At 59.5% G+C, this 57,671-nt stretch carries 47 protein-coding genes, 1 tRNA gene and 1 pseudogene (1 of these 49 running past the window's edge); 23 read left to right on the top strand and 26 right to left on the bottom strand.

The features are described 5' to 3' along the window. Together GHO32_RS06930 and GHO32_RS06925 are read left to right on the top strand one after the other, a co-directional pair. On the top strand, nucleotides 1-65 hold the final stretch of the coding sequence (locus tag GHO32_RS06930; protein WP_153335193.1) for a helix-turn-helix domain-containing protein. Its footprint begins 709 nt before the window's first position; only the last 65 of its 774 coding nucleotides appear in the window; its start codon lies off the left edge, out of view; its stop codon occupies nucleotides 63-65. 93 nt (nucleotides 66-158) lie between these two features. Continuing rightward, on the top strand, nucleotides 159-818 hold the full coding sequence (locus tag GHO32_RS06925; protein ID WP_368668397.1) for a M24 family metallopeptidase: 660 nt from the start codon (nucleotides 159-161) through the stop codon (nucleotides 816-818). A gap of 848 nt (nucleotides 819-1,666) precedes the next feature. Here GHO32_RS06925 and GHO32_RS06920 read toward each other — a convergent pair. The 4 genes from GHO32_RS06920 to GHO32_RS06905 form a co-directional block, all read right to left on the bottom strand. Next, complete coding sequence (locus tag GHO32_RS06920; RefSeq protein WP_153335194.1) at nucleotides 1,667-2,851, bottom strand: acyl-CoA dehydrogenase family protein; 1,185 nt, start codon at nucleotides 2,849-2,851, stop codon at nucleotides 1,667-1,669. Beyond that, entirely contained in the window at nucleotides 2,844-4,208 is a 1,365-nt protein-coding gene (locus tag GHO32_RS06915; RefSeq protein WP_053225218.1) for an MFS transporter, read from the bottom strand. The genes GHO32_RS06920 and GHO32_RS06915 overlap by 8 nt, the downstream gene beginning before the upstream one ends. Nucleotides 4,209-4,214: 6 nt before the next feature. After that, nucleotides 4,215-6,719, bottom strand: coding sequence for a TonB-dependent siderophore receptor (locus GHO32_RS06910; RefSeq protein ID WP_153326497.1), 2,505 nt, complete (start codon nucleotides 6,717-6,719; stop codon nucleotides 4,215-4,217). Nucleotides 6,720-6,811: 92 nt separating this feature from the next. Further along, the gene (locus GHO32_RS06905; protein ID WP_153335195.1) at nucleotides 6,812-7,513 is read right to left on the bottom strand and encodes an enoyl-CoA hydratase/isomerase family protein; all 702 of its coding nucleotides are present in this window, start codon (nucleotides 7,511-7,513) and stop codon (nucleotides 6,812-6,814) included. 146 nt (nucleotides 7,514-7,659) lie between these two features. Between GHO32_RS06905 and GHO32_RS06900 the strand changes: the two genes are divergently transcribed. Continuing rightward, nucleotides 7,660-8,685 (top strand): alcohol dehydrogenase catalytic domain-containing protein, encoded by a 1,026-nt coding sequence (locus GHO32_RS06900; RefSeq protein ID WP_153335196.1) that lies wholly within the window; start codon nucleotides 7,660-7,662, stop codon nucleotides 8,683-8,685. A 2-nt stretch (nucleotides 8,686-8,687) separates the two neighbouring features. Beyond that, nucleotides 8,688-10,166: a class I adenylate-forming enzyme family protein gene (locus GHO32_RS06895; RefSeq protein WP_153335197.1), complete on the top strand. Its 1,479-nt coding sequence runs from the start codon at nucleotides 8,688-8,690 to the stop codon at nucleotides 10,164-10,166. A 12-nt stretch (nucleotides 10,167-10,178) separates the two neighbouring features. Here the strand turns inward: GHO32_RS06895 and GHO32_RS06890 are convergent, their stop codons facing one another. Beyond that, nucleotides 10,179-10,967 (bottom strand): IclR family transcriptional regulator, encoded by a 789-nt coding sequence (locus tag GHO32_RS06890; RefSeq protein WP_153335198.1) that lies wholly within the window; start codon nucleotides 10,965-10,967, stop codon nucleotides 10,179-10,181. A 573-nt stretch (nucleotides 10,968-11,540) separates the two neighbouring features. Beyond that, on the bottom strand, nucleotides 11,541-12,461 hold the full coding sequence (locus GHO32_RS06885; RefSeq protein WP_153335199.1) for a DHH family protein: 921 nt from the start codon (nucleotides 12,459-12,461) through the stop codon (nucleotides 11,541-11,543). Between the two features lie 371 nt (nucleotides 12,462-12,832). Here GHO32_RS06885 and GHO32_RS27160 point away from each other — a divergent pair, with 371 nt between their 5' ends. The 3 genes from GHO32_RS27160 (at nucleotide 12,833) to GHO32_RS06875 (ending at nucleotide 14,189) form a co-directional block, all read left to right on the top strand. Beyond that, entirely contained in the window at nucleotides 12,833-13,051 is a 219-nt protein-coding gene (locus tag GHO32_RS27160) for a Fic family protein (RefSeq protein ID WP_368668398.1), read from the top strand. Nucleotides 13,052-13,083: 32 nt separating this feature from the next. Beyond that, nucleotides 13,084-13,464: a RidA family protein gene (locus GHO32_RS06880; protein WP_048369212.1), complete on the top strand. Its 381-nt coding sequence runs from the start codon at nucleotides 13,084-13,086 to the stop codon at nucleotides 13,462-13,464. A 95-nt stretch (nucleotides 13,465-13,559) separates the two neighbouring features. Beyond that, nucleotides 13,560-14,189 carry a flagellar biosynthesis protein gene (locus GHO32_RS06875; RefSeq protein WP_153335200.1) on the top strand — a complete coding sequence of 210 codons (630 nt, stop codon included), beginning with the start codon at nucleotides 13,560-13,562 and terminating at the stop codon, nucleotides 14,187-14,189. 67 nt (nucleotides 14,190-14,256) lie between these two features. Here the strand turns inward: GHO32_RS06875 and kch (GHO32_RS06870) are convergent, their stop codons facing one another. The 11 genes and pseudogenes from kch (GHO32_RS06870) to GHO32_RS06820 form a co-directional block, all read right to left on the bottom strand. Beyond that, the gene (gene kch / locus GHO32_RS06870; RefSeq protein ID WP_153335201.1) at nucleotides 14,257-15,432 is read right to left on the bottom strand and encodes a voltage-gated potassium channel protein; all 1,176 of its coding nucleotides are present in this window, start codon (nucleotides 15,430-15,432) and stop codon (nucleotides 14,257-14,259) included. Nucleotides 15,433-15,568: 136 nt separating this feature from the next. Beyond that, complete coding sequence (gene kch, locus GHO32_RS06865; protein WP_153335202.1) at nucleotides 15,569-16,741, bottom strand: voltage-gated potassium channel protein; 1,173 nt, start codon at nucleotides 16,739-16,741, stop codon at nucleotides 15,569-15,571. Between the two features lie 93 nt (nucleotides 16,742-16,834). Next, entirely contained in the window at nucleotides 16,835-17,893 is a 1,059-nt protein-coding gene (locus GHO32_RS06860) for a HoxN/HupN/NixA family nickel/cobalt transporter (RefSeq protein WP_153335203.1), read from the bottom strand. A 23-nt stretch (nucleotides 17,894-17,916) separates the two neighbouring features. After that, nucleotides 17,917-18,915, bottom strand: a complete 999-nt coding sequence (gene yut, locus GHO32_RS06855) for an urea transporter (protein WP_178113849.1) — start codon at nucleotides 18,913-18,915, stop codon at nucleotides 17,917-17,919. Nucleotides 18,916-18,957: 42 nt separating this feature from the next. Continuing rightward, nucleotides 18,958-19,920: an urease accessory protein UreD gene (locus tag GHO32_RS06850; protein ID WP_153335204.1), complete on the bottom strand. Its 963-nt coding sequence runs from the start codon at nucleotides 19,918-19,920 to the stop codon at nucleotides 18,958-18,960. After that, nucleotides 19,917-20,573, bottom strand: coding sequence for an urease accessory protein UreG (gene ureG / locus GHO32_RS06845; RefSeq protein ID WP_048387408.1), 657 nt, complete (start codon nucleotides 20,571-20,573; stop codon nucleotides 19,917-19,919). Before ureG ends, GHO32_RS06850 begins: the two co-directional genes overlap by 4 nt. 28 nt (nucleotides 20,574-20,601) lie before the next feature. Then, the gene (locus GHO32_RS06840) at nucleotides 20,602-21,288 is read right to left on the bottom strand and encodes an urease accessory protein UreF (protein ID WP_153335205.1); all 687 of its coding nucleotides are present in this window, start codon (nucleotides 21,286-21,288) and stop codon (nucleotides 20,602-20,604) included. Nucleotides 21,289-21,309: 21 nt separating this feature from the next. Further along, nucleotides 21,310-21,987 (bottom strand): urease accessory protein UreE, encoded by a 678-nt coding sequence (ureE, locus tag GHO32_RS06835; protein ID WP_368668399.1) that lies wholly within the window; start codon nucleotides 21,985-21,987, stop codon nucleotides 21,310-21,312. 101 nt (nucleotides 21,988-22,088) lie between these two features. Beyond that, the gene (locus GHO32_RS06830; protein WP_153326474.1) at nucleotides 22,089-23,807 is read right to left on the bottom strand and encodes an urease subunit alpha; all 1,719 of its coding nucleotides are present in this window, start codon (nucleotides 23,805-23,807) and stop codon (nucleotides 22,089-22,091) included. A gap of 191 nt (nucleotides 23,808-23,998) precedes the next feature. Continuing rightward, nucleotides 23,999-24,289, bottom strand: a pseudogene (locus GHO32_RS27155) (urease subunit beta); the annotation flags it as partial. Nucleotides 24,290-24,460: 171 nt separating this feature from the next. Then, on the bottom strand, nucleotides 24,461-24,763 hold the full coding sequence (locus tag GHO32_RS06820; RefSeq protein ID WP_048369202.1) for an urease subunit gamma: 303 nt from the start codon (nucleotides 24,761-24,763) through the stop codon (nucleotides 24,461-24,463). Between the two features lie 28 nt (nucleotides 24,764-24,791). Here GHO32_RS06820 and GHO32_RS26780 point away from each other — a divergent pair, with 28 nt between their 5' ends. Further along, complete coding sequence (locus GHO32_RS26780; RefSeq protein ID WP_256665485.1) at nucleotides 24,792-24,917, top strand: hypothetical protein; 126 nt, start codon at nucleotides 24,792-24,794, stop codon at nucleotides 24,915-24,917. Between the two features lie 341 nt (nucleotides 24,918-25,258). On the opposite strand, the gene GHO32_RS06815 is transcribed toward GHO32_RS26780, so the two are convergent. Beyond that, nucleotides 25,259-26,335 (bottom strand): FUSC family protein, encoded by a 1,077-nt coding sequence (locus GHO32_RS06815; RefSeq protein WP_153338165.1) that lies wholly within the window; start codon nucleotides 26,333-26,335, stop codon nucleotides 25,259-25,261. Nucleotides 26,336-26,508: 173 nt separating this feature from the next. On the opposite strand from GHO32_RS06815, the gene GHO32_RS06810 reads away from it, so the two are divergent. Together GHO32_RS06810 and GHO32_RS06805 are read left to right on the top strand one after the other, a co-directional pair. Then, a complete protein-coding gene (locus tag GHO32_RS06810; protein WP_048369201.1) occupies nucleotides 26,509-27,912 on the top strand; it encodes an FAD-binding oxidoreductase in 1,404 nt (467 codons plus the stop codon). 35 nt (nucleotides 27,913-27,947) lie between these two features. Next, complete coding sequence (locus tag GHO32_RS06805) at nucleotides 27,948-28,901, top strand: LysR substrate-binding domain-containing protein (protein ID WP_153336108.1); 954 nt, start codon at nucleotides 27,948-27,950, stop codon at nucleotides 28,899-28,901. A gap of 4 nt (nucleotides 28,902-28,905) precedes the next feature. On the opposite strand, the gene GHO32_RS06800 is transcribed toward GHO32_RS06805, so the two are convergent. Further along, nucleotides 28,906-30,249, bottom strand: a complete 1,344-nt coding sequence (locus tag GHO32_RS06800; protein ID WP_153336107.1) for an MFS transporter — start codon at nucleotides 30,247-30,249, stop codon at nucleotides 28,906-28,908. Between the two features lie 211 nt (nucleotides 30,250-30,460). Continuing rightward, nucleotides 30,461-31,873 carry a PLP-dependent aminotransferase family protein gene (locus GHO32_RS06795; RefSeq protein WP_153336106.1) on the bottom strand — a complete coding sequence of 471 codons (1,413 nt, stop codon included), beginning with the start codon at nucleotides 31,871-31,873 and terminating at the stop codon, nucleotides 30,461-30,463. A 153-nt stretch (nucleotides 31,874-32,026) separates the two neighbouring features. On the opposite strand from GHO32_RS06795, the gene GHO32_RS06790 reads away from it, so the two are divergent. Both GHO32_RS06790 and GHO32_RS06785 read left to right on the top strand, forming a co-directional pair. Continuing rightward, nucleotides 32,027-32,800 (top strand): class II aldolase/adducin family protein, encoded by a 774-nt coding sequence (locus GHO32_RS06790; RefSeq protein WP_153336105.1) that lies wholly within the window; start codon nucleotides 32,027-32,029, stop codon nucleotides 32,798-32,800. A gap of 143 nt (nucleotides 32,801-32,943) precedes the next feature. Next, a complete protein-coding gene (locus GHO32_RS06785; RefSeq protein WP_153336104.1) occupies nucleotides 32,944-33,978 on the top strand; it encodes an ABC transporter substrate-binding protein in 1,035 nt (344 codons plus the stop codon). Between the two features lie 55 nt (nucleotides 33,979-34,033). Here the strand turns inward: GHO32_RS06785 and GHO32_RS06780 are convergent, their stop codons facing one another. Beyond that, the gene (locus tag GHO32_RS06780; RefSeq protein WP_153336103.1) at nucleotides 34,034-34,819 is read right to left on the bottom strand and encodes an SDR family NAD(P)-dependent oxidoreductase; all 786 of its coding nucleotides are present in this window, start codon (nucleotides 34,817-34,819) and stop codon (nucleotides 34,034-34,036) included. A 379-nt stretch (nucleotides 34,820-35,198) separates the two neighbouring features. Between GHO32_RS06780 and GHO32_RS06775 the strand changes: the two genes are divergently transcribed. From GHO32_RS06775 to GHO32_RS06740, 8 genes are all read left to right on the top strand, one after another. After that, complete coding sequence (locus GHO32_RS06775) at nucleotides 35,199-36,107, top strand: LysR family transcriptional regulator (RefSeq protein WP_153336102.1); 909 nt, start codon at nucleotides 35,199-35,201, stop codon at nucleotides 36,105-36,107. A gap of 152 nt (nucleotides 36,108-36,259) precedes the next feature. Beyond that, nucleotides 36,260-37,810 (top strand): MFS transporter, encoded by a 1,551-nt coding sequence (locus tag GHO32_RS06770; protein ID WP_371924510.1) that lies wholly within the window; start codon nucleotides 36,260-36,262, stop codon nucleotides 37,808-37,810. Further along, nucleotides 37,807-38,871 (top strand): HlyD family secretion protein, encoded by a 1,065-nt coding sequence (locus GHO32_RS06765; RefSeq protein ID WP_153336101.1) that lies wholly within the window; start codon nucleotides 37,807-37,809, stop codon nucleotides 38,869-38,871. Before GHO32_RS06770 ends, GHO32_RS06765 begins: the two co-directional genes overlap by 4 nt. After that, nucleotides 38,868-40,298 (top strand): efflux transporter outer membrane subunit, encoded by a 1,431-nt coding sequence (locus GHO32_RS06760; RefSeq protein ID WP_153336100.1) that lies wholly within the window; start codon nucleotides 38,868-38,870, stop codon nucleotides 40,296-40,298. The genes GHO32_RS06765 and GHO32_RS06760 overlap by 4 nt, the downstream gene beginning before the upstream one ends. A gap of 342 nt (nucleotides 40,299-40,640) precedes the next feature. Then, on the top strand, nucleotides 40,641-41,960 hold the full coding sequence (locus tag GHO32_RS06755; protein WP_153336099.1) for an MFS transporter: 1,320 nt from the start codon (nucleotides 40,641-40,643) through the stop codon (nucleotides 41,958-41,960). An 85-nt stretch (nucleotides 41,961-42,045) separates the two neighbouring features. Beyond that, on the top strand, nucleotides 42,046-42,540 hold the full coding sequence (locus GHO32_RS06750) for a sigma-70 family RNA polymerase sigma factor (RefSeq protein WP_048387432.1): 495 nt from the start codon (nucleotides 42,046-42,048) through the stop codon (nucleotides 42,538-42,540). Next, nucleotides 42,540-43,517 carry a FecR family protein gene (locus GHO32_RS06745; protein WP_153336109.1) on the top strand — a complete coding sequence of 326 codons (978 nt, stop codon included), beginning with the start codon at nucleotides 42,540-42,542 and terminating at the stop codon, nucleotides 43,515-43,517. The genes GHO32_RS06750 and GHO32_RS06745 overlap by 1 nt, the downstream gene beginning before the upstream one ends. Nucleotides 43,518-43,745: 228 nt before the next feature. Next, a complete protein-coding gene (locus GHO32_RS06740) occupies nucleotides 43,746-46,091 on the top strand; it encodes a TonB-dependent receptor (protein WP_256665493.1) in 2,346 nt (781 codons plus the stop codon). Nucleotides 46,092-46,161: 70 nt separating this feature from the next. Here GHO32_RS06740 and GHO32_RS06735 read toward each other — a convergent pair whose 3' ends face one another. The 5 genes from GHO32_RS06735 to uvrB form a co-directional block, all read right to left on the bottom strand. Continuing rightward, nucleotides 46,162-47,310 (bottom strand): MFS transporter, encoded by a 1,149-nt coding sequence (locus tag GHO32_RS06735; protein ID WP_153336097.1) that lies wholly within the window; start codon nucleotides 47,308-47,310, stop codon nucleotides 46,162-46,164. A gap of 180 nt (nucleotides 47,311-47,490) precedes the next feature. Further along, nucleotides 47,491-48,834 carry a cytochrome c gene (locus GHO32_RS06730; protein ID WP_153336096.1) on the bottom strand — a complete coding sequence of 448 codons (1,344 nt, stop codon included), beginning with the start codon at nucleotides 48,832-48,834 and terminating at the stop codon, nucleotides 47,491-47,493. Between the two features lies 1 nt (nucleotide 48,835). Beyond that, on the bottom strand, nucleotides 48,836-50,428 hold the full coding sequence (locus GHO32_RS06725; RefSeq protein ID WP_153336095.1) for a GMC family oxidoreductase: 1,593 nt from the start codon (nucleotides 50,426-50,428) through the stop codon (nucleotides 48,836-48,838). Beyond that, nucleotides 50,425-51,069: a sugar dehydrogenase complex small subunit gene (locus GHO32_RS06720; protein WP_153336094.1), complete on the bottom strand. Its 645-nt coding sequence runs from the start codon at nucleotides 51,067-51,069 to the stop codon at nucleotides 50,425-50,427. The genes GHO32_RS06725 and GHO32_RS06720 overlap by 4 nt, the downstream gene beginning before the upstream one ends. A gap of 282 nt (nucleotides 51,070-51,351) precedes the next feature. Next, nucleotides 51,352-53,367, bottom strand: a complete 2,016-nt coding sequence (uvrB, locus tag GHO32_RS06715; RefSeq protein ID WP_048387442.1) for an excinuclease ABC subunit UvrB — start codon at nucleotides 53,365-53,367, stop codon at nucleotides 51,352-51,354. A 335-nt stretch (nucleotides 53,368-53,702) separates the two neighbouring features. Here uvrB and GHO32_RS06710 point away from each other — a divergent pair, with 335 nt between their 5' ends. The 3 genes from GHO32_RS06710 to GHO32_RS06700 all read left to right on the top strand — a co-directional run. Then, nucleotides 53,703-54,899, top strand: coding sequence for an amino acid aminotransferase (locus GHO32_RS06710; protein WP_153336093.1), 1,197 nt, complete (start codon nucleotides 53,703-53,705; stop codon nucleotides 54,897-54,899). A 66-nt stretch (nucleotides 54,900-54,965) separates the two neighbouring features. Further along, nucleotides 54,966-55,041: transfer RNA gene (locus tag GHO32_RS06705), tRNA-Asn, on the top strand. A 617-nt stretch (nucleotides 55,042-55,658) separates the two neighbouring features. After that, nucleotides 55,659-57,671 (top strand): type VI secretion system Vgr family protein (locus GHO32_RS06700; protein WP_153442804.1); only part of this gene is annotated, 2,013 nt, incomplete at its 3' end.

Raw genomic sequence — 57,671 nt, 5'->3', positions numbered from 1 at the left:
CGAGTGCATTCACCACCATGTTCAAAAAACAATTCGGCAAAACCCCGAGCAATTTCTTCAAATAACTACGGTGCTGCAGGTGCGACCTTTTGCTCGTTCAAGAGATCGCTATATAGTTATCGCTATAGCGAATTCTTCCGCACAGACAGGACCTGACCGTGAGTGCACAATCCAAAGAGGCCGTAGGCCCAATCTATAACATTGACGCCATGCGTCGCGCCCAGGCGAATACCTGGAAGGCCATCGAAACGCTGTCGGCGCTGATCAAACCCGGCATGCACGAAACCGAAGCCGTGGCGCTGGGCAAGCAGGTACTGGCTGATCTGGACATGCAGCGCATCTGGCACCCGTTGTTGGTGCGCTTTGGTGCCAACACCCTGAAAACCTTCAAACAGCGCTCTGATGGCGACCTGGTGCTGGGTGAAAACGATATTTTCTTTATCGACATGGGCGCGGTCTGGGAAGGGCATGAAGGTGATGCCGGTGAAACCTTCGTGACGGGCAACGATCCTGAAATGAAAGCCTGCGCTGAAGCAGCCAAAACGTTGTTTGAGCGGGTGCAGGCCAAGTGGAAGAACGAGCAGGTGGCGGGGCTTGAGTTGTACCGCTACGCCCAAGAGCAGGCCAAGGACATGGGCTGGGTGCTGAACCTTGATATCAAGGGCCACCGTGTCAGCGACTTCCCTCACGCCATCCACCGGGGCGGTGACTTGGGTGACTTTGATCATTACCCGAATAAAGGGCTGTGGATTCTGGAAATCCAGATCGCCCACCCGAGCAAAGCCTACGGTGCCTTTTACGAAGATCTGCTGGCCTGACTGACTCATCCCTGTGTAGGAGGGGCCGCCCCGTCTTCGACGCCGCGCTGTCGCGCAGCAAACAGGCCGCCGAGTATCTTCAGCATCCCCCAATCGGTTCCCTCTCCTTCGGGAGAGGGCTAGGGTGAGGGGGCTCTTGACTTGAGTACATATCCGTTGCTGCGGCAACGGCCACTTAGGGTTCCGGCCTTACGCCGCGTCACTTTGCAAAAGCGGCAAAGTAACCAAAACGCTTTTGCCCCTACCCCTCGGTGCCTCGCTTTGGCTCGGCATGCCCTCACCACAGGCCTTGCTCCGTAGGCCCGCCGCGATCGGCCATCCATGGCCGTGTCGCGGCTAACCCGGCGTCCTGCCGGGTTACCCACTGCGCAAAACCTGCGTTCGGCCAGCGTGGTTTAATGGGGCCTTTTAGATCAAGATCAAAAGCAAGATCTAGATCAAAAGATCGCGAGCAAGCTCGCTCCTACAAAGCCTTTAAAATCAATCACTTATTTTATGTTTAATAAGAGGGGCCGCCCCGTCTTCGACGCCGCGCTGTCGCGCAGCAAACTGTTATGTGTCTACTCTTATATTTGCGTGAGGCAGAGACCGTAGCTAGCACTGGTGTGTTTGCACCCGAATAAGAGAGTGGTCCGTACGGTATCGGCGTGGAGTCATTGTCGGCACGGCTTGCCGTGACCACGTATAGGAGAGTGAACCCTTTCGCCACCGTACAACTCGCGCACCAATATTTTTTACTTAAAAAACAATGGGTTATTTCATGTTTGATAGGAGCGAGCTCGTCTCGCGATCTTTTGATCGTTTAAAGATCGCGAGACGAGCTCGCTCCTACAGGGGCCAATCGGGACTTAATACGTAAACGCGATCGGTGGGTGGCGGCCGTTGAGCAGGAACTCGCCAATCGCCTTGTATTTGTAAGCCAGCGAATCATGGGTGGTGTGGGTACGGGCGTTGCGCCAGTGGCGATCGAAGTTGTGCAGGCTTTGCGTGGTGGCTGCGCCGCCGACTTCATACAAACGCTCGCACACATGCAGCGCCGCACGGGTTGAAGCGATTTTTGCTTCGGCCACTTCGATGGAAGCCTTAGCCAGGACCGCTTCCAATTCATCGCCTTGCAGCAGGCCCAGTAACTGGCTGCGGGCGGCGAAGTCGACTGCCGCTGCGGCTTTCTCTACCAGCGCTTCGGCGCCGTGGATGGAGGCGGCAAGGTCGCCAATGGTGTGCAAAATGTACGGATCATCGCTGGCCCGCTGCACACCGCTTTCACGCACCGGGCGTGAGCCGTTGCGCGCCCATGACACCGCATCGTCCAGCGCTGCCAGGCCAATGCCGATGTCGATAGAGCAATGGATCAGTTGCGCGCTGGCGCCAATGTAATTACGCCGTTGATACCACTGGCTCAAGGGGATTACCTGTTCGGGCGCTACCTGCACGTTTTCCAGCACAGTGCTGCCGCTGGCCGTGGTGCGCTGGCCCATGCCGTCCCAGTCATCGAGCAGGGTGATGCCCGGTGTATTGGCCGGGAGCATGACGTACAGAGCGGCGCCGGTCTCGTCCACGGCCTGGATTTTCAGCAGGTCGGCAAACAAGCAGCCGGTGCTGTAGAACTTGCTGCCGTTGAGGATCAGTTGCTCGCCACGACGTTCGAGACGGGTGTGGATCTCGCCGCGAAAAGTGCCGCTGCGTTCGGCAATCGCACCCGATGACAGTTGGCGGTCTGCGAAAGCCCCCAGGTAACGGGCCTGTTGCTCCGGGTTGGCGATCAGCCGCAGGTGCTCGACGGTGGCGAAGTGCGGAAAAATGGCCTGGGCCACACACGGGTCAGCCTTGGCCAGGGTAATGAAAATCCGTGCCACATCGACTTGGCTGATATCGCCACCGCCCAGTTCGACGGGCACTCGTGCGGCGCCCAGCCCTGACTGGCGGATCAACTCGATTTGTTCGTGGGGCAGGGTGCGCTCGGCATCGCGTTGGGCAGCGCCGGGCTGGATCTGCGCAGCCAGTTGTGTGGCCAGGGCGACGTAGTCAGTCATGTGTTTTTTCCAGGGTTGAAGGGGCGTCGCGCAAGGCTTTGCGCGGCACGCCGAAGAACAGGATCAAGGCTCCGCTGGCGACCATGGCCGCCACGATATAGAGGGCCAGGCGAATGTCGCCGGTGGCAGTTTTGATCTGGCCGATCATGATCGGGGTCAGCAGGCTGCTGATTTGCCCGCAGCAATTGACCATGGCCAGACCCGCCGCTTTTGCCCGGTCCGACAGGTAGTACGTGGGGATGGTCCAGAACACCGCGGTGGCGCTCAGGTAGCCGGTGGTCATCAGGACCATCGTCGCCACGGTCGCAGTCGGGCTGCTCAGGCATTGCGGCAAGATCAACATGGCCAGCGCCGCCAGCAGACCGGGCACGGTGAAGTGCCAGCGCCGTTCCTGCTGCTGGTCTGAGTGGCGACACACCAGCAGCATCACCCCCACGGCGATGACGTAGGGTAGGGCTGAGAGCAGGCCCAATTGGCTGAGGCTGGTAATGCCCGAGTCACGGATGATCGACGGTGCCCAGATGTTGGTCACATTGCCGGTGCTCATGATGGTCAGGCAGTAGGCGAGGACGATAAACCAGACTTTGCGGTCTTTAAGCGCACCCAGAAAATGCTGATGGCCGCCCGGTTGGCGGCGCCCGCGTTCCTCGGCCAACGCTTGCTCGATGCGCCGTTTTTCATCCTGGCTGAGCCAGCGTGCGTCGGCCGGGCGATTGTCCAGCCAATACCAGGCGAACAGCCCGGCCAGAATCGGCGGCAAGCCAGTCAACACGAACAGCCATTGCCAACCGTGGAACCCGGCCACGGTGTCGAAGTGGCTCATGATCGACGTCGACAGCGGCCCGCCGATAATCCCGCACACGGCAATCGCCATGATGAACCTTGAGGTGATCCGCGCCCGGTGACTGGCCGGAAACCAGTACGTCAGGTACAGGATCACCCCCGGGAAAAAACCTGCCTCGGCCGCACCCAGCAGCACGCGCAGTACATAGAATTGCGCGGGCGTCTGGGCAAAGGCCGTCGCCACGGTCACCAGCCCCCACAGGATCATGATGCGGGTCATGGTCTTTTTGGCGCCGATCTTTTCCAGCAGCAGATTACTGGGGATTTCGAACAGCAAATAGCCGATGGAGAACACCCCGACAATGATGCCGAAGGTGGCATCACTGATGTTCAGGTCGGTTTTGAAGCGCAGGTGGGCAAAGCCAATATTGACCCGGTCCAGCCAATTGAGCACAAAACACAGAAACAAAAAGGGCATGATCCGCCAGGCAAGCTTGCGGTACAGGGCCTGATCAAAACCCTCGGCCGCACGCGACGAGGAGTGAGTGACGGGCGAGGCAATGGGCGGATTCATGGGCAATTACCAGCTCACGTCGACTTTGGCGAAGTAGTACGCGCCGTCCAGACCATAGGGTGAGTACCAGCTGTAGGTCGGGTTGTCGGTGGGGGCGAAGTAGTACTTCTTGGCTTCGTCGTTAAGCTGCTGCGGGCGACGGTTGAAGATGTTTTCGCCGCCCACGGTCAGCTTCACCGCGTCGCTCAGCCAGTAGCCCACGCTCAGGTCGGTGATAAACGCCGGGTCGATTTTTTCGTCGCGGGTCGGCGACACCTGGTTCAGGCCGGTGACGCCGGTGTAGTGGGTTTCTTTGAGGTTGACGTCGAAGTCGCCCAGTTGCCACGCGGTGTTCAGCGAGGTGACGTTTTTCGGGTAGGCGCTGGTCAGGTTGCCGATCTTGTCGCGGCCCACGGCGGTCACGCCGGTGCCGGCCAGTGCGGCGGGTTCCTTGACTTTGCGCACGGTCTGCAAGCTCTGGTTGCTGAGCAGGGTCCACTTGACCTTGCCGTACTGGCCGAAGTCGTAGCGGTAGTCGGCCACCAGGTCGATCCCGCGGGTGCGGGTGTCGGCCAGGTTGCCGAAGTACGAGACGATCTGGTTCGGGTCCAGGCCTTTGCTTGCCAGCAGGTTGGACACGGCCGGGCCTTGCAGGTTGCTGGTTTGCAGGATGCGGTTGTTGATGTCGATCTGGTACAGGTCGACAGTGATGTCCAGGTTGGAGGTTGGCGTGGCGACAAAGCCGACGCTGTAGTTCATCGATTTTTCCGGCTTCAGGGCTTTGGCGCCCAAGGCCTGACCGGCCGCATCATCGACGGTGACGTAGCGCGTCACGTTCTGTTCAAGTTGCCCGGTGAGGGTGTTGGCGCGCCAGGCTGTCAGCGACGACGAGTAGTACTCCTGCTGCAAGGACGGTGCCCGGAAACCATTGCTCACCGTGCCGCGCATCGCAAATTGCGGGGTGAAGGCATAGCGGGTCGAGAGCTTGCCGCTGGCGGTGTCGCCAAAGTCGCTGTAATGCTCAAAACGCCCGGCCACGCTGGCATCCCACTTGTCGGTCAGGCTCTGGCTGAAGTCGACGTAGCCTGCAGTGTTGGTGCGCGAATAGTTATGCGCATCTGCCGGGGTAAAGCCGGTCAGGCCCGGTGCTCCGGGGTTGGGGCGCTGGCCTGCCAACGGGCTGCCGACCGGGAACACGTAGCCACCGTCGCCATAAGAAGCCAGTTCGCCGGACTGGATCTCGAAGCCTTCGCGACGGAACTCAAGACCGGTCGAGACGTTCAACGGTTTCTCGAACAGACCGGTGTCAAAGGCGCGGGTCAGGTCGAGGTTATTGGTCCACTGGTTGGCAATCAGGTTGCCGCCGTCCATGTTGCGCGGGCTATCTGGCCCGAAAGACGGATTGATCGACTTCTCATTGCGGATGTTGGCGTTGTCCTGGCCGAAGCTGGTGCTCAGGTCCCACTTCCAGCCGAACAGGTTGTCGTTGCGCAGGCCCACCACGGTCTGGAAGTCATCTTCTTCGACCACAAAGCGCGGCGAGAAACCGTCCGGGTACACCGAGACGATGTTCTGCGGTGAGCTGGCGGTGCGGTAGGTGCCCCAGCTCTCTGAGTTGCGATGGCTGGCAGTGGAGAACGAGTACAACGTGTAGTCCGCGTTGAGCGGCAACTCCATGTTGTAGGCCAGGTTATAGGTTTGCGAGCGCGGCTGGCCCATGATCTGGCGGTAGCGGCTCTCGCCGTTTTCCCGTGGGTCAGGCTGGCCGTTGACCGGGAAATAGATGCGGGTGCGCGCCGGTACGGCACCGGCCACGTTGGAGTTGTCTTGAATGCCGAGGTCGGCACTCAGGCTGAAAAAGCCATCGTTGGGCAGCTCAAAGCCCTGGTTCACCGACGCCTGACCGCGTGCGCCGAAGTTGCCTTTGCCGCCCACGCGGTCTTTGAACTGGCCGTACAGGGCGCTGCCGCTGCCGCCCGAGCTGTTGCTTTTGAGGATGATGTTGATCACCCCGGCAATCGCATCCGAGCCGTATTGCGCTGCCGCGCCGTCACGTAGTACTTCGATGTGATCCACCGCCGAAATCGGGATCAGGTCCAGGTCGGTGGGCGACTGGCCGCTGGCCGTGGCCGCCGTCTGGACGAAGATCAGCGAGGTGGTATGGCGGCGTTTGCCGTTCACCAGCACCAACACATGGTTGCCGCCCAGTCCGCGCAGCGTGGCGGACTTTACTGACAAGCCGGTGCCGCCGGTAAATCCGGCGGCATTGGTGTACGACGGCACCGCGGCAGCCAATGCATCACGCAGGTTTTGTTTGCCCGAACGCATCAAATCGTCGGCGCTGATCACGTCAATCGGCGCAAGGCTCTTGGCCACAGTGCGGCCGCCGTCACGGGCACCGGTCACCACCACGGTTTGCAGTGAAGGCGTGCTCGACTCTTCGGCGAGCGCAGGCTGGCTGGCGTACAGACCGAGAATCCCGACGGTCAGCAGGCTCAGCTTGGGGCGGAAATTTTTACGTGGGCGAAACATGGTGAGGCTCCAAAAATGATTGGCGCCCGCTTTCCATTCCTGGTGGTGGGTGTTCCTGACAGGTCGTGGTGGCGAGTAAGTGTTAGGGGCTGTCAGTGAGGTTGCATTACGTCGGTTCGGGCCTCGTCGATCAAGGCCAGATGCTGTTGCAGGCGGTTGTTGCGATCGGCCAGCAGCAAGCGTTTGGTCCATTGCATGGCGCGTGAGTCATGGGTTGCCAGACGCCGGGCGAGGTCCAGTGCGGCGGCGATGGAGTCGTCGACCACAGCATTGACCAGCCCCAGTTCCAGTGCCTGCGCGGCATCGAACGGGCGTGCGCTGAGCATGATATCCAGCGCCGCGGCTTCACCGATCAGGCTGGGCAGGGTGACGGTGCTGAAACCAGAGAGCATGCCATGACCGACTTCGGGAAAGCTGAAGCGGGTGTCGTGCCGGGCAATACGGAAATCGCAGTGAATCGCCAGGCTGATACCCAGGCCCAGGGTATGGCCCTGCAACGCGGCGATCACTGGCTTGGTCAACGGGGTGCCCACGCCGGGCAGCGAATTGGCCAGTACCTGTGTGCTGACAGTCTCACCCGTGGCGGCAATTTCCTTGAGATCAGAACCGGCGCAAAAGGCCCGCTCACCGGCACCGCGCAGCACGATGGCGCGCACTGCGCAGTCGTCTTGCGCACGCTGCCAGACCTGCGCGAGGGCCAATTTGGCAGCACCGTTCAAGGCATTCAAGCGCTCCGGGCGATTGAGCGTGACCAGTAAAACGCCGTCTTCAACTATTTCGTACTCGACAGTCATGGCTTCGATTCAGTGTCGTTTTAAGGAAAACGCATTGCCACTTGAGCTCTGCGTCAAAGTGAGCAAAACTTAAATCATGTGCACAATACAAACAATGTGTTTGTTATATGAACATATTCTTATGTACTTCCATATGGTTATAAAAGATGAAAGCAATCGTTCTAAAAGATTTCGGTGGCCCCGAGCAGTTGCAGCTTGAGACGGTGCCGACGCCACAGCCAGACGCTCATGAAGTGCTGGTGCGCATTGAAGCCGCTGGTGTGTGTCATCACGATTTGATGCACCGCGCCGGCAAGTTGCCGGGGGCGCACACCGGTGTAGTGCTCGGTCATGAAGTGTCGGGTGAGGTGGTTGAAGTAGGTGCCCAGGTGCATCACTTGAAAGTCGGCAGCCGCGTGGTGGTGTACCAGCGACGTTTTTGCGGGCAGTGCCGTGACTGCCTGCGTGGACGTCAGGATTTGTGCCGCGCTTTAGGCTTGCCCTCTGTCGACACCGAAGGCGCATATGCCCAATACCTGCGCGTTCCTGCGGCTTCAGGAGTGCAATTGCCGGACAGCATTGGCTATGCCGATGCCGCCCTGGCGTGCTGCCCGATCGCCACCAGCGTACGTGCGCTGGTGGCGCAAGCACAGCTCAAGCCGGGTGAAACCGTATTGATCAACGGCGCCAGCGGCGGGCTGGGCGCGCACCAATTGCAACTGGCGCGCTCGCTGGGCGCGCGGGTGATTGCAGTGACTGGCAGCGCTGACAAAGTGGACTTTTTACGTGCCTTGGGTGCCCATGACGTGGTGGTGGCGGGCAACGAAGGCTACAGCGCCGCCGTCTGGCAACTGACCGGGCGCCAGGGTGTCGACGTGGCCATGGAGAACGTCGGCCACACCTTGCACGACACCTTGCGCAGCATGGCGATGGGCGGGCGCGTGGTGGTGCTGGGTAATGTGCAGCCGGGCACAGTACCGGTGTCACCGGGGCTGTTGATTGGCCGACGCCTGAGCCTGCTTGGCTCCGGCAGCGCCACGCTGGAAGACTTGCGCACGGCGCTGGCAATGATTGCAGCCGGTCAGGTCCGGCCTTTGATCGACCGGGTGCTGCCGTTTACCGAAGTGGCTCAGGCCCACGCCTTGCTCGAAAATCGGCAGGTCAATGGCCGCATCGTCCTCAGTGGGTGGTGAGCATGGACATCAGCACACTGTTTACCCAGGCTGCCCGCAAATGGCCACAGGCGCTGGCGATCAAAGACCTGCGCAGCGCCCGTGAACTATCCTTTGCCGAGCTCGATCAGGCCCTTGATGACTTCGCGGCGGGGCTGGTTGAGTTGGGCGTCGGTACGGGCGAGCGGGTTGCCCTGTTGGCCGATACCAGCCTGGACTATCTGCTGGCCGATTACGGCTGCATGGCCCACGGCCGGGTCCGCGTGCCGCTGGACCCCTCGCTGGCACCGGGCGAATTGCTGGCGCAGATCAAGGATGCCGGCGCGCGTTTGCTGCTGTTCGGCAATGGCCATGCTCACGTGGCAGCTGCACTGGTAGAGCAGGGCGTGGTCTGCCTGCCGCTGGACGCGGTGAGTGTTCCTGGCATGGCCGCTGCACCGCAGCGGGTTGCGCGGGCACGCACGGAGCTGGCGTCGTTGAACTACACCGGCGGCACCACCGGCGCGCCAAAGGCGGTGATGCACACCCACGCCAGCCTGTGTGCGGTGTTGCAGAACATCGTCATGGCTCGTGCGGCCTTACCCGGTGATGTGCTGCTGAACGTGCGGCCGCTGTGGCCGATTGCGGCGGTGGCATTGCTGGCCCATGTGCTCAGCGGCGGGCAGTTGGTGCTGGCTGAGCGTTTTGAGGCCTCTACCTTTGTTGGCCAGTTGCAGCAGCACCGTGCGGCCTTCAGTTCGCTGGTGCCGACCCAGTTGTTGCGGGTTCTGCGTGAGCCTCGTTTGGCTTATCCGGACCTGAGCGTGTTGAAGAGCATCGACATCGGCGCAGCCGCCATCGCGCCTTCGGTTCTGGACGATGCCTGTGAGTTGTTCGGGCCGCGCTTGAGTGTGTTGTACGGCATGACCGAAGCCCCCTGGACCTGCTATTTGTCGGCCGCACAAATGGGTCAATTGCGCCGCGACGGTGAGAGCGCCGAAGGGCTGGTCGGGCGCCCGGTGTTTGCTGCGGGGTTACGAATCGACCGGCCCGATGACCAGGGCATGGGTGAAATCATGCTGGCGGGTCCGCAGTTAATGGCGGGTTACTGGCAGCAGCCCGAATTGACTGCGCAGGTGCTGGAAGAGGGCTGGCTGCGCAGCGGCGACCTGGGCCGGATCCGCGCTGATGGTTATTTGCAGGTCATGGGCCGCAGCAAGGAAATCATCCGCAGTGGCGGTAAAAGCATCCAGCCGGGTGAAGTCATCGAGTGCTTGCTGAACCATCCGCAGGTGGCGGATGCCCATGTGTTTGGCCAGGCCGATCTGGAGTGGGGCGAGCGGGTATGCGCGGCAGTCGTGCTTAAACCCGGTGCTGCGCCTTCCAGTGAGCAACTGCAAAGCCATTGCCAGCAGGTGCTGTCGCGTTTCAAAGTGCCGCGCCACGTGTACTTCGTGGAGACCTTGCCGCGTTCACACTACGGCAAGATCCAGCTCAACCGGTTGCTTGAGCAACTGGGCTGAGCTTGCGCAGTGTTAGTTGGGCGCCATTTGCGCAGCAATGCCCTGACAGGTACGGCGCAAATGGCTGGCCAGCTCAGAGCCGGGGTGGGTTTGCTCTTCCATGGCCAGCCCGGCGATGACCAGCGCCCCGACGGCATGGCCGTTGGCGGGGCGAATCGGGTAGGCAATCGAGTGCAGGCCCGGTTTGAACTCTTCGTGGCCGAAGGCAAAGTCCTGCTCGCTGCGGATCTTTTGCAAGGCTGGATCAATCCGTTGCCAACGCTCTTCACCGAGCAAACCGTGGGCCTGATCGGCGCTGTAAGTGGCCAGAATCGCCCGTCCGCTGGGACTGCCGTCGATAGGGAATTGATCCGCCAGATCGACAATCACATTCAGCGGCGTTGACGGCGTCCACATCCGCTCAATCAACACCACCTCATCACCCACCGGAATCGACAACGAGACAATGGCCTGCAAGTCACCGATCACACGCTGCAACTCAATGGTGAACGGCAGGGCGATCTTGCGCAGGTTAAGGCGATTGAGATAAGCCGACGAATAAATTAATGACTCGGCGCCGATCCGGTACGTACCGGCGTGCGACTCGATCAGATTCCAGTGATTGAGCGTCTTGAGCAGACGATGGATCGTGGTGCGATCAATCCCCGTCAGCTTGGCCAACTCCAGCGCCGACGCGCCTTGCTTGAGCCGGGCCAGCGTCCTGAGCAAGACAATCGAACGGTCAATCACCTGAACGCGTCCGCAGTTGCCGGCTTTATCCTGGCTGGCCTGTGCTGCGAGTGGGAGTGAAGAAGTGTCCATTAAAATCCTGTGCGTGTTCGAGCCATTGCGAGCGGGTAAGGGTAGCGGTGAACGCGGTGGGAGAGAAAGGGGGGAATGCGTGGAGGATGAAAAATAGAGGGTAGGGACCAACAGGTAATCCGTAGGAGTGGCCGCCCCGTCTTCGACGCCGCGCTGTCGCGCAGCAAACAGGCCACCGAATATCTTCAGCATCCCCCAATCGGTTCCCTCTCCTTCGGGAGAGGGCTAGGGTGAGGGGGCTCTTGGATCAAGATCAAAAGATCGCGAGCAAGCTCGCTCCTACAGGGCCTTTAGAATCAATCACTTATTTCATGTTTGATAAGAGCTGCCGAAGGCTGCGATCTTTTGATCCTGGCAATTGAAATATCCCGATACTGACCTCTGTGACCAAACACTGAAGAACGATGATTACGCTTTGGGGTGAACAGTGGGGTTTGACGCCACTTCAAAAGATCGCAGCCTTCGGCAGCTCCTACAGGCCGAGATCTTTCCCTACACCCTTATTCACCTGTCGAAACGCGTAGTTATTCTTTTAAGGAATAAATCTTTTTCTGCTGATCGTCGATCACTTGCTTAATGGCTTGTCTGCGAATTCAACGCCGCGCGCAGGATTTGCTTGCGCAGCAGTGCGCCGGGCACCTTGGCCAGTTGCTCGACAAAGGTCACGTCGAGCAACTCAGCGAGCTGCGCGGCGCTGGCCGGGCTGCCGACCAACAGGTAGCTGCAGTGTTCGTCGATGCTGATCAGGTTGAGCAGCCAGTCCGGGTCATGGGCTTGCAGGGTCGATACCAGCGTTGCCCGCTGCGCCTGCAACAGGTGCTGCGCATTCCATACCGTGAGTTGCCCGATCACCCGTGGCAGCGGCAATTGAGCATCCATGCGCTTGAGATCTTTATTGATCGCCGCAGGCAGGTCATGCTCGATCGCGGTTTGGCATTCACTGAAGTAACGGGCTGGCCAGTCCTGAGCCAATCCTGCCTTGTCGGCCAGCGCTGCGTAGGCCTGCTGATCGCGGGCAGTGGTGATCTGGCCCTTGAGGTTCAGGGTGTTATCGAGAATCGCAGTGGCCAGCAAGGCAGCGGTGCTTGGGTTCATTGCATGGAACAGATCGGTTTCAACCCAGCGCTCATACACCTGTGTGCAGGCGGCGCCGACAGCTTCGATGGCGGCCCTGGTGCCCAGCCGTTGTTGCCAATACGACTCAAAGCCCGGGTGATGGTCAATCACTTCAACCACACGCTGTGTATCGACACAGGCGTCGAAATGGCAGGGGTCACTGATGTCGATCATCACGAAATGATCGTGCTCAGTGACAGGGTGTGCATCTAGGGCAACGGGCCACTCGCGAAGGGTCTGGCTGATGCTCTGGTTGAGCGGGGCACTGCTGATTGCCTTGGCCTCAAGGCCTTGCAGGTTAAGCAACTGGGCGAAAGCAATACACCCCGCGTAAGCATCGATATCGAGGTAGGCAGAGCCGCTGGTGACAACAATCATGGGCGAGGGCAAGTCCGGGAGCGGCAAGATAGAGGACCGCCAACTTAGCTCAAAGAGATGTCAGCGGTGTTTCAGCTTTTGTGATCTCCCACGGCCTGTAGTCGCTGACGAGATACGAAGGCTGCGATCAAGATCAAAAGATCGCGAGGCAAGCTCGCCCCCACGGTTTCATTGCGTGTGCAGATCTTGTTCTGGCCGCATTCTGCCCGGCCCGTCGATTGCCGCCTGCAGCGCGTCCCAGTGTTAAACTCGCCCTCGCCGCAGAAGAAGCCAGCGCAGCGGTTGATTAAGTTAGCCAGGCGTGAGGCGGGCTTTTAGTTTTTAATGAGGCCACGCATTTAACCGACCAAGTAAGCAGTCATGTAATCCGCTTGCTTGAAGCATTAAAAGGCAGCACGGGGTTGAAAACGGCTGGGTTGATGCCTCTGTTGGGGCTGACTCATCGGGCATCTTTTCGCAGCAACTATTTGTCACCTGTGTTGACCGCCGGGCTCGTTGAAATGACGGATCCGCTTTCGCCGCGCAGCCCGGTACAGAAATACCGACTGACTGCCCAAGGCCTGAATTGTCTGGGCATGAGCAAGACCTGAAGTTTTTTATTCACCCTGACCCAGAGACTCACATGGCCCACCAAGACATTACCTTCACCCCTGATCCAGACGCCGATTCCATCTCTTCCGATGTTGCCGGTTTTGCCGGGATTCTGGTCTCCACGCAGATCCCTACCCGTGCTGACGGCAGCCTTGAGCTGGGCGGCATTACTGAGCAAAGCGAGTGCACGTTGCAGGCGCTCAAGGTTGCCCTGGAAAAGGCCGGCAGTTCGATGGACCGGGTGTTGCACCTGACGATTTACCTGACTGACATGGCCGACCGCGCGGCGTTCAACGAAGTCTACAAGCGCTTTTTCGCCAAGCCGTGGCCGGTACGTGCTGCTGTTGGCGTGGCTGCTCTGGCGGTAGAAGGCATGCGCGTGGAAGTGACCGCCATGGCGGCCAAGGCCTGAGTCAATAACGCCCAACTGCGTTCGGTCTTCTACACTCCCTTTTGGCCAGTTTTGGCCGTGCCAATGAAGGCACATAAAGAAAGGGAGTAATGAACATGGTTCGCAGATTTTTGGGCGTTGTAGCGTTGGTATTGCTGGCCGGTTGCGCCACCAACCGGGCAGAGGTGGACGTGGATGTTTTGCCGCCGGGCAATACTCAAACGCCTGCCCCGAGCAATGGCAAGAAGGTGTTTGTCAGTGCCGTTGATGAGCGGGTTTTCCAGGTCAAGCCAGACAGTTTCGATATCCCTTCCCTGAAGCACGATGAGATCGACGACAAGTCGATTACCGAACGGGCAATTGCGCGTAAACGCAACAACTTCAACTGGGCCATTGGCGATGTGCTGCTGCCCAAAGGCCGCACGGTGGCCGGCTTGGTGAGTGATGCAGTGGCCAGCGCTTATCGCCAGGCCGGGTATGAGGTGGTGAGCTCGCCAACGGGCCGTGATGTGCGCAAGGTGCAGGTACACATCATGGAGTTCTGGTCATGGTCTGGCGTCGACGGGGTGCTGGACAAGGGCGTACGTAATCAGTCCCTGTTGCAGATCAAACCCGCAGGCGCGCCTGAGTACAGCGTGAAAACCCTGGTCACCGAGAACGTCAAGGTGGTGACCGACGCGGACTGGAAGAAGATCACTGAAGACGGTCTTGAGGCCATTACTCAGGAAACCCTGAAGAAGCTTTGATCCGCTTGCAGGGCGAGGCTGTGACAGGGGGCACAGCCTCGCTTTGCTCTTCAGCGAGTACACGTTTTTACGCCAGTGACGTGCGCTTGCCGAAGAACATTTCAGTGATCAGGTCGTTGTTGATGGTGTCGCCTTGCAGGGTGCGTATCAGCAACTCACTGCCCAGCAACGGCAATGACAGCAACAAGGTCGGGTTCACGCGTTTGACCTTGGAGAGGTTCTGAGTGTCGTTGACCAGCGCAATGATCTTGGTGTTTTCGCCGGCTACTTCCTTGGCCGCCAAAATGGTGAATACGTTCTGTGCATCGCTGTCCGACAGGGTGACGATGTACTTGGCTGCACCGGCGTCCGCCAGTTTGAGGGTCGCGGTGGCCGACGGGTCTCCCTCGATGATGTCTGCTTTGTCTGGCAACTCGTGCTGGCTGCCCGGAGTGCAGATCACCGTGACATGCTCGCCACGTGCCGTCAGGCCTTTGTAGACGTTGTGGGCCAATGAACTGGCGCCCACCAGGATGTAGTGCTTTTTGCGCGCCATGTGGGTCATCCGGCCTTTAATGATGCGCTGGATATTGTTGCTGATCAGCGGCCCTACGATAGACGCCAGGGAAATGGCAAACAGGGTGATGCCCAGCACAATCACCGTCAGGCAAAAATACCGGGACACGGTGGAGTGCGGGAGGATGTCGCCAAAGGCTACGGTGGTCATGACCTCAAGCGCGAAATAGAACGCCGTGGTCAGGTCGGTGACCGGCGGTGCGAACTGCTCCCCCAGGTACAGCGTGCCCAGCGTGCTGTAGACGGTCAGCGAGGCCAGGCTGACGATCGCAAAAAAGCTGCCGGTGGCCAGGCTGTAGTGGTCAAACCGTCGCCAGTAATACAACAGCACGGCGATGCTGACTAACGAAAGGTAAGTGACGTTGTTGGGCTTTTTCTCGATGAAAAAGTTGATGCAGACCGCTGCCAGGAGTAAGAGCAGGGCAAAGAACCAACTGATCCGTGACTTGATCAGCAGCCCGAATGACATCAGTACAAGCACGCAGCCTGTGATGACCACGGGAATTTCCAGCAGGGCGAAAAAGCCCAGAGCTTCTTTCCATGAATGAAACGAGCTGCCCGCAGCTTCGGCCTGCGCGAGCCAGCGCAGCCACACGGGCAGGACCATCGCACAGCCATTGATAGCCACCAGCAGTGCGACGCCATAGGCAAAACTGAGTCGCGATTTAACTTCCTGTAATAAAGCCATGGTTCCCACCTACCACATGTCCGTTATGAGGTTCGGGGGAGTGTAGGACAGGTTTTAAGTTTTACGCCGGGAGGGCGAGAGGCCCCGCACGGGCCTTGTTCCAGGCCATTGCGGGGCACAACGAAAGGGCTATTGGCTACAGCGACGTGCGCTTGCCGAAGAAGATTTCGGTGATCAGGTTGTTGTCGATCTGATCGCCCTGCAGGGTGCGCACCAGCAGTTCACTGCCCAACAACGGCAGGGACAGCACCATGTTCGGGGCCACGCGTTTAACTTTGGGGATGTTGTCGGTTTCGTTGACCAGCGCGATGATTTTGGTGGTGTCACCTGCCACTTCCTTGGCGGCCAGAATGGTGAACACATTCTCTGCATCGTTTTCACGCAAGGTGACGATGTATTTGGCCTCGTCGGCACCGGCCAGTTTAAGGGTCGCGGTTGAAGAAGGATCACCCTCGATGATATCGGCGGTTTCTGGCAACTCGTGCTGGGCGCCAGGAACATTGATGACGGTGACGTGCTCGCCACGGTCAATCAGGCCGGTATAAACGTTTTGGGCCAGTGAGCCAGTGCCGACCAGGATGTAGTGATTTTTACGGGCCATGTGGGTAATCCTGCCTTTGACAATGCGTTGAATGTTATTGCTGATCAGAGGTCCGGCAATCGACGCCACCGACACCGCGAAGATGGTGATCCCCAGAATAATCACCGTCACGGTGAAGAGCCGGGCATCGGTGCTGTGCGGCACGATGTCGCCAAAACCGACGGTCGACATCACCACTATGGAGAAATAAAACGCCGAAGGCAGATCGTTGACCTCAGGGGTGAATTGATCGCCCAGGTACAGCGTGCCCAAGGTGCTGTAGACAATCAGCGAGGCGATACTGACGATCGCAAAGAAGCTGCCGGTGGCCAGGCTGTGGTGATCAAAGCGACGCCAGTAAAAAATCAGCAGGGCGATGGTGAACAACGAGTAGTAGGCCACGCCGTTGGGATTTTTCACGATGAAAAAATCGACGCAGACCGTGGCGATCAATAACAGCAGTGAAAAAAACCAACTGATACGTGACTTGAGCAACAGGCCGATCGACATTAGCACCAGCAAAAACCCGACGACAAATCCGGGGATTTCCAGCAAGGCTAAAAAGCTTAAGGCGTCCTTCCACGAGTTAAAGACACCGCCCGCCGCATCAGAGTGGGCGATGCCGCGTTGCAGCACCGGCAGAATCAGGGCCATCCCATTGATGGCAGCCACCAGGGCTACCCCATACGCAAACGAGAGTCGCGATTTAACTTCCTGTAATAAAGTCATAATTCCTACGACGTGTCTATTTAGCGGTTTCAAGAGTGTAGGTCAGGTTAATACACCTGACCTTTCTGGCTTCGCGCAGTTTAACAAGTGGCTTTAGACGCTGGCACCCAGTCGGTCATAGCCTCGCAAGTAGTAATTAAGTCCCGATATCAGCCAGCAGAGCACGAACAGGGCGATGATCCAGTAGCCAATTTCACCAAAGTTGTCGTTAAGCGCCGCAATTGGCGCCCATACTCCGCCACTCAGTTCCAGCTTGTCAGCGATTAGGCCCAGCGCTTCGACGCCGCCGATAAACAGCGCGACAAACACCGACGCGGCGGTGATGGTGATGTTGTAGTAAAGCTTGCGCACGGGCTTGGAGAAGGCCCAGCCATAGGCGCCGATCATCACGAAGTTGTCGAGCGAGTCGATCAGCGCCATACCGGCGGCAAACAGCACCGGGAACACCATGATTGACCACAGGTTGATGCCTTGTGAGGCGCTGGTGGCGCTGATACCCAGCAGGCCGACTTCGGTGGCGGTGTCAAAGCCAAGGCCGAACAGAAACCCCACCGGGTACATGTGCCAGCTTTTGTTGACCAGGTTGAACAGGCGGCCAAAGATCCGCGCCATCAGTCCGCCCTTGTTGGCCACCAACAGGTCCAGTTCTTCGGCGGGCAGGGTGTGGCCCGCCTTGACCTGTTTGAACTTTTTGTACACCGACAGCAGGATCACCAGGTTGAGCACGCCGAACAGCAGCAGGAACACCGAGGACACCAGGGTGCCGATCAAACCGCCGGTTTCATGGAACCACTCCATGTCGTCCTTGAAGGCCATGGCGGTGGCGGCGATGGCAAAGGAGGCGAGCATCACAATGGTCGAGTGCCCGAGGGAGAACCAGGTACCGACGGCAATCGGTCGCTTGCCTTGCTGCATCAATTTGCGCGTGACGTTATCAATGGCTGCGATGTGGTCAGCATCCACCGCATGGCGCAACCCGAAGCCGTAGGCCAGCAACGCGGTGCCCATCAGTACCGGGTTGCTGCCGAACTCGATAAACGCCCAGGCCCAGGCGAGCAGGTTGGCGACCACCAGGCCGACCAGTAAATATATGGCCCGCCTTGTGGTATCGCTGGTGTCAGAACGGCTGGAAGGGTAAGCGATAGCGGTCATTGTTTTTCCTCAAAACACTGCACTTATTGACGATGAGAGGGCATTACGTCCTTGTTCGGCACCAAAAATAACCATGACGCGAGCACAAAAGGCATGGTCAGGGTCGGGATGCCCACAGGGGCCAACACAGTATTCAAAGCACCCTGCACAAATACAGTGAAAATTACACCGATCAGCGTGTAGATCAGGACCCGCAAGCGCGGCTTGTTGAAGGTTGAGCCCAGCGCGATGGCGGTGAGTACGGCACTGAATGCATACAAGCCGTTGTTGATGGCCGACTGCTCGCCCTGCAACAGGGTTGCCACCAGCACCGCCAGTAATGAACCCACCAGCCCAAACAGCGCTGCCCACAACGAAGACACTGCCAGACCAGCCAAAAATAAAAAACTGCCGACCACCGTGCTGATCAGAAATACTTCGGAGATGCCGTAGAACGTGGCGTGGAACACGTCGATGCCGTCGAGCAGGTCTGGCGTGTGCGCGACCAGATCGTGGGGCAGGTTGGGCAGGGGCAGTGCGTGGCTGTTCAGGCCGCCAAAGGCATAGCTGGCCAACAGCATGGTCCAGGTCACCAGAACGAAGGGCGCGGTCAGGGCCGCGACTTTCCAGGTTTTCAGAATGTCGGCAATGCAGATGGTGACGATGACCGAGACCACGCCGCCGAGAATGATGCACAGCCAGACGATGGGCGTAACCTCCAGAAACGTCGGCAAGCCAACGCCCACCAGGCAACCGTTGTAGCCGAACAGACCGGCTTTCCACGACGTCTGGTCCTTGAGGTGCATGCCAGTAAACGTGGCTGCGACGGTGCCCAGCACGCTGCCAAATGCGACCGCCGGATTGCCTTCGGCAAAGGCCCCGACAAATATCGCGGCAAAAAACAGCAAGCCGGTCAGCGGGTTGTTCTGGAACATCACCTGCGCGCAGCCGCGCAGGGTGACGTCAATAAACCCCAGCAGTGCGTTGCCATTTGCCAGTTGCGACCACTTGGATAACGCCGCGTGCATAGTGACTTTCTCCATCGAACCCCGCTGGGAGCTGTGTTCACCTGCTCCCAGCGGCGTTTACTTCCACAAAAAGGGCGGTGGCAAAGTCACGCCCAGGATCTCTTCGCGGGCGACGGCCCAAAACGCGCGAATTTGCGCTTTCACGGTGCCGCTGTCATTGCCCAGCACTTTAAAGATTAAACCGCACTGATTGGGCAAGCGTGTGACACCGCTGGCCAGTCCCGCCTGCCTGTCAAACACGGCCGGGATGCGCTCGACAATGCGCTCGTGATGTTCCTGGGGCGTGAGTAACACCACGTTGGCGAACACGTCAAAGGTTTGCATGACACCGACGGCGTCCAGGCTTTGTTTTTTCGGCTCCAGCACGTATTTCTCGACAAACAGCTCCTTGCCCTCAAGGGTTTCGGCGGATACCCGGGAGGAATACACATCAAAGCCGAAACGCTCATCGACATGGTGATACTTGCGCCCCGACATCAGGGTCTCGCAGTAAAGGGCCGTTGCCGTCGGGTGGATGCTGATGCGCGTATCGGTGATAAACCGTGCATCGCGATGGGGGATCAGCGGGTCGGGCATAAACTCCAGGTAGCCGTTTTCTTCGATTCGCAGGTGCTGAACCTGCGTGGCGTAGTTGGCGTTCATGGAGTGCACTTTGGTCGCCGACTGGGTGGTGACATGCCCGCAGGCGCCCACGCCCACGCTCACATCCGTGGCCAGACGGTCGCCCTGGAGCACGCAACCCGAGGTCGAGATCATGGTCACGCAGGGCAGTTGCGGCAGTGCTTCGTCCCAGTACAAGGCCCGTTGCACCAATGACGGCACGCGCCGCTCCATGTCCGCCAGCACGCTGCGCTTGCCGCGTTGCTCAAAACCCAGGCGCAGGTAGCCGCTTTTGCCGACGGCGCCGCTGTGCATCTGCGCGGGTTCGTCCTGGTAGTACGCGAGTTCCGGGGCATCGTTGCCGAGTGAATGAGCACGAAGCCGTGAAGGGTTGTTCACGATCTGGCTCTGCGCTGTCATGCCGTAACCTCAGCCTTGGTCGCCGGGGCAGAGGGTTTGTGGGCGAACAGGAACATGTGTTCGATCATATCCACCAGCGCTTCGATGCCATGCCCGGTTTTGCAGTTGGTGAGGATGTAAGGGCGGCCGCTGCGCACCACTTGGGTGTCGCTTTCCATGACCTCCAGGCTCGCGCCCACGTAAGGCGCCAGGTCGATTTTGTTGATGATCAGAATGTCCGCCTGCACCAGGCCGGGGCCGTTCTTGCGAGGGATTTTCTCGCCTTCGGCGACGTCGATCACGTAGATATAAAAGTCGGCCAGCGCGGGGCTGAAGGTCAGGGTCAGGTTGTCGCCGCCGCTCTCGATCATGATCAGGTCGCTGTCCGGGAACTTCTCTTCCATCTCCTCGACTGCGGCAATGTTCATGCTCGGGTCTTCGCGTACCGCCGTGTGCGGGCAGGCGCCGGTTTCAACGCCGAGGATCTTGTCTTCGTCGAGGATGCCCTTGAGCGTGCGCTTGACCTGTTTGGCGTCTTCGGTGGTGACGATGTCGTTGGTGATGATCAGCGGCTTGTAGCCACGCTGAATCAGGATCGGGGTGATCACTTCGATGACGGCAGTTTTACCGGAGCCGACCGGGCCGCCAATACCAATACGGGTAATCTTTTTCACAGGCTTTTCCTTGGAAAGTGCAACGGATTCAGTTCATGAACAAACGCACATGGGCTTTGACGTGGACCGCCGCCAGCACGTCGACGATGGGGACATACGACGACATTTGCTCGATGTCGCCGATTTCTGCGATGTCGCAGAAGGTTTCGATGTCATGGTTCAGTTCAAACAAAATGCGCTGGGTGTCGAGGTGGGTGACCCGCATCAGGCGCATGGCCGCGCTGAGGATGGTCATGGCCACGCCGTACTGGTGCATCACCACCACTTCTCGGGCACCGATGCCCTGGGTCGACATGACCACTGCCTGGGTGACGGGGTAGGTGCCGGCGGCATGACCGGCTTTGATGTGTTCGAGCCACCAGCGCACCAGTGGTTTTTCCACCACATGGATCGACATTTCGGCGAGTTTTTTGCCCATGCGGGTGGCCATTAACCGGCTTTCTTCATTGAGCTTGCGGTTGTTCACCGCCCAGTCGGCGCGCAGGATCGCGTCACGGTCATCGGCCACGGCAGCCCGGTGCGCCGCGACCACGCCCATGCCGTCACAACTGGCGGCCTGTTTGAGGGCGGTGAGGACAAACCCCTTGAGGCTGTCGATATCGTGCACGATGCCGGTCTGAATCGCCGACTCCACGCCGTTCGAGAACGAAAAGGCGCCGACGGGCAATACCGAGTCGCCAAACTGCATGATGCGAATCAGGTCTGATGCGTTCATCCAAAGTGCCTTATGCCGGTTTTAATGCTTAGCGTCATGGCTGTGAAACGTCAGGCCGTTGTCATGGCTATGGCTGTGCGGGTCATGCAGGTATTGGCCTTTGATCTGCAGGGCGGCGGCTTCCAGTTTGTCCTGGGGGCTGGCCACATGAACGTGGGTGGCGGTTTCTTCGGCGCCACCAAACAGCAGGCGCGCTTCAGAAGGGGTGAGGTTGGGCAGCACGGTGGCACCGCTGATAAAGGCGTAGGGCAGGTGCTCAAAGCCGTGGGTGCGCATCACCGAATCCATCATCTTGGTTTCCACCGTGAGCGGGATGTACACCTCGTTGTTTTTGGTCACGGCCTTCCAGTGCTGGTTTCCCAGGGCATGCCCGAGTTCGAAGCTGGTCTTGATCAGCACGTCCAGGGGTTGCTGCTTGAGTTCTCTCAAGTCAATGACCATCACGTCGCGCAGGTTGAGTTGCACCACCACGGCATGCCGGGTGGGCTCATCCCACATCAGTACGTCGCCGTCAGCCAGCACCACGTTGCGGTCCAGCGAGATCCCGAGGTCAAGCCCGCCGACGCTGGTGCGGCGGCAGCGGCTTTTTTGCGCTTCACGCTGGTCGAGGACCAGCACATCAATGTTGGCGCCTTGCAGTTTTTGCTTCCAGGCCGGGTCTTTCTTGGCATTGCCCAGAATGTGTTCAATCAAAATCACCTTAAAACTCCTCTCTGATCCCTTGTAGGAGCGAGCTTGCTCGCGATCTTTTGATCTTTAAAAGATCGCGAGCAAGCTCGCTCCTACAGTCAGGTGGTGGCTTAGCCGAAGAAGTAGCGCTGGTTCATGGCGGCCACGTCGATGGGTTTGCACGTGGCGTGCACGCCGTCGACCTTGACCTCGAAGGTTTCCGGGTTCACTTCGATTTTTGGCGTCTGGTCGTTACGCACCAGGTCTTTTTTTGAGATGGTGCGGCAGTTGCGAATGGCCATGACCTGGCGGTCCAGCCCTGCTTTTTCCTTAACCCCGTCCTCCAGCGCGGCTTGCGACACAAAGGTCACGCAGGTGTCCTGCAGGGTTTTGCCGAAGGCGCCGAACATGGGGCGGTAGTACACCGGTTGCGGCGTGGGCAGGGAGGCGTTGGGGTCGCCCATGGCGGCCCAGTTGATCATCCCGCCCTTGATCACCATTTTTGGCTTGGCCCCGAAGAACCGCGGGTCCCAGAGCACCAGATCGGCCATTTTGCCGACTTCGACCGAGCCCAGAACATGGCTCACACCCTGGGCAATGGCCGGGTTGATGGTGATTTTTGCGACGTAGCGAAGCACCCGGAAGTTATCGTTGTCCGGGCTGTCTTCTGGCAGTTTGCCGCGAGAGGCTTTCATCGCGTGGGCGGTTTGCATCACCCGCAGCCAGTTCTCTCCGACCCGGCCCATGGCCTGGGAGTCGCTGGAAAACATCGAGATCACGCCCATATCCTGCAGCACGTTCTCGGCAGCGATGGTTTCCGGGCGCACCCGGCTTTCTGCGAACGACACGTCGGCTGGCACGTTGGGGTTGAGGTTGTGGCACACCATGATCATGTCGAACAGCTCTGCCTGGCTGTTGACGCCATAGGGCAGGGTCGGGTTGGTCGAACTCGGCAGCACGTTGAGCTGGCTGGCCACGCGGATAATGTCCGGGGCGTGGCCACCACCCGCACCTTCGGTGTGGAAGGTGTGAATGGTGCGGCCTTCAAAGGCATCAATGGTGTCTTCGACGTAGCCGCCTTCGTTCAGGCTGTCGGTGTGGACCGAGACCTGCACGTCCATTTCATCGGCAATGCGCAGCGAGTGGCGCAGGGCGTTGGAGGTGGCGCCCCAGTCTTCATGGACCTTGAGGCCCGCGACCCCGGCAATGATTTGCTCGGCCAGCGGGGCGTGGGCATAAGAGTTGCCTTTGCCCAGCAAACCGACGTTGATCGGCAGGCCCTCAATAGCCCGCAGCATCTTGCGGATGTTCCACGGGCCGGGGGTTACGGTGGTACCGTTGGTGCCGTCCGTGGGGCCAATGCCGCCGCCGAAGAAGGTGGTGATGCCATTGGAAAGGCCGTGATAAGCCTGTTGCGGTGAGATCAGGTGAATATGGGTGTCGATCCCGGCAGCGGTCAGGATCAAGTGCTCGCCCGAGATGGCATCGGTGCTGACGCCGACCACCATGTCTGTGCTGATGCCGGACATCACGTCCGGGTTGCCGCTTTTGCCGATCCCGCAAATCTTGCCGTCACGAATACCGACGTCGGCTTTGATCACGCCCTGAATCGGGTCAATGATGGTGACGTTGGTGATCACCAGGTCCAGCACGCCGTTGTCGCGGGTCAGGTGGTTGTTGTGACCCATGCCGTCGCGCAGGGATTTCCCCCCTCCGTAGACCGATTCTTCGCCGTAACCGCGCAGGTCCTTTTCGATTTCGACGAACAGGTTGGTATCGCCCAAGCGGATTTTGTCGCCGGTGGTGGGGCCAAACAGGCCTGCGTATTCTTTGCGTGAAATGGTGGGCATCGATGGCTCCTTGCTAATGCCGCGCTGGCGCTGAGGGCGTCATCGCGCAGGTGCAAAAAAAGTGAGTGCATGCGGGGCTGTGCGGGCTACGGATCGGTCTTGGAAAACTTGAAACCCAGCTTGGTGGCAAGTTGTATGGCTTGCAGTTTTTCCGCGCGTTCATGCAGGGCGATGGTGTTGTCTGGCGCCCAGCCGTCGACCAGGTTGTTGAAGCCGTACACGGTCTGTTTGCCACCGTAAGGGATCAGCGACACTTCAATTTCATCGCCCGGCTCAAAACGGATCGCCGTGGTCGAGGTGATGTTCAGACGTTTGCCAAAGGCGGCAGCCCGGTCGAATTCCAGTGCGCGGTTCACTTCAAAAAAGTGGTAATGCGAGCCGATCTGAATCGGGCGGTCGCCGGTGTTGCGCACTTTGATCTGGGTCACCGGGCGGTCTTCGTTGAAGGTGATCGGTGTGCTGGCGTAGACAATGCCGCCCAGCGGTACATCGTCTTCCTGGTCTTTAGGCACGCCGCCAGGGTCTTTGGCATTGGGGATGCTGTGCTCAGGATGCGTGTCCTGATGCGGGCTGGCGGGTGCGGCGGTTTTTTTGCGGGTCATGACGGGCTCCTCAAAACAGGGCTGTGTGCGTTGAGCGATCAAGCCAGGCCGTTATTTGATCGGGTCGTGAACGGTCACCAAACGGCTGCCGTCGGTAAAAATCGCCTCAACCTGAACGTTCGGAATCAGCTCGCTGACGCCTTCCATCACGTCGTCTTTGGTCAGCACCTTGCTGGCTTCTGTCATGACGTCCTCAACCGATTTGCCGTCCCGGGCGCCTTCCAGGGCCGTGACGGTGATGATTGAAACGGCCTCCGGGTAGTTCAGCTTCAAGCCGCGCGCCTTGCGACGCAGCGCCACGTCCGAGAGGGTGTACACCATGAGTTTGTCGATCTCTCTGGGGGTGAGTTGCATAAGCCCTCCTGTTTACAGTGCGGTAAAAATGAGTGTTCGGCGTGTGGGGCACGGCTTGAACCTGCGCCCACGTGAAGAAGCCGGTAACGGGCTGAGCCGTTCAGGCGTGGTGACAATGAATGAGTGTTTTACGGGGGCTGCCCACCCCGATTGACGGGCCGCAGGCACGTAATACCCGATGCAGGTGTGTTTCATCGGCTCGACCGTTCAAATCCATTGCGGTGGGGGCGATCTGAGCCTAGACCATTTTTTTTGAGGGGGGAGCGCATGAGCAATTATTTGGGCGCAGGGGTTGTCAGAGCGTGTTGGCAGGGAGTGTTTTTTGTTCTTAATTTTTTTATTAAAAACAATTAGTTATTTATCTATTCATGACTTTTTTTGAGCGTTCATCGTGAATTCGCGTTGTTATAAAAAATCACAAGACGGTAAAAAATCTTTATTTTAAGTAGGTTAATTCCTACCGAATAAGTAGGAATTGTCTTTAGTTTTTTGCGCTCAACCTTGCTGAACAACTGCGTGTTTTCGGTAGAGCGCGGCATGCAATTGATCATTCAGTTCGGTCAACTGCTGGAGCATTTGCAGGCTCAGCCAGACATAGGCATAGAACGGGGTTTCGACATTTTTGCTGTTGGCGACTTGCAGGGCCAGGTCCTTGAGGTCACGGGTGGTCTGCCGCAACTGGTCGCTGATGTCGTTGTTGCCAATGCCCATGCACAAGGTGTTTTGCAGTGACTGCAAGGCGTGGGGGATCAACTGCCGAACCTCACGCAACACCGGCTCATCTTCAATCAGCGTGTGACTTTGGGCAGACGACCAATAGGCATCGATCATCAGCGTCAGCGTCGACAGCAAATTCCGGTGCAGCGTTTGCAGCCCATGCAAAACCGCCGGTTTCAGCTTGCTTTCACTGCTGGCCGGGACGATGTAGTTGCGCAGTTTGAGGATGGTGTCGAGCTCATCCTTTAGCTGTTCTTCCAGTTGCGGCCGCTCAAGGGTTTTCTGTGAAAAGCAGGTTTCGTACAGGTGCTTGAGTTTGCCCAGACTCTGGCTGAAGGTGATGCGCCAATCGGTGTAGGCGCGCTGCGGGTAGATGCTCGAATAGAGCATCGCCAGCACGGAGCCGGTTAACACATACAGGCTGCGCAGAAGGGCAGACTCCATGTCATTGGGCGGTGAGCAACTGACCACGGCCAGGGTTGAGCCGATTAGCAAGGCCATATACGGGTGCTTGCCGAGGGTCAGGTAGCCGGCCACAAACATCACCACCGCGCACCACAGCAGCATTGCCGGGAATGAATAAATCTCCAGAAACAGCGCGATCAGCCCGGACACCGCGCCGATCACCGTCCCGCCAGTACGTTGCAGCGCCCTTGAGAACACGTTGCCCCAATACGGCTGCGGCCCCATTACGATCAGCAGGGTGATGAGGATCCACACGGCGCCATCGAGCCTGAAATAACGGATCACGGTGTAGGTGATGAGAAACGCCAGGCTGATGCGCAGGGCGTGGATCCAGCGGTAGTACCGGTAGGTCAGCTGTTCCAGGTTGGAGATCTTTTTACCCAGTTGCATAGAAAGCCCCACGACGGCGAAGGATCGGGCAGCCAGCGTAGTTCAGGCTGGCACAATTGACCATGCGCCATGCTTTAAGCAGATAGTACCCTCTGTATTTGGAATGGCGGGGAGGGCGCCTGCTGCGTTTAAGATGCTCGCGTGATGCCAAAAAAATAATCGAGGATGGCCTGATGAACGCAATTCCAACGCTGCTGAACCGCAAGCCCTTGCCCGAGTCTTTATTGCTCGCATTGGGGCAACTCTTGGGCACGCGGCTGTCGACCTCGGCCAGTGTGCGCGAGCATCACGGGAGCGATATTTCGTCGTTGGGCCCGGTCCCGCCGGATGCGGTTGCGTTTGTCGAGAGCCTTGAGGAGATCATCAGCGTCTCCAGCCTGTGCCATGCCCACGATGTGCCGATGATTCCTTACGGCAGCGGCACCTCGCTTGAGGGCTGGCTGCAGGCGGTGCAGGGCGGGGTGTGCATCGATGTGTCGGGCATGAACCAGATTATCCAGATCCGCCCGGACGACATGGACGTGACGGTGCAGCCGGGTGTCACGCGCAAACAGTTGAACGCCGCTTTGCACGGCACCGGCCTGTTTTTTCCGATTGATCCGGGGGCCGATGCGTCGCTGGGCGGTATGGCCTCGACCCGGGCGTCGGGCACCAACGCTGTGCGTTACGGCACCATGCGCGAGAACGTGCTGGGCATGACCGCGGTGCTGGCAGACGGTCGGGTGATCCAGACCGGCGGCCGGGCCCGCAAGTCTTCGGCCGGGTATGACCTGACGCACTTGCTGGTGGGGTCGGGCGGTACGTTGGCGACCTTCGCCGAGTTGACGGTTAAGTTACATCCCTTGCCTGAAGCCGTGTCGGCGGCCATTTGCACCTTCCCTTCAGTGGATCAAGCCGTGCAGGCGGTAATCCAGACCATTCAGTTGGGCGTGCCGATTGCCCGCATCGAGCTGATCGATGCGCTGACCGTGCGGGCGATCAACGCTTACAGCAAGACCTCACTGCGTGAAGCGCCGTCCTTGTTTTTTGAATTGCATGGTTCGGAGTCCGGGGTTAAAGAGCAGATTGAAACCGTGCGCCTGGTGGCTGATGAACACGGCGGCCAGGACTTTGAATGGGCGGTCAACCCTGAAGACCGCACCCGGCTGTGGCAAGCACGGCACGATGCCTACTTTGCTTCGGTGGCGTTGCGTCCCGGCTGCCGATCGTTGACCACCGACTCGGTGGTGCCGATTTCGCGTCTGGCCGAGTGCATTGAAGCGACCGCCGCAGACCTTGAAGAAAATGGCCTGTTGGCGCCGATTTTTGGCCATGTGGGCGACGGCAACTTCCACGCCTTGATCCTCGTCGACCCCGACAATGCCGATGAAGTGGCCCGCGCCGAAGCGGTGGCGCACCGCCTGGCCGAGCGGGCGATTGCCTACGAAGGCAGTTGCACCGGCGAGCACGGCATTGGCTTGACCAAGCGGGACTACATGGCGGTCGAGCATGGCCAGAATGCCGTGGATGTCATGCGTTCAATCAAGCACGCGCTAGACCCCAAAGGCTTGATGAACCCCGGCAAGATTTTTGGCTGACGCCTGAGCGCCTCAAGGGCTGTAGAATCGCCAGCATGGAAATTCGACAGCTCAAATATTTTGTGGCGATTATCGACTGCGGCAGCCTCTCAGGGGCTGCCCGCGAAGTCTTTGTGGCCCAATCGGCCCTGAGTAAACAGGTCCTGGAACTCGAAAAAGAACTCGGCGTGCAGCTGTTGCACCGCAGCCGCAACGGCGTCAGCGCGACGGATCCGGGCAAAGTCTTCTACGAGTACGCCCAAGGTATTCTCAAGCATCTGCAGGACGCCCGCGTGGCGGTGCTCGACTCGGCGCAGACCCTCAGCGGCTCGGTGGTGGTGGCCTTGCCGCAGAGCGTCGCCAGCCCGCTGGCCTTGCCATTGCTGCGTGCAGTGGCGGCGCGTTACCCGCATATCAGCCTGAACCTCAATGAAGAACTGACCGGGAATCTGTTTGAGCAACTGCTCTACGGGCGCATCGACCTGGCGTTGTTTACCGATGTTGGCTTGCCCGCGGAAATCGCCTTCAGCCCGCTGCTGCAAGAAGACTTTTACTGGCTCAGCGCGGCGACCGACCCTCAACCTCCGGGCACCGGCGCCCTCACACTTGAGCAGGCACTGGCGCGCCCGCTGGTGTGGCCGGGGCTGGCCCACGGGCATTGCACGCGGGTGCTGGTTGAGGCTGCGCTGGCCAAACAGGGTGCGTTCGTTGAGTCGGTGGCCCTTGAGGTCAACTCGGTGCACATTCTTAAAAGCGCCGTGGAAGCGGGGATCGGGCCGACCATCATGCCGCTCAACCTGGCCCGCCGCGAAGTCGACGAGGGGCGTCTGATTGCGCGACGCATAGACTGCCCCGGGCTGTATCGGCGTGTAGGGTTGTGCGTGTCGACGCGCATGCCATCGACCCCGGCGCGGCAGGCTGTGGCCGATCTGATACGTCAGGTGGTGAGCGACATGTGCCTGCAGGATCAATGGCCCGGCAGCCATGTGCTGACCGCCGGGCCCGCCTGAGCGGTCAGGGTTGTTGTGGCAGCGGGTTGGCCGGGGCCAGTCCGCTGATACCGGCTTTGACCTTGGGCACACAGAGGCCCAATACGCCGCCCAGCACCAGCACCGCCGCCATCATGTACATCGAGGCTTGGGTGCTGCCGGTGACTTGGGTGATCCAGCCGACCACGATGGTGGCAAAGAAGCCTGCGACGTTACCCATGGAGTTGATCAGCGCGATACCTGCCGCTGCGGCAGCCCCGCCGACCACTGCGGTGGGCATGCTCCAGAACACCGGCAGGCTGCTGACCATGGCCGCGGTGCCAATGGTCAAACCGATCATGCCGAGTACCAGATTGCCGCCGAACAGTGTGCCAAACAGCACCCCGGCGGCGCCCAAAGTGGCGCAGATTGCCAGGTGCCAGCGGTACTCACGATGGCGGTCGGAACTGCGCCCCACCAGCACCATGACCACCGCCGCTGCGGTGAAGGGTATAGCCGAAAGCATGCCGATCACCCACGGTTGCTCGATGCCGCTGTTACGGATGATGGTCGGCATCCAGAAGCTGATGATGTACTGGCCCATGACCAGGCAAAAATACACGCCGCCCAACAGCCATATTTTCGGGTTGAGCAACCCTTCGCGTATCGAGTGCCCTTGCTTGCCTTGGTTGTCGCGCTCGATGGCGGCCTGCATGCCTTGTTTTTCCTCGGCTGTCAGCCACTTGGCATCGGCGATGCGGTCATGCAACAGGTAAAACACCGCCATGCCCAGCGCCACCGCCGGCAAGCCTTCGATCACAAACAGCCACTGCCAGCCTGCGTAACCCGCCACGCCATGCATGTACTGCATGATGAAACCGGAAATCAGTGAGCCCAGCATGTTGGAAATCGGCAAGGCCGAGATAAACAACGCCACCATTACGCCCCGGCGATGGCCTGGAAACCAGGTGGTGAGGTAAAAAATAATCCCCGGGAAGAACCCGGCTTCAGCCACGCCGATCAAAAAACGCAGGGTGTAAAAGCTCCACGGTGTTTGTACAAACATCATTGCCGCCGAGAGCAACCCCCAGGTGACCATGATCCGTGCGATCCAGCGGCGCGCGCCGTAACGGTGCAGGGCGATGTTGCTCGGGACTTCAAACATCAGGTAACCGATGAAGAAAATCCCGGCGCCCAGGCCGTACACCGCTTCACTGAATTTAAGGTCATCGAGCATTTGCAACTTGGCAAAGCCGACGTTGACCCGGTCCAGGTACGCGACCAGAAAACACACCATCAACAGCGGCATGACACGCCAGGCCGTTCTGCGATAAGCCGAATCCAGATGCTGATCAATGCGCTCGGGGTGAGGCGAAGATGAATAAGTCATGAGAAGCCCTTTTTTGTTATAGCGCGCCTGAACACGGGCGTGGCCAGGCATCCTTTTTAGGCCGTGCAGAACATAACGTTTACGTAAACGCCAGCAGGGCAACCCAGACTCTAGAGTCGATGGACGATTCATACAATCGTCAGAGCGTTTTTTGTAGGACAAAACCCCCAGATACCCTGTAGGAGCGAGCTTGCCTCGCGATCTTTTGATCTTAGAGGCGCTCTATCTCCCGCTCCAACAGCTGGTAAATGCGCTCATCAAGGGAATGCGCCACATTGAATCGCATCCACGGAACGATCTGCGCGTTGGGCATGAATAACTGGCCGGGGGCGAGCAGGATTTTTTCGTCGCGGGCTTTGGTTGCCAGCGCGGTCGAGTCTTCGATCAAGGGATGACGGGCCCACAGAAACATCCCGGCATGGGGTTTGACGAACAACTCCATGCCCACGCCTTCCAGCAACCGAGCGACGGTTTCGTGGGCGTCGGCGAGGTTGCCCTGCAACTGTTTGACGTGTTTGCGGTGGCGGCCCTGAAGCAATACCGTCAGGGCCAGTTCTTCGGTCAGCTCCGAGGTGGTGAGGCCGCTGACCAGCTTGAGCGGCACCAGTTCGTCGATCAGTTCCTGGTGCGCCGCTACAAATCCGACCCGCAATGCCGGGGCAATGGTTTTTGAAAAGCTGCCGATATAGATCACCCGCGACAGCTGATCCATGCCCGCCAGCGCTTGCTGGCCGGTGGTGTCGAGGTCGGCGTAAATGTCATTTTCGACGATCAGGAAGTCGTACTTTTCAGCCAGTTGCAGCACCCGGTGCGCCACCGCCAGCGACAGGCTGGTGCCGGTCGGGCAGTGCAGGCGGGTGTTGGTGAAAAACACTTTGGGCCGATGCTGGATGATCAGCGCTTCAAGCTCTTCAAGGTCGAAACCATCGAGGGTGCGCGGTACACCCAGCAGTTTGGCCCCTTGCAAACGCAAGTTGAGGAACAGGTTGTGATAGCCCGGTTCGTCCACCAGCACGCTGTCACCGCGTTGCACCAGATAACGCGTGACCAGGTCCAGCGCATGGCTGCCGCCGCTGGTCAGCATGATTTGTTCAGGGTTGGCGGCGATTCGCGTGTCTGCCAGTTTTTCTGCGAGTTTAGCGCGCAGCCGGGGTGAACCTTTGGCCTGTCCGTAACCGGAAAAACTGCCGGGCTCGTTGCGCGCCAAGGTGCGCAGGCCGCGTTGCAGGCCGTCGTGGTCTGTCCACTGCTCGGGAAGCAGGCCGATGCCCGGGCGTAATTCCATGCCCATGGGCTCGAAGACTTTTTGCAGCAGCAGGTGCGCGTCAAAGTCGAACTCAGTGTCTTCTTCGTGGGTCACCGGCACAGGGTCGGGGCGCGGGTTGCCGGGGCTGCTGCGCACATAGAAACCGGCATTGCGCACCGGCGTCAGGTGACCGAGCGCCACCAGGCGGTCGTAGGCTTCGACAGCGGTAAAGTGGCTGACCTTGTGGGTCTGCGCAAATTTGCGGATCGAAGGCAGTTTGCTGCCGGATTTCAGCCGGTGTTCTTTGATCGCCAGGCTGATCCCCGAAACGATCTGGTTGACCAGTGACTCCTCGGAGTCGGGATCCAAAAACATCATAAACATCCGTCCAGGCTCGAAGGGCTGCGGTATGTGTACCGGTAAAAAGACCATAACAGTAATGCGCCGGCAGCAGGTTTTCTGTGCATGGTCGCCGCTGGCGTGCGGGGGCAAGCTTATGCCATTGCCACCTCAATCGAACAAGGACCCGCGATGCACGACACGCCTTTTCAATTCGACCGCAGCCTGATTTCCGATGATGAGTGGAAAACCCGTTGCGACCTGGCTGCACTGTACCGGCTGGTGGCGCATTTTCGAATGACCGATCTGATCGACACGCACATTTCGGCTCGGGTGCCGGGTGAGGAAGGGCACTTCCTGATCAACCGCTACGGGGTTTTGTTCCATGAAATGCGCGCGTCCGATCTGGTCAAGATCGACTATGACGGCAATACCGTCGATGCCCATCACGGCCCTGACAGCGTCAACCGTGCGGGTTTCAACATCCATTCAGCGATTCATGCTGCACGGCATGACATCAGTTGCATCGTGCATACCCACACTTCGGCAGGCATCGCGGTGTCCGCGCAAGAAGACGGCTTGTTGCCGATCAGCCAGCACGCGCTGAAGTTCTACCGGCGTCTGGGTTACCACGACTACGAGGGCATCGCTCTCAACCCGGATGAGCGCCAGCGCCTGGTGCGCGACCTGGGCCCGCACATGGTGATGATTTTGCGTAACCACGGCTTGCTCGCTACCGGCCGTTCGATTGCCGAGGCGTTCAATCAGATTTACTTCCTGGAGCGTGCCTGTCAGGCCCAGGTTCAAGCGCAGGCGGGCGGGGCGGTTTTGCGATTCCCCTCCGAGGCCGTATGTGAGTTGACCGCTCAACAGTCCGATGACGAGATTGAGCACAACCTGCATCAACTGGCCTGGTCGTCTGTGCTGCGTTTGATTTCCAAAGATCAAGGAGATTACCAAAGCTGAGGGACCGCAGCGGTCAGGTCGTCAACGGCCTGACTCAACACTCGACTGGCCCCAGAGCCAGATGTGCGAAGCTGGGCGCTCGCTCAGTGAGCGCTGCCAAGCGTGATTCAACTCTGCCATAACAATTAATCCTAGAGGTAGATATGAAAAAGACAGCAATCGGAGCCTTGCTTATCGCGGCTATTTCGGCCAATGCGATGGCTAACGAAATTACCGTGATTTCGTTTGGTGGTGCCAGCAAGGACGTGCAGACCGACGCGTTCTACAAACCCTTCGCCAACGCCAGCGGCAACAAAGTAATTGCAGGCGAGTACAACGGCGAGATGGGCCGGATCAAAGCCATGGTCGACACCAAGAGTGTCAACTGGGACGTCGTGCAGGTCGAAGCGCCGGAGCTGATTCGCGGTTGCGAAGAAGGCCTGTTTGAACCCCTCGACCAGAGCAAGCTGGGCAACCCGGCAGACTACGTGCCGGGTACGCTGTCCGAGTGCGGCGCGGGTGTGCTGGTGTGGTCGATGGCCATGGCCTACAACGGTGACAAAGTCAGCAGCGCGCCGACCGGCTGGGCCGATTTTTGGGACACCCGCAAATTCCCTGGCAAGCGCAGCCTGCGCAAAGGCGCCAAGTACTCACTCGAAGTCGCGTTGATGGCCGACGGCGTACCGTACGCCGACATCTATAAACAGCTGTCTACCAAGGAAGGCGTGGATCGCGCATTCCGCAAGCTCGATGAGATCAAGTCCGATATCCAGTGGTGGGAAGCCGGTGCGCAACCGATGCAGTTTCTGGCCAGCGGTGACGTGGTCATGACCACGGCCTTTAATGGCCGGGTATTCGCCGCTCAACAATCCGGGGCCAACCTCAAGGTGGTCTGGAATGGCAGCATCTACGCCATCGACTCGTGGGCGATCCCGACTGGTAGCAAAAACAAGGCCGTGGCCGAAGACTTTATTGCCTTCACCCTCAAGCCGGAAAACCAGAAGATCCATACCAAAGAGTTGGGCTATGGCTCGGTCAACCTGAACACCGCAGCGTTGTTGGACCCGGCCCTGGCAGCACGGCTCAATACCGCGCCGGATAACCTGTCCCAGGCCATGCCGATCAATAACGAGTTCTGGGTCAACCATGGCGAAGAACTGGAGCAGCGCTTCAATTCATGGGTCGCCAAAACCAAGTAATCGCAGCGAATAAATGCGGCCTGTCAGCAGGCCGCATTGCGTTTGGCGCAGAGGTTCAGATAACCGGATTGCGCCCGCCGTTCACCGGCAGGATCGCGCCGACGATGTAACTGGCCCGGTCGCTGGCGAGAAACAGCGCCGCGTCGGCCACCTCCTCAGGTTTCCCGTAACGCCCCAGCGGCACGCTGGCCACGCCACGCGCCAACGCTTCTTCGGGGGAAATATTCAAGCGCTTGGCTTCCACGGCCACCGATTGTTCGACCCGGCCTGTGAGGGTATAGCCGGGGTTTATCGCATTGATCCGGATGCCCTGCGCCGCGTAGTGTTCGGCGGCGCCGACGGTGGCCAACATCAATGCGGCGTTGGCGGCCCCGCCGGACAGGTGAGTGCTGGTCGGCACCTTGCCGCCCGAGCCGATGATATTGACGATCACGCCCTGACCGCGGGCGCGCATGCCCACCAGCACGGCTTGTTGGCTATTGATCACCGGATAGTATTTGTCCTCCATGCCCGCGCGCAGCGCCTGGCCGTCGAGGTCTTGCGGGTCAAAGCGTTTGGCCGCACCGGCGCTGTTGATCAGGATGTCGACAGGGCCATGCTGCGCTTCGATATCGGCGATCACCTGCACTGCATTTTCGTAGACCGACAGGTGAGCGGCAAAACCGCTTGCCTTGATCCCGTCCTGCTCCAGGGTATTGAGCGCCGCTTCGATATTCTCAAGCGTTCGCGACACGATCACCACACGGGCCTGTTCCTGGCCGAATGCACGGGCGCAGGCCAGGCCGATGCCCTTGCTGCCGCCGGTAATGACCACAAGTTTTCCACGCAGATTGAGATTCATGCCAGGGTTCCTGTCAGTGGGTTAAACGAGTGAGCATCATAGACCTGATGATGAGCCGGTTTGTAGTCGCGGCCCACGTATGAGGCAGCGATCTTTAAAGGCGTGTTTGGGGCGAGGAAGGCAGGGCGTCAAGCAGCGAGAAAAAAGGGCCATTACCCTCATGGGGATCCGGTAATGGCCAAGATTCTCAACCAAAGAGAGCGTCAGGCATCAACCTGACGGCGGGCAATTTACCTGTACGGGGTTTAGTTAGCTAGCTAAGGAGCTGGGATACAGTTTTACCTCCTGCGCAATAATGGTGCACCGCTTAACAACCTTGTGCGGCGATGCGGCTTGATGCATCTGGCCTCTGCGGGCGTTAAACGCTAACCTTGCGGCCATGCAAATACCTGACTTGAATCTGCTGGTTGCCCTCAATATCTTGCTTGAAGAGGGCTCTGTGGCGGGCGCTGCCCGGCGCATGAACCTCAGTGCTCCGGCCATGAGCCGTACCCTGACGCGTATCCGCGAAGTGTTGAATGACCCGATTCTGGTGCGTTCCGGACGCGGACTGGTGCCAACCCCAAGAGCTCTGGAGCTGCGCGAGCAGGTACGCGGCGTGGTGGAGCTGGCGCACGGGGTGTTCACCCAAAGCCAGGACAGCGATTTGCGCACGCTGGAGCGCACGTTCAGCATCCGCTCCAACGATGTATTTTTCGGTGTGTACGGCGAAGCGTTGCGTCAGCGCATGGCCCAGGAAATGCCCAAAGCAACCTTGCGGGTTGTGCCCGAGGGATTTACCGATGATCAGGCGCTGAACGAGGGGCGCATCGATTTGACCATCTGCGCCACCAACAAGTTTTCTGCGGACATCAAGGTCCAGCGCCTGTTTACTTGTCCGTTTGTGGGGCTGGCCCGCGAAGGTCACCCCATTTTTGACCAGCCGCTCACCGTGCAACGCTTTGTCGAGTTTGACCACATCAGCGTGTCCCGCCGAGGTGTTCCTCGTGGGCCGATCGATTCGATGCTGGCCGAGATAGGCCTTGAACGGCGCGTGTCCTTTACCACGCCAACCTTTTATTCAGCGATCTTTGCCCTTGCGGCTTCCGACCTGATCCTGCCGCTCATGCCGCAGATGTTGCTTAAAACCCTTGAGCCCTTGGGTTTGAAGCTGCGCCAGTTTGAACTGCCCATCACCCTGCAACCTGTGGAAATCAGCCAGGCCTGGCACCCGCGCCTGGACAATGACCACGCCCATCGCTGGTTGCGCCGCACCCTCAAAACCTTCTGCGAGAACGCCACTCTTTGATTGTGGATTGCGTCTGACGCACTCCACAGTTAGCTATTTATCAATTTTTATAGCATTGCCGCTTGGTTAAACTTTTTGTCATCTAGTTAGAAGACGGAGTTAGCCATGTATTGGCGTTTTAAACGTGGGCGTGATTGGGCGCCGGGAGCCGAGTGGTGACCTCGCTGGCCGCAGGCTCGATCAGTGTTGCGCCGCCCGTTGCAGCGCCACCGACCAGTGCCGCGTTTGGTTTGCGGATTTTTACCGGGCTGGTGGGGGTGCTGCTGGCGGTGCTGGTCTCGGGTTTTAACGAAAACGTGACCAAAGTGGCGATGCCGGACATACGCGGCGCCATGGGCATCGGCTATGACGAAAGCACCTGGTTGCTGGCGGTGTATTCGGCCACGTCGATCAGTGCCATGGCCTTCGCGCCGTGGTGTGCGGCGACGTTCTCGCTGCGTCGCTTCACCTTGTGTGCAATAGGCGCGTTTTTGCTGCTGGGTATCTTGTGTCCCTTCGCCCCCAACGTTTCTGTGTTGATGCTGCTGCGGACCTTGCAAGGGTTTGCCGGAGGCGCGTTACCGCCCATGTTGATGTCGGTGGCGTTGCGTTTTTTGCCGCCGCAGATCCGCTTGTACGGGCTGGGCAGTTATGCGCTGACCGCCACTTTTGGCCCCAGCTTTGGTACGCCGTTGTCGGCCTGGTGGGTGGAATACGCCGGTTGGCAGTGGGCGTTCTGGCAAGTCATTCCGCTCAGCCTGCTGGCCATGGCCTGTGTGGCCTGGGGCTTGCCGCAAGACCCGCTGCGGCTGGAGCGTTTCAAGCAGTTTGACTGGCGCGGGCTGCTGCTCGGCTTGCCCGGTTTGATCATGCTGGTGCTGGGCCTTGAGCTGGGCCAGCGGCTGAACTGGTTCGAGTCCGAAATGATCCGGATCTTTATCGTCGGCGGGCTGGCCTTGCTGGTGCTGTTTTTCATCAACGAATGGTCGCACCCGCTGCCGTTCTTCAAGTTGCAATTACTGAAGAACCGCAATCTCACCAGCGCCTTGCTGACCCTGGCCGGGGTGCTGTTTGTGCTGTTGGCGGTGATCAAGATCCCGTCCAGCTACCTGGCGGAGATTCAGGGCTATCGCCCGCTGGAAACCGCGCCGGTGATGCTGATGGTGGCCTTGCCGCAGTTGATTGCGCTGCCGCTGGTGGTCGCCCTGTGCAACCTGCGCTGGGTCGATTGCCGCTGGGTACTGGCCATCGGTCTGGGCTTGCTGGCGTTGGCGTGTGTGCTGGGTTCGCAGGTGACCTCGGTGTGGAGCCGCGAGAACTTTTACGGTTTGCAGGCGATTCAAATCATCGCTCAGCCGATGGCGGTGATCCCGCTGCTGATGCTGTCGACAGGCGGCCTCAATCCGGCTGACGGGCCCTTCGCCTCGGCGTGGTTCAACACGGTTAAAGGCTTCTCGGCGGTGGCGGCGGGCAGCGTCTTGCAAGTGCTGACAATCAACCGTGAGCACTTCCACTCGATGAGCCTGGTCGATCGCCTGGGCAACTCGCCGCTGGTGTCTGCCGGTGTCGATCTGGCGCACCGGGTGCACCAGCAGGCGATGGTGCTGACCTCGTCGGATTTGTATCTGTGCATGGCCGGTGTCGCGATTTTATTGGTTGTCATTATTCCTTTTGGCCCGACGCGGATTTATCCGCCGGGCACAGTGGCGGGAGCAGTTAAATGAGTACGACAAACGGGCGCAAGCCTTTGCTGATGGTGGGTGCAGGGGTGCTGGCGCTGGCGGTGCTGTACGGGTTGTGGCGCGTGGTGTTTGCCAGCGGCCCGGAGCAGAGCACCAATGACGCGTATGTGAGTGCCGACTTCACCCTGATCGCGCCGAAAGTCGCGGGTTTTATTGATGAAGTGCTGGTGGAGGACAACCAGCCGGTCAAAGCCGGGCAGTTGCTGGCGCGCATCGATGCGCAGGATTATCAAGCCAGCGTAATGGCCGCCCAGGCCATGGTGGCCACGGCCCAGGCCCAGCAGATGAATGCCCAGGCGATGCTTGAGCGCCAGCGTTCGTTGATCGAGGAGGCCAAGGCCACGGTCGATGCCGACCTCGCCCAGGTGGAGTTCGCCGAGCACGAGTTGCAACGCTATGAGCACTTGGCCGGGCAGGGTGCAGGCACTCTGCAAAACTCGCAGCAGGCGAAGAACCGTTCACAAACAGCCCGTGCACAATTGGCGCAACACCGCGCGGCACTTGAAGCCGCCCGTCAGCAAACCCGAGTGCTGGCCGCGCAACACACCGCCGCCGAGGCTTCGGTGCAGCATGCACAAGCGTTGCAGGCACGGGCAGAACTGGAGTTGTCATACACCCAGTTGGTGGCGCCGTTTGACGGCGTGGTCGGGCGCCGCAGCGTGCGCAAAGGTGCTTACGTCAAACCGGGCGACACCTTGCTCGCGGTGGTGCCGGTGGCCAAGGCCTACGTGGTGGCGAACTTTCTTGAGCATCAACTGACGCACATGAGCCCGGGGCAGCGGGTGATGGTCACGGTTGATACCTTCCCCGGCGAGCAACTGCACGGCACCGTCGACAGTATTGCCCCGGCCACGGGGGTGACGTTCTCGGCCATCGCGCCGGATAACGCCACGGGTAACTTCACCAAGGTGGTGCAGCGCATTCCGGTCAAAATCACCCTGGACTCAGACCAGCCGTTGATCCAGCAACTGCGTCTAGGTATGTCGGTGGATGCATCCGTCGACACCGCCAGCACCTCCGGGCAGCAGGTCAGCGCACGATGAACAGTAAAATAATGACCTGCGCCGTCACTTGTTACAGCCTGCTGAGCCTTGGCGGTTGCGTGATGGGGCCTGATTTCAAAACGCCCGAGACACCATTGGCCGCGCATTGGGCGAACACGCCAAGCCAGTCCGGGCACAGCGGGACGGCTGAGTCGCCGGTGGACATGCGCTGGTGGGACAGTTTTGGCGACGCGCAGTTATCGGCGCTGGTACGCGAAGCCCAGACGCACAACTTTGACCTGCAAATGGCCGCCAGCCGCCTTGAGCAAAGCCGGGCCATGCGCCGTCAGGTCGCCGCCGACACGCTGCCGGCGGTAGACGGTTCGGCGGGCTACAGCCGCAGTCGCAACAGCCAGCGCGGCCTGAATGACCCGTCGGGTAAAGAGGGCAAGCAGGCGTTTAACCTGTGGAACGGCGGGCTCGGCATCAGTTGGGAGGCCGATTTGTGGGGGCGCGTGAAGCGCTCGGTGGAGGTAGCAGATGCGTCGGTGCAAATGGCTGAAGAAGACCGCCATGCCGTGCAACTGCTGGTCATCGTACAGACCGCCCAGGATTACATTGAACTGCGCAGCACCCAGCAAGGGCTGGCGGTGGTCGAGCAGAACCTGCACATCGCCCAGCGCAGCCTGGAACTGACCCGGCTACAACTCAAGGAAGGCGTGGCGACGGACCTGGAAGTTTCTGAGGCGGCAGCCCAAGTCGCAGAAATTCAGGCGCGTCTGGCACCGTTGCAACAGCACAGCGCGCAATTGATCAACGCCCTGAGCCTGTTGCTGGCGCGCGAGCCAAGAGCTTTGCAGCAACAATTGAGCACGCCTGCCAATGTACCGTCCTATACCGCGACCGTACCCATCGGCTTGCCCAGTGAACTGGCAGAACGACGCCCGGACATCCGCCGCGCGCAGGCCCAACTGCATGCAGCCACGGCTGCCATTGGCGTCGCCGAGGCGGACTTTTACCCGCGCATTACCTTGTCCGGGAATATGGGGTTTCAGGCGTTGCAACTGTCGGACCTGGGCAGTTGGGGCTCGCGCAGCTTTGCCTTTGGCCCAGGGCTGAGCGTGCCCTTGTTTGAGGGCGGACGCCTGAAAGGCGCGCTGCAATTACAAGAAGGCCGCCAGCAAGAAGCCGGTATTGGTTTTCAGAAAACTGTGCTGCGTGCCTGGCACGAAGTGGACGACGCGCTGGTGGCGTACCAGGCCAACCAGCGCCGCCGCGACAGCCTGCTGCAGGCGGTCGCGCACAACCAGCGGGCACTGGACAGCGTTCACCAACAGTACACCCAAGGCACCGTGGACTTTCTTAACGTGCTGACCGTGCAAAACGCATTGTTGGCCAACCAGGCGGCGCTGGTCGACAGCACCGCCCAGGTTTCACTGTCGCTGGTCGACCTGTATGGCGCGCTGGGCGGAGGCTGGCAGGGCTAATAAATCGAGACCCTATCGCGAGACAGGCTCGGGCCAAGGATTTGAGGCGCATCCCGAATCCGAAGTACGAGCTTGTCTCGCGATCTTTTGATCTTGATCTAAGAGCCCCCCTCACCCTAGCCCTCTCCCGAAGGAGAGGGAACCGATTGGGGGATGCTGAAGATATTAGGTGGCCTGTTTGCTGCGCGACAGCGCGGCGTCGTAGCAGGGGCGTAAGTTCCTACAGCATTCAGCAAGACGAGTTGCAGCGTTCGTATCTGCGTGCCTGCGCAGGGATTTGTTATGCTCGGCCCTCGAATCAAGCGCCAGCATAGGCGTGTCCAGTTCACTTTGAGCGTATTTATGTCTGCCGATACTCAAGCTGTCACGACGCGTTTTTCGCGCTCCGACTATAGAACTCTGGGGCTGGCGGCCCTGGGTGGGGCGCTGGAAATCTATGATTTCATCATTTTCGTGTTCTTCGCCCTGACCCTCAGCCAGCTGTTTTTCCCGCCCGATATGCCGCAATGGCTGCGCTTGCTGCAAAGTTTCGGGATTTTTGTGACCGGCTATCTGGCCCGCCCATTGGGTGGCATCTTGATGGCTCATTTTGCCGATCATTTGGGGCGCAAACGGGTATTTAGTCTGAGCATCCTGATGATGGCCTTGCCGTGTCTGCTGATCGGGATCATGCCGACGTATGCCGACATTGGCTATTTCGCGCCGCTCTTGCTGTTGGCGCTGCGGATTTTCCAGGGCGCAGCAGTTGGCGGTGAGGTGCCCAGTGCCTGGGTGTTTGTTGCCGAGCACGCGCCTGCCGGGCGTCGTGGCTATGCCTTGGGGTTTTTACAGGCCGGTCTGACCTTCGGTTATTTGATCGGCGCCCTGACGGCGACCTTGCTGGCGCAACTGTTTACCCCGGCCGAAATCCTTGATTACGCTTGGCGCTTTCCGTTTTTGCTGGGCGGCGTGTTTGGCGTGATTGGTGTGTGGCTACGCCGCTGGTTGAGCGAAACCCCGGTATTTCTGGCACTGCGCGAGCGCCGTGAGGGCAGGGTAGAGCTGCCTTTACGCACAGTATTGCGGGATTTTCGCCCGTCATTGCTGCCCGCCGCGTTGCTGACCTGCGTACTGACCAGCGCCGTGGTGGTGTTTGTCGTCATTACCCCCACCGTGATGCAACAGCAGTTCGGCATGACCGCCAGCCACACCTTTGCTTTGAGCAGCGTGGGCATCGTGTTTTTGAACATTGGCTGTGTGTTGGCAGGCCTGATCGTCGACCGGATCGGCGTCTGGCGCAGCATCGTGCTGTACAGCGTGCTGTTGCCGCTGGGGATTGGCGTGCTCTACGCCAGCCTGGTCGGGCAATGGGGCTTGCCGGGGCTGGCTTACGCCCTGGCCGGTTTGACCTGCGGGATCGTTGGCGTGGTGCCGTCAGTGATGGTCGGTTTGTTCCCGGCTGAGATTCGCGTGTCGGGCATTTCTTTTACCTACAACATCGCTTACGCGCTTTGGGCCAGTATCACGCCGTTGTTGCTGATTGCCCTGATGCCGTGGAGTCCGTGGGTGTGCGTGCTGTTCTGTGGGGTGATGGGCCTGGTCGGCGTGCTCACGGCCCGCTGGTTCGGCTTTGCCCGTGGCCATCAGGTCGAGCGGCGTTTGCGCGCGTTGGCAGAGGTGTGAGCCAGGCAACCTTCCGTCAGCGCAATGATTGCTGGGATTAATAGGAAGCATTACTATTCACGCCCCATCTATTCAGTCCAGTGCGATGACTCACAAAGTGCCCCGCCGAGCGGGCTTTTTTGAACATTACGAAGAGTTGATCGGTACCTGGACGCGTCGCTTGCGTAACCGCCAGCAGGCGCAAGACTTGGCCCATGACACTTTTGTACGCGTGCTCGAATCCACTTCGGAGGCCGTCGAGCAGCCGCGTGCCTATTTGCATCAAATGGCGCGTAATATCGCTGTCGATGGTTTTCGCCGTGAAGAGTTACGTGACGCCAAGGAGCAGGCAGCCGTTCCCCCAAGTTCGTCCGAGACGGGCGACCCGGAGCAGTACATGCGTGCTATCCAGTTGGCTGAGTCTGTTGAAAAAGCCCTGCAAGAGCTCCCGCTGAACTGCAGGAAGGTGTTTGTCTGGCAGAAGATCGAAGGCCTGACCCAAGCCGAGATAGCCGAACGCCTGGGACTGTCCAAGAACATGGTGGAAAAATATATGATCCGCACCCTGCGACATTTGCGTGAACGGGTGGAGGCTCAATGATGGATACGCGTGACGGTACCCACGACATCGCCAGTGTGCGTGACGCTGCCGCAACCTGGTTTGCCCGTGTGCAGGCGCAGGCTTTGAATGCGGCGCAGCAGGCTGAATTCGAGGCCTGGCGCGCCCGCCATCCGAGCCATGAAACGGAATACCAATGGCTGGTCAACTTGTGGTCGGCAACAGATTTGTTGCCCAAGGAGCGCCTGCAGGCACTCTGTGAGGTGCCGGTCAAGCCGATCAAGCGCCGTTCTGTACTGGGTTTTGGTCTGGCGGCCAGCGTGCTGGCAATGGCGGGCGGCGCATTGGTGTGGACGCAGTTGCAGTCTATGGGCAATTACCAGGGCAGCTTTGCCACCACGGCAGGCGAGCGCCGCACTGTGACCTTGCCGGATGGCTCGGCTATCGAGCTCAACAGTCGTAGCCAATTGCTGGTCAGTTTTGAACGCCAGCAACGCACGGTGGTGCTCAAGCAGGGCGAGGCGATGTTCAACGTGGCCCACGACACGGATCGGCCTTTTGTGGTGCTCGCAGGCCCTGGCCAGGTGACCGTCACCGGCACCCGTTTTGATGTGCGCCACGAGGACGGCCAGGCGCAAGTCGCTGTGGAGTCGGGCACTGTGCGGGTGCAGGGTAACGAACCGGGATCGCGGGTTAACCTGACGGCGGGGCTGGGCACGGTGGTCAATGCCCAAGGGCAGGTGGCGGCCATACAACCAGTGAATACCGAAGCGCTGACGGCCTGGCGCAAGGGGCAACTGGTGTTCAATAACGCCAGCCTGGCTGAGGTTGCGGCCGAAGTGTCGCGCTATCGGGACACGCCGCTGCACGTCAGTACGCCCGCTCTGGGGCAGTTGCGCCTGACCAGCGTGTTCAAGACCAACGACACCGACGCCTTGCTCAGCGCCTTGCCGCGCATCCTGCCGGTGGCGATCAAAACCCGTGAAGATGGCAGCCAGGAAATCATCTCGGCAAAATAATTTCAGATCGGATTCAGGTTTTTTTCGAGTTCTTCGTCTTCTTGATCAACTGCAACTGGTTTGCATTAACAAGCGCAATCAAATGCGATCAACTGGGCAAGACTCGACGTGAAAAACAACCATCCTTGTGTGCGGTTTTCCTCGCTTAAACCATCTTTGAAAGCTCCATCGTCCAGCGCACGATCGCGCTTGTTGCCACTGGCGCTGGCCCTCGCGGTCAGTGCGGCGATGCCCGCTGCGTTTGCCGGCGAAGCCGTTGCCAGCGCCATCCATATCCAGGCCCAGCCACTGGGTGCCGCGTTGAGCCAGTTGGCGCAGCAAACTTCGTTGCAGGTGTTTTTCAGTCCGCAACTGGTGGCCGGCAAGCAGGCACCAGCGGTCAATGGCAACCTGTCGCCCGAGCAAGCGCTGCGTGAACTGCTGCAAGGCAGCGGCTTGAACTACCAGCTTGATGGCGACGCCGTGACCCTGACCCCGGCGGCCACCGTGAGTACCTCCGACGCTTCCGGCCCGCTGGAACTGGGGCCGGTTGACGTGAAAGTGGTGGGTAACTGGCTGGGCGATGCCAACGCCCAAGTGGTGCAGAACCACCCCGGCGCGCGAACAGTGGTGCGCCGCGAGGCAATGGTCGAGCAGGGCGCAATGACCGTCGGCGACGTGCTCAAGACCATTCCCGGTGTGCAGGTACAGGAATCCAACGGCACCGGTGGCAGCGATATCTCCCTCAACGTCGGCGTGCGCGGCTTGACCTCGCGCCTGTCGCCCCGTTCGACCGTATTGATTGATGGCGTACCGGCGGCGTTTGCCCCGTACGGCCAGCCGCAACTGTCGATGGCGCCGATTTCCTCGGGCAACCTCGACAGCATTGACGTGGTACGCGGTGCCGGTTCGGTGCGCTACGGACCACAGAACGTGGGCGGCGTGATCAACTTTGTGACCCGCGCCATCCCGGAAACCTTTCAGGGCGAAGTCGGCACCACTCTGGAAACCTCCGAGCGTGGCGGCTGGAAGCACCTGGAGTCGGCCTTTTTGGGCGGTACTGCGGACAACGGTATCGGTGCTGCATTGCTCTATTCCGGTGTCAAAGGTGATGGCTACCGGGCGAGCAATAACAACAACGACATCGACGACGTGTTGCTGAAAACCCATTGGGCGCCGACCGATCAAGACGATTTCAGCCTTAACTTCCACTACTACGACGCCACCGCCGACATGCCCGGCGGCCTGACGCAGAAGCAGTTCGATGCCGACCCGTACCAGTCCGTGCGCGACTGGGACAACTTCACCGGGCGCCGCAAGGACGTGTCCTTCAAATACCTGCGGCAGATTGATGACCAGACCCAGTTTGAAGTCCTGACCTACTACACCGACAGCTTCCGTGGCAGCAACATTGCCGCGCGCAACCTGCAAACCCTGGCGTCATACCCGCGTAGCTACCACACCTTCGGCATCGAGCCACGGGTGTCGCACGTCTTCACCCTGGGTGAGGTTACCCAGGAAGTGGGCATTGGCTATCGCTACCTGAAAGAAGCCATGCAGGAAGAAGCCAGCCAGCTGCAACTGGTCAATAACGTGCCTGTGGCCCGTCCTGGGGCTGACGGCCATATTTATCAGGACCGCACCGGCGGGACCGAAGCCAACTCGTTCTATATCGATGACAAGATCGATGTCGGCAAGTGGACCATCACCCCGGGCATTCGCTTCGAGCGCATCAGCACCAACTGGCAGGACCACTCGGTTCTGGATAACAAAGGCGTGCCGGTCCCGGAAAAAAACCGCAGCATCGACAGCAACGAAGCGTTGCCGGCCTTGAGCGTGATGTATCACCTCTCCGATGCCTGGAAACTGTTCGCCAACTACGAAACCTCGTTTGGCAGCTTGCAGTACTTCCAGTTGGGTCAGGGCGGCCAGGGCGACCAGACCGCCGCAGGCCTGAAGCCTGAGAAGGCCAAGACCTATGAAATCGGTACCCGTTATGACAATGGCGTATGGGGCGGCGAAGTCACGCTGTTCTACATCGACTTTGCTGACGAACTGCAATACGTGAGCAACGACGTGGGCTGGACCAACCTCGGCGCGACCAAGCACCAAGGTATCGAAACGTCGGTTCATTACGACATGTCGACGCTTAACCCGGCCCTTGACGGCCTGTCGGTGAACGCCGGTTTCACCTACACCAAAGCCACCTCTGAGGGTGACATCGCCAACTTCAAAGGCCGTGACCTGCCGCTGTACTCGCGCCAAGTGCTCAACCTGGGCGCCCGCTATGTGGTCAACCGCTGGAGCTACAACCTCGACATGTTTGCCCAGTCGCAACAGCATGCGCCGGGCACTGGCGGGGTTTACATCACCGACCCGACGCCGGACGGCCAGTACGGCGATATTCCGGGTTACGCCACCTGGAGCACCCGTGTCGGTTACGACTTTGGTCCTGAAGCCTCGAACCTGAAAGTGGGCGCAGGCATCAAAAACCTGTTCAACCAGGAGTACTACACCCGTTCCAGCGACAACAACTCGGGTATCTACGTGGGTGAGCCGCGCACGTTCTTCGTGCAGGCCAGCGTAGGGTTCTAAAGCAGCACGGTTTGTCTCGCGGTCTTTTGACGGTTTAAAAGATCGCGAGACAAGCTCGCTACAGAGTGAATCAGACTTTCAAGATGCGCCCGCTGATGGCCACGCCTACCAGCATCACGGCGATCAGGCCGAAGGCGATGTTCAAACTGCTGGCATGGGCGATAAAGCCAATGGCCGCAGGCCCTACCAAAATCCCCGCATAACCCAGCGTAGTAATGGCCGGCACGGCGATGCTCTCAGGCATCACGGTCTGCTTGCCCACCGCGGTGTACAGCACCGGCACGATATTCGAGCAGCCGGCACCCACCAGCGCGTAGCCCAACAGCGAGACTTGCCAGTCCGGCGCCACTGTCGCCAACGCCAGCCCGGCGGCGGCAAAAAGACCGCCCAGAACAATGACCCGACGTGCGCCCAGGCGGCTGACGATGGTATCGCCAAGCAACCGGCCTGCCGTCATGGTCAGGGCAAACGCGGCATAACCTAGCCCGGCATACACCTCGTTGATGTGTTTTTCAGCGGTCAGGAATACCGCGCTCCAGTCGAGCATCGCGCCTTCAGCCAAAAACACGGTAAAGCACAGCAGGCCGATAAACAGCACCACGCCATGGGGGATGGCAAACGCCGGGCCGCTGCTCTCGCTGCCATAGGGCAACAGGTGCGGCGCGGCCTTGAACAGCGCCGCGAGGATCAGCACGATGACCACGGCCATTGCCCACAAAGGCGTCAGGCCGATGGCCAGCAGGCCGCTGACCCCGGCAGCGCCGACGATCCCGCCGACACTGAACAAGCCATGAAAGCCCGACATCATGTTGCGCCCGCTGGCGCGTTCAACAATCACTGCCTGCAGGTTGACGGTGGAGTCGACGGTGCCCAGCCCGGCGCCAAAGACAAACAGCGTGGCAATCAGCAACGGGATGGAACTGACTGTCGCCAGCAGCGGCAAACTCAGGCAGATCAACAGGGTCCCGGCGGTCAGCACCCGGCGGCAACCAAAGCGTGTGGCCAGCACCCCGGCAATCGGCATGGCCAGAATCGACCCGACGCCCAACGACAGCAGCAACAGCCCCAATGTCGCGTCATCCAGCCCGGCCCGCGCCTTGGCGTAGGGCACCAGCGGTGCCCAGGCAGCGATGCCGAACCCGGCAATAAAAAAGGCAATTCGCGTCGAAAGTTGTTCGAGACGCCCCGGAACCGGAGGCGCTTTAGGCATGGAGGTCATGGTCTTCCTTGAAGGACAAGCGGCAAAAACAAAGCAACATCCTTACACAGTTGCGGCCAACCTCGCGACCCGCGAACGCCATCACGCTGTGGGAGCGGGCTTGCTCGCGATGGGATCGACGAGGTGTAACAGACAGACCCAGTCGTTTGCATCGCGAGCAAGCCCGCTCCCACGGGGGGCCTAAGCTTTACGCCGTGCGAACACCCAACCCACCAGCAGCACCAGCACGACAATCGCGCCCCAGGCCAGCGCCGGGGCGTAGTTGATCAGCCAGCTCACCGGTGTTTTATCTGACAGAATGCTGGCCACCTCCTGTTCATCCGGCCCGGCCCCTGGCACTTGCCCAAATGTCGAACGTACGTAACGGGCCAGCGCGGCGATTTGCTCGTTGTTCATTTGGTCGCTGAAGCCGGGCATGAGAATGTGCCTGCCATCCATTTCCAGGTTGATGCCCCCGGCGATGACTTGCACCAGGTTATTGGGATGGGCCGAGCGCAGGTCGCGCAACCGACCTAGATCCGGCCCTGCAGTGCCAGTGCCGTCGACCCCGTGGCAACTGGCACACGCCGATTGATACAGCACGGCACCATCGGTGGTGGCGTTGTTGGCCAGATTGCGCCAGCCGGAAATCGGCCCCTCGACTGTGTCGGGGTCGACGCGGGCCGGGCGTGATGGCGCAGCAGGCAATGCTTGGGTAATGACCGGTGGTACCTGGCGCAAATAGGCAATGATGTCGGCAATGTCGCTGTCGCCCAGATGGCTCAGGCTGCGACTCACTGCCAGGCCCATATCACCGCCTGCGACCGCCACCGGGTTATGGCCTTTTAGCAAAAACTGTGTGAGCTCCTGATCGCTCCAGCTACCCAGCCCGGATTTGTCGTTAGTGAGGTTAGGGGCTTGCCAGCCGCCGACAAACGCGCCGCCCAGGTGCTGCTCCGGCAACTCCGCCATGAGGACCCCGCGTGGTGTGTGACACGCACTGCAATGCCCGAGCGCCTCGACCAGATAGCGCCCGCGTTCTGCCGACTCACCGTGTGCAGGTTTCTCGCCTGCCGCGTGTCCTTCCTTCAGGTACAGCACGTTCCAGGCAATCATGGCTGGCCTTATGAACGGGAAGCCCAAATCGGTCGCGCGCACTTCATGGTTGACCGCAGGCACGCTCTGCAAATAGGCGTAGAGCGCTGACACATCGGCATCATTGATGCCGGTGTAAGACGTGTACGGCATTGCCGGGTACAGCCAGCCTTTGCCGGGAGCGCGGCCTTTGCGCAGGGCATCACGCAATTGCTCTTCGCTCCAGCCGCCGATGCCAGTTCGCGTGTCCGGGGTGATGTTGGAGGCATAAATAGGCCCCAGCGGGCTGGCAATTGCCGCGCCGCCCGCCAGATTTTCGCCATGGCAGCCCGCGCAATCGGCCGCCGTGGCGATGTACTTGCCGCGTTCAATCGTGCTGGTATCGCTTGACTGAGCACTGGCCCACTGGGTGCCGAGGGCGAGGGTGACGGCTATCAAGGCTTTACGCATGTCACACCTCCTTGGCGATATGTTTGCCAGCGCGGATGGCTAGCGCCATCCCGGTCAGGGTGGGGTTTACACCGCCCGCCGTGGGCATGACTCCAGTGGTCACCAGAAACAGGTTCTGGTGATCAAAACAGCGCAGATCCCGGTCCACCACAGCATCCTCGGCCTGGGTGCCCATGCGTACCGTGCCCATGATGTGTTGCTGGCAAATCCATTTTGTAGGTGCACTGATCCGCGTACCGTTGGTGGCTTGCAGGAAGTTGGCAAAGTCGTCCATCAGCCGGGGCAGGTTGGCGTTGGTGTAGTCCGAGATCCGGTAGTCCAGGCGCAATCCCGGTAAACCCAGCGAATCCTTGAAGCCGGGGTTCAGGGATATCCCGTTGGCCTTGTCCGGCAAATCTTCGGTCAGGGCTTCAAAGGTGAAAATACGGGCTGAACGATCGTGGATTTCGTCATCCAGCGCGGCGCCGATCTTGCGCTCCGAGAGGGCGGTTTCGGCAATGCCGACAGTGGGCGGGTTGTTCAGCAAGTCATAGCGCGTTGAGGGTATGCGCGTGCGGTCTGGCTGGTTGCGCCGCTGCATGATCGCGCCGTGAATGTTCTGCCCGCGTCCGGCCCACAACGGCTCCGACGAGAGCAGGGTCATGTCGATGGTGGGGTGAACCATCAGGTTGCGCCCGACCATGCCCGAACGCGCCCCGAGGTTGTTCATCAGCATCAGCTTGGGGGTTTCAAAGCCATGGCCGGCCAGCACATAAACTTTGGCCGTGAGCCGCGTGGCAGAGCGGTTTGGCGACAGGTAGTGGAGGGCGGTCACCTTGCCGTCCGCGCCGGTTTCGATCTTGTGCACGATGGCGTTGCTGCGCAGGTCGACGCCCAACTTGCGGATCTTTTCTACGACGTGATACCCCGAGTGCTTGGCACCGATCGGGCAGTTCCAGTTGCACATGTTGTTGCCAATGCACGCGGGACGGCCGTCATAGGGTTTGCTGATACGTGACGACGGGGCGACGTCGATGCGATAGCCCTTGGTTGCAATTTGTTGCTGCAAGCGCTGAATGGCGTAGGGCTTGGCTTCGGGTGGCAGTGGAAAGGGCCGGGAGCGGGGTGGGTAGGTGTACCCCAAGCCTTGGCCGGACTCGTCGTAATCGGCGATGCCGTTGACCCCGATTTCGTACTCGGCGTCGCAATAGAACGGCTCAAGCTCGGCGTAGGTGATGGGCCAGTCCACGGCGAGGCCGAAGCTGGACTTCAAGGTCATGTCTTCGGGGAGCAGGCGCCAAGTGGCCGCCGTCCAGTGCCGTGAGGTGCCGCCCACTGAACGCAGGGTGCCGGGGAACACTTCGATCCCTTCGAGGTGCGGGCTGATATAGCCAGGGCTGAAGCTGTTGGGCGCGTAGGGCACGTCCGGGAACAGCGCGTTGAAATTGTTCTGCCGCGCCGAGTTACGAAAGTTGTCGGTGACTTTCCAGTCCGTGGTTTCAGGCCCGGCTTCCAGCACGATGACTTTTTTCCCGGCGCGGGCCAGTTCCAGCGCCACCATGGAGCCCAATGAACCTGAGCCCACGACAATCACGTCAGCATCGTAATCGCTCATTTTCTCGCCCCCTGGCCCAGTGCCGCACGGGCAGCGTCGATTGAATCGAACCGGCCTTCGGCATAGGCGTGCCAGGCCGGATCAGGGGCGGCGATTGTGTAGTGCTTCAATGGCTGATAAGCCCAGGTGGTGGCGCCTTCCGGCAGATCGGAAGCGTCGACCCCGCGTGGCGTGTCTCGCCACCAGCCTGCCGGGCCGGGTGGGTAGCTCTGCGCAGGGATAATGCCGCCGGTCTTGGCATACGCCTGCATTTCCAGAAACGTGGCGAAGGCGGCGTCATCTTCCAGAATTCGCCCTGACGGCGTGCCGACATAGCCCAAATACCAGGGTTTGGCGATGATCAGTGCCGTGTCCAGATCCGTACCGCTGAGGGCCGATAGACCCGCTTCGCGGCTGGTGCTTGCCGCCAGGGTTTTGTGCAATGCGGCGAGGTGTGCGGCAAAGCCTGCATGACGCTCAGTCAGCAAGGCCTCGATCCGTGCGGCGGCACCGGGGGTCAGGTTATCAGCGCCGGTAATGATCCGGCTCACCTCGCGAAACACATCTGAAGCAGACCCCGCAGCCAACAGCGCACTTGACCAATACAAGGCAGGCGGTATTAACGCAAGTGATACAAGAAAGGAGCGACGATCCATAGACATAGTGCCCACCCTGGCAAACTGATTAACGTCCGGTGTTAATACTTTGAAAGTTGTTTATAGCCAAAATACAACTAACAGCAAGTTTTGGTTGTTAGTCAGGGAGGGGACTTTCAGATTAATAAAATGGGTGTTGAATCTTTGGAATGCGGTTATTTATATATGCGTTTTTGGAAATGCAAATCATTATTGACCTGTAGGAGCGAGCTTTTCTCGCGATCTTTTGATTATTTAAAAGATCGCGAGACAAGCTCGCTCCCACAGTGAACGGCGAGATTTAGATAATTAAACCTGCAACAACCGCTCCCGGAGTTTGCCGATTTCGTCGCGCATTTGTGCGGCGGCTTCGAATTCCAGGTCGCGGGCCAGGGCGTACATTTTTTCTTCCAGTTGGCGAATGCGTTTGCTGATCTCGCTCGGCGAGCGCAATTCGTTTTCGTACTTGGCGTTTTCTTCGGCGGCCTTGGCCATGCCTTTGCGCTTCTTGCTGCGCGAACCCGGTACCACCGCGCCTTCCATGATGTCGGCGACGTCTTTGAACACGCCTTTAGGGGTGATGCCGTTGGCTGCGTTGAACGCGATCTGTTTTTCGCGACGGCGTTCGGTTTCACCAATGGCCCGTTCCATCGACCCGGTGATGCGGTCGGCGTACAGAATCGCCTGGCCATTGAGGTTACGAGCGGCGCGGCCAATGGTCTGGATCAAGGAGCGTTCGGAGCGCAGGAAGCCTTCTTTGTCGGCGTCCAGAATCGCCACCAGCGACACTTCTGGCATGTCCAGGCCTTCACGCAGCAAGTTGATGCCCACCAGCACATCAAACACCCCCAGGCGCAAATCGCGAATGATCTCGACCCGCTCCACGGTGTCGATGTCCGAGTGCAGGTAACGCACGCGCACACCGTGATCGGCCAGGTAGTCGGTCAAGTCTTCGGACATGCGCTTGGTCAGCGTGGTCACCAGCACGCGTTCTTCAATTGCCACGCGTTTGTTGATTTCGGAGAGCAGATCGTCGACCTGGGTCAGCGCCGGGCGAATCTCGATTTGCGGGTCGACCAGACCGGTTGGCCGTACTACCTGCTCAATCACCTGGCCCGCGTGCTCGGCTTCGTAATTGCCCGGGGTCGCCGAGACGAAGATCGTTTGCGGGCTGATGCGCTCCCACTCGTCAAAGCGCATCGGCCGGTTGTCCAGCGCCGAAGGCAGACGGAAGCCATATTCCACCAGGGTTTCTTTACGCGAGCGGTCGCCTTTATACATGGCCCCGACTTGCGGCACGCTGACGTGGGATTCGTCGATCACCAGCAATGCATCAGCAGGCAGGTAATCAAACAGCGTTGGCGGCGGGGCACCCGACTCACGGCCCGAGAGGTAGCGCGAGTAGTTTTCGATGCCGTTGCAATAACCCAGCTCCATGATCATTTCCAGATCGAAGCGGGTGCGCTGTTCCAGGCGCTGCGCCTCAACCAGTTTGTCGTGGGTGCGCAGGTAGTCGAGACGTTCCTTGAGTTCTGCCTTGATCCCTTCGACGGCCTCGAGCAAGGTTTCGCGCGGGGTCACATAGTGGCTTTTCGGATAGAAGGTAAAGCGCGGCATTTTGCGGATCACTTCGCCGGTCAGCGGGTCAAAGGCGCTGATGCTTTCGACTTCGTCATCGAACAGTTCGATGCGGATCGCTTCCAGGTCCGATTCGGCCGGGTAGATGTCAATCACATCGCCGCGCACGCGGAAGGTGGCGCGGGCAAAATCCATGTCATTGCGGGTGTATTGCAGGTCGGCCAGACGGCGCAACAGCTCGCGCTGGTCGAGTTTATCGCCACGGTCGATGTGCAGCACCATCTTCAGATAGGTTTCCGGACTGCCCAAACCATAAATGCACGACACCGTAGTCACGATGATCGCGTCCTTGCGCTCCAGCAACGCCTTGGTCGCCGACAGTCGCATCTGTTCGATGTGGTCGTTGATCGACGCGTCTTTCTCGATAAAGGTATCGGAGGAGGGCACGTAGGCTTCCGGCTGGTAGTAGTCGTAGTACGAGACGAAGTATTCCACCGCATTGTTCGGGAAGAACGACTTGAACTCGCCGTACAACTGCGCGGCCAGGGTTTTGTTCGGCGCCAGCACCAGCGTCGGTCGATTGACATGGGCGATCACGTTGGCAATGCTGAACGTCTTGCCCGAACCTGTTACCCCGAGCAGGGTCTGGTGCGACAGACCGGCCTCAATGCCTTCGATCATCTGGCGAATGGCCACGGGCTGGTCGCCGGCGGGCTGAAAGCGGGTAACGAGCTGAAAATCGGACATAAAGGACCTCTGATTTCGCTTCCTTGAGTCGGGATAATCCCGGCCAAAGCGAGAAAGACTGCACACGACGCATGCCGCAGCGCAAACAGGATACGTGTAAATATGGAGATCGTGACTGACTGTTTCAAGGCGTGAGGCTGGCACGCCGGTTTGGGCAAATATTGCAATTAGACCAGTGGGCCAAAAATAAACTCAAATACTTGGCCAAAACCGGGTTTCGCCTGTTGCCCCAATCCTGATCAGCTTTATACTTGCTCCCCGTTTGTGCACCGCTCTAGTGCAATCGGCTGGAGCGTGTCACCCCCCTCCATCATCCATTCAGAGCCGCCGTAATAATGAGCCTGTTCTCCGCTGTCGAAATGGCACCACGCGATCCTATCCTGGGCCTCAACGAAGCATTCAATGCCGATACTCGTACCGACAAAGTGAATTTGGGGGTCGGTGTTTACTGCAACGAAGAGGGACGAATTCCACTCTTGCGTGCCGTTATCGAAGCCGAAACGATCCGGGCAGCAGAGCACGCTTCGCGTGGCTACTTGCCGATCGATGGCATTCAAGCCTACGACCAGGCGGTACAGAAGCTGCTGTTCGGTGCTGACTCGGCACTGTTGGCGGCTGGCCGTGTGATTACCACGCAATCGGTTGGTGGTACGGGCGCACTGAAAATCGGTGCTGACTTCCTCAAGCAACTGCAGCCAGACGCTGTGGTCGCCATTAGCGATCCAAGCTGGGAAAACCACCGCGCACTGTTCGAAGCCGCGGGTTTCCCGGTACAGAACTACCGTTACTACGACGCCGTCAGCCATGACGTGAACCGCGCTGGCATGCTCGAAGACCTTAACGCCCTGCCTACCGGCTCGATCGTTGTGCTGCACGCCTGCTGCCACAACCCGACCGGCGTTGACCTGACCCCGGCTGACTGGCAGAACGTACTGGAAGTTGTTAAAGCCAAGGGCCTGATCCCGTTCCTGGACATGGCTTACCAGGGCTTTGGCGATGGCATCGCCGAAGACGCCGCTGCCGTGCGTCTGTTTGCTGACTCGGGCCTGAGCTTCTTCGTGTCCAGCTCGTTCTCCAAATCGTTCTCGATCTACGGCGAGCGTGTAGGTGCACTGTCGATCGTCACCCAATCCAAAGACGAGAGCGCTCGCGTACTGTCCCAGGTCAAGCGTGTAATCCGCACCAACTACTCCAACCCGCCGACTCACGGTGCAAGCATTGTCGCGGCCGTTCTCAACAGCCCGGACCTGCGTGCCAAGTGGGAAGCCGAGCTGGCTGAAATGCGCGAGCGCATCAGCGGCATGCGCCGTCAGATGGTTGAACTGCTCGCGAAAAAAGCACCAGGCCACGACTTCAGCTTTGTTGCGCGTCAGCGCGGCATGTTCTCGTACTCCGGCCTGACCGCTGAACAAGTAGGGCGCCTGCGCACCGAGTTTGGCATCTACGCGCTCGACACTGGCCGGATCTGCGTTGCAACCCTGAACCAGCGCAACATCGAAGGCGTGACCGACGCCATTGTGAAGGTCATCTAAAATTTTTTGGAGAGAAGTCAGCCAAAGCGTTGACTTCTTTTTAGATATCAGTAAGATAGCCCTCATTCCGCGATAGCTCAGTTGGTAGAGCAAATGACTGTTAATCATTGGGTCCCTGGTTCGAGTCCAGGTCGTGGAGCCAGATAAAGATTCAAAGCCGCGTGCAGCGCTTTTGAATCGTCCGAAAAACCCGCCGAAAGGCGGGTTTTTCGTTTATGCGCTGAGCTCGCAGATGACCCGCGCATCCTGCCCAAATTGACCATTTCTATCTAGACCGCACCCTAAAAAGTATGGGATTGATTCTAAAGCCCCTGTAGGAGCGAGCTTGTCTCGCGATCTTTTGACCTGGCTTTTGATCTAAAAGCCCTCACCACGCCTCTCCCGAAGGAGAAGCGACCGATTGGGGGATGCTGAATAATTCGGTGGCCTGCTTGCTGCGCGATAGCGCGACGTCGTAGGCGGGGCGGCTTTTCCTAGGACTATTCCCACGCCAAAAAGCTATCAGGCCTACAGTACAGCTTGGGTCTTTACAGGGTTAAATGTTCCTTATTCTGAATAGGAAAAAGGACATCCCTAATGTCGAAACAATACTCCGGCACCACTCCAAAATTACGTCCTGTCCACTTGCCTGTGCTCGGCAGGCAAGAGCAGGGCTAGCGCCCGTCAAAATCCTCCCTCCCTTGGTCTAGATCCACGCCGTGCCAGTTGCCTTCTACCGGTGAAATCCGGGGTAAGGTGCTTGCCGCCTCAGGAGCGCCCATGCCCCGTCAAAGCGATCTGCGTTTTACCTTCGAGCCTCTGCAAGGCGATGCCTTTGAGGTGGTCGAGTTCAAGCTCGAAGAAGGCTTGTCGCAACCCTTTAAATTAAACCTGGACCTGGTCAGCCACGACCCGGCGGTGGACTTTAACCGTGTCCTCGATCTGGGTGCGCTGTTCACGGTGTGGCGCGGCGACACGCCGGTGCGCTATGTCCATGGTCTGGTCAGTCTGTTCCGTCAGGGCGACACCGGTTTTCGCCGTACCCGCTACCACGCGGTGGTCGAGCCGACCTTGGCCCGCGCGGGCCTGCGCTCCAACTGGCGGATGTTTCAGTACAAAACCGTGCCCGATATCATCGCTCTGGTGCTCAAGGGCCAACGCATCACCGACCTCGAAAAACAGATCTGTTTCGATCACCAGACCCGCGAATACTGCGTGCAGGCGGGTGAAACCGATCTCGACTTTATTGCCCGCCTCGCCGCTGAAGAAGGCCTGCTTTACACCTTCGAACACCGCACCGATGGCCACACCTTGATCCTCACCGATCGCGTCGGCGGCCTTGGCACCATCGGCACCCACAAAGACTGCCCGGTGCTCTATCAGCCCATGGGCGGCGGCGATTCGGCAGAGCCTGCCTTGCATCGCTTCAGTTACACCGAGCAGGTGCGCACCTCTCGGCAAGTCCAGCGCGATTACACCTTCACTCACCCGCGCTACAACCAGCAACACACCGCCGATGGCGGCCTGACCCTGAAAAACCAGCACAAGGACTACGAGCGCTACGACTACCCCGGCCGCTACAAACGCGATGCGGCGGGTAAACCTTTTACCAAAACCCGCCTCCACGCCTTGCGCAGCGACGCGCGCATGGCCGAACTCGAAGGCGACGACGCCCGCCTGCAACCCGGTCTGGCCTTCGACCTGAGCGAACACCCACGCCCCGATTTCAACGACCGCTGGCGCAGCATCGCCCTTGAGCACACCGGCAAACAGCACAGCAGCCTGCAAGAAGAAGCCGGCGGCAGCGACTACAGCACCACCTACCATTTAAAAGCCAGCGCCATCCGCTGGGACGCCGAGTGGAAAGCCCCGTTACAGCCCAAACCCTGCATCGACGGCCCGCACACTGCCACCGTGGTCGGCCCGCCAGGCGAAGAGATCTACTGCGACGAATGGGGCCGGGTCAAAGTCAGCTTCCCCTGGGACCGCGACAGCCAGGAAAACGACCACAGCTCCTGCTGGATCCGCGTCACCCAGGGCTGGGCGGGCACCTTATGGGGCGCCATGGCCGTGCCGCGCATCGGCCAGGAACTGATCATCAGCTACCTCGACGGTGACCCCGACCAACCCATCGCCACCGGCAGAGCCTACCGCCAGGCCAACCTGCCGCCCTACGAACTGCCCAAACACAAAACCCGCATGACCATCAAAAGCCGCACCCACAAAGGCACGGGGTTTAACGAACTGCGCTTTGAGGATGAGGTGGGGCAACAGGAGGTTTACATCCATGCCGAGCGGGACAAGAACGTTTACATCAAGCATGACAACACGACGTTTGTGGGCAATGACCGGAAGGAGGAAGTAGGCAATGACGAACACCTCTGCATTGCACATGACCAGTCCAATGAGATCGGACGAGACCGCTCGCTTTCCATCGGGCGTAACCATGAGGTCAGCATCGGCAAAGACCTTTGGCAGCAGGTCGGCAATGATCGCTACGACTCCACCACCGCCAATCACCAAAGCGAAGTCGGTGGCCACAGCCAAAGCACAATCAAAGGCCAGCATCGTTTGACCGCAGGCCAAGGCATGCACCAAGCCACCACGGTCTATCAACTGCAGGCCAGTGAACGCGTGGTGTTCCAGGGGCCCGGCGGCAGTATCACGCTGGATGCACAGGGCATCCATCTCAATGGCGTTGCAATCACCTTGCAGAGCCCGGTGACGGCCAAAGCAGCGGGTGAAGGTAATGCCCTGGCGCTGACGTTGCTGCCCGATACAGGCCAGACCTGC

The organism is Pseudomonas sp. FSL R10-2189 (genome assembly GCF_009600325.1).
Classification (GTDB): domain Bacteria; phylum Pseudomonadota; class Gammaproteobacteria; order Pseudomonadales; family Pseudomonadaceae; genus Aquipseudomonas; species Aquipseudomonas helleri.
Note: the sequence above shows the minus strand (reverse complement) of the source record. Positions and strands in the feature narration are given on the sequence as shown.

Coding starts and splice junctions, on each gene's coding strand:
- GHO32_RS06920 (WP_153335194.1), bottom strand. CDS start 2,851: ATGACTGACTACGTCGCCCTGGCCACACAACTGGCTGCGCAGATCCAG.
- GHO32_RS06915 (WP_053225218.1), bottom strand. CDS start 4,208: ATGAATCCGCCCATTGCCTCGCCCGTCACTCACTCCTCGTCGCGTGCG.
- GHO32_RS06910 (WP_153326497.1), bottom strand. CDS start 6,719: ATGTTTCGCCCACGTAAAAATTTCCGCCCCAAGCTGAGCCTGCTGACC.
- GHO32_RS06905 (WP_153335195.1), bottom strand. CDS start 7,513: ATGACTGTCGAGTACGAAATAGTTGAAGACGGCGTTTTACTGGTCACG.
- GHO32_RS06900 (WP_153335196.1), top strand. CDS start 7,660: ATGAAAGCAATCGTTCTAAAAGATTTCGGTGGCCCCGAGCAGTTGCAG.
- GHO32_RS06895 (WP_153335197.1), top strand. CDS start 8,688: ATGGACATCAGCACACTGTTTACCCAGGCTGCCCGCAAATGGCCACAG.
- GHO32_RS06890 (WP_153335198.1), bottom strand. CDS start 10,967: ATGGACACTTCTTCACTCCCACTCGCAGCACAGGCCAGCCAGGATAAA.
- GHO32_RS06885 (WP_153335199.1), bottom strand. CDS start 12,461: ATGATTGTTGTCACCAGCGGCTCTGCCTACCTCGATATCGATGCTTAC.
- GHO32_RS06880 (WP_048369212.1), top strand. CDS start 13,084: ATGGCCCACCAAGACATTACCTTCACCCCTGATCCAGACGCCGATTCC.
- GHO32_RS06875 (WP_153335200.1), top strand. CDS start 13,560: ATGGTTCGCAGATTTTTGGGCGTTGTAGCGTTGGTATTGCTGGCCGGT.
- kch (WP_153335201.1), bottom strand. CDS start 15,432: ATGGCTTTATTACAGGAAGTTAAATCGCGACTCAGTTTTGCCTATGGC.
- kch (WP_153335202.1), bottom strand. CDS start 16,741: ATGACTTTATTACAGGAAGTTAAATCGCGACTCTCGTTTGCGTATGGG.
- GHO32_RS06860 (WP_153335203.1), bottom strand. CDS start 17,893: ATGACCGCTATCGCTTACCCTTCCAGCCGTTCTGACACCAGCGATACC.
- yut (WP_178113849.1), bottom strand. CDS start 18,915: ATGGAGAAAGTCACTATGCACGCGGCGTTATCCAAGTGGTCGCAACTG.
- GHO32_RS06850 (WP_153335204.1), bottom strand. CDS start 19,920: ATGACAGCGCAGAGCCAGATCGTGAACAACCCTTCACGGCTTCGTGCT.
- GHO32_RS06840 (WP_153335205.1), bottom strand. CDS start 21,288: ATGAACGCATCAGACCTGATTCGCATCATGCAGTTTGGCGACTCGGTA.
- GHO32_RS06830 (WP_153326474.1), bottom strand. CDS start 23,807: ATGCCCACCATTTCACGCAAAGAATACGCAGGCCTGTTTGGCCCCACC.
- GHO32_RS06820 (WP_048369202.1), bottom strand. CDS start 24,763: ATGCAACTCACCCCCAGAGAGATCGACAAACTCATGGTGTACACCCTC.
- GHO32_RS26780 (WP_256665485.1), top strand. CDS start 24,792: ATGAGTGTTCGGCGTGTGGGGCACGGCTTGAACCTGCGCCCACGTGAA.
- GHO32_RS06815 (WP_153338165.1), bottom strand. CDS start 26,335: ATGCAACTGGGTAAAAAGATCTCCAACCTGGAACAGCTGACCTACCGG.
- GHO32_RS06810 (WP_048369201.1), top strand. CDS start 26,509: ATGAACGCAATTCCAACGCTGCTGAACCGCAAGCCCTTGCCCGAGTCT.
- GHO32_RS06805 (WP_153336108.1), top strand. CDS start 27,948: ATGGAAATTCGACAGCTCAAATATTTTGTGGCGATTATCGACTGCGGC.
- GHO32_RS06800 (WP_153336107.1), bottom strand. CDS start 30,249: ATGACTTATTCATCTTCGCCTCACCCCGAGCGCATTGATCAGCATCTG.
- GHO32_RS06795 (WP_153336106.1), bottom strand. CDS start 31,873: ATGATGTTTTTGGATCCCGACTCCGAGGAGTCACTGGTCAACCAGATC.
- GHO32_RS06790 (WP_153336105.1), top strand. CDS start 32,027: ATGCACGACACGCCTTTTCAATTCGACCGCAGCCTGATTTCCGATGAT.
- GHO32_RS06785 (WP_153336104.1), top strand. CDS start 32,944: ATGAAAAAGACAGCAATCGGAGCCTTGCTTATCGCGGCTATTTCGGCC.
- GHO32_RS06780 (WP_153336103.1), bottom strand. CDS start 34,819: ATGAATCTCAATCTGCGTGGAAAACTTGTGGTCATTACCGGCGGCAGC.
- GHO32_RS06775 (WP_153336102.1), top strand. CDS start 35,199: ATGCAAATACCTGACTTGAATCTGCTGGTTGCCCTCAATATCTTGCTT.
- GHO32_RS06765 (WP_153336101.1), top strand. CDS start 37,807: ATGAGTACGACAAACGGGCGCAAGCCTTTGCTGATGGTGGGTGCAGGG.
- GHO32_RS06760 (WP_153336100.1), top strand. CDS start 38,868: ATGAACAGTAAAATAATGACCTGCGCCGTCACTTGTTACAGCCTGCTG.
- GHO32_RS06755 (WP_153336099.1), top strand. CDS start 40,641: ATGTCTGCCGATACTCAAGCTGTCACGACGCGTTTTTCGCGCTCCGAC.
- GHO32_RS06750 (WP_048387432.1), top strand. CDS start 42,046: ATGACTCACAAAGTGCCCCGCCGAGCGGGCTTTTTTGAACATTACGAA.
- GHO32_RS06745 (WP_153336109.1), top strand. CDS start 42,540: ATGGATACGCGTGACGGTACCCACGACATCGCCAGTGTGCGTGACGCT.
- GHO32_RS06740 (WP_256665493.1), top strand. CDS start 43,746: ATGCCCGCTGCGTTTGCCGGCGAAGCCGTTGCCAGCGCCATCCATATC.
- GHO32_RS06735 (WP_153336097.1), bottom strand. CDS start 47,310: ATGACCTCCATGCCTAAAGCGCCTCCGGTTCCGGGGCGTCTCGAACAA.
- GHO32_RS06730 (WP_153336096.1), bottom strand. CDS start 48,834: ATGCGTAAAGCCTTGATAGCCGTCACCCTCGCCCTCGGCACCCAGTGG.
- GHO32_RS06725 (WP_153336095.1), bottom strand. CDS start 50,428: ATGAGCGATTACGATGCTGACGTGATTGTCGTGGGCTCAGGTTCATTG.
- GHO32_RS06720 (WP_153336094.1), bottom strand. CDS start 51,069: ATGTCTATGGATCGTCGCTCCTTTCTTGTATCACTTGCGTTAATACCG.
- uvrB (WP_048387442.1), bottom strand. CDS start 53,367: ATGTCCGATTTTCAGCTCGTTACCCGCTTTCAGCCCGCCGGCGACCAG.
- GHO32_RS06710 (WP_153336093.1), top strand. CDS start 53,703: ATGAGCCTGTTCTCCGCTGTCGAAATGGCACCACGCGATCCTATCCTG.